The organism is Streptomyces sp. Y1 (genome assembly GCF_041053115.1).
GTDB classification, from domain to species: domain Bacteria; phylum Actinomycetota; class Actinomycetes; order Streptomycetales; family Streptomycetaceae; genus Kitasatospora; species Kitasatospora rubellomurina.
Window position 1 is genome coordinate 2050243 of the sequence record NZ_CP163445.1, and the last position, 55159, is coordinate 2105401.

57 protein-coding genes (2 of these 57 running past the window's edge) are annotated in these 55159 nt (G+C 74.4%); 30 read left to right on the top strand and 27 right to left on the bottom strand.

Annotated elements, in window-relative coordinates; genetic code table 11:
* From AB2U05_RS08495 to AB2U05_RS08510, 4 genes are all read left to right on the top strand, one after another.
* A protein-coding gene (locus AB2U05_RS08495; RefSeq protein ID WP_045704007.1) for a cobyrinate a,c-diamide synthase crosses the window boundary here: on the top strand, window positions 1–74 show its 3' portion. 1294 nt of this gene lie to the left of the window's left edge; 74 of the gene's 1368 nt are visible here — the last part of the coding sequence; its start codon lies beyond the left edge, outside the window; the stop codon is at window positions 72–74.
* 59 nt (window positions 75–133) lie between these two features.
* Window positions 134–676 (top strand): chloramphenicol phosphotransferase CPT, encoded by a 543-nt coding sequence (gene cpt, locus AB2U05_RS08500; RefSeq protein ID WP_208615568.1) that lies wholly within the window; start codon window positions 134–136, stop codon window positions 674–676.
* A gap of 48 nt (window positions 677–724) precedes the next feature.
* Window positions 725–1201: an OsmC family protein gene (locus AB2U05_RS08505; protein ID WP_369182915.1), complete on the top strand. Its 477-nt coding sequence runs from the start codon at window positions 725–727 to the stop codon at window positions 1199–1201.
* A gap of 73 nt (window positions 1202–1274) precedes the next feature.
* Window positions 1275–1769: a hypothetical protein gene (locus tag AB2U05_RS08510; protein ID WP_369182916.1), complete on the top strand. Its 495-nt coding sequence runs from the start codon at window positions 1275–1277 to the stop codon at window positions 1767–1769.
* 14 nt (window positions 1770–1783) lie between these two features.
* Here the strand turns inward: AB2U05_RS08510 and AB2U05_RS08515 are convergent, their stop codons facing one another.
* Both AB2U05_RS08515 and AB2U05_RS08520 read right to left on the bottom strand, forming a co-directional pair.
* Window positions 1784–2239 (bottom strand): hypothetical protein, encoded by a 456-nt coding sequence (locus tag AB2U05_RS08515; RefSeq protein ID WP_369182917.1) that lies wholly within the window; start codon window positions 2237–2239, stop codon window positions 1784–1786.
* A gap of 74 nt (window positions 2240–2313) precedes the next feature.
* The gene (locus AB2U05_RS08520; protein WP_045704001.1) at window positions 2314–2832 is read right to left on the bottom strand and encodes a MarR family winged helix-turn-helix transcriptional regulator; all 519 of its coding nucleotides are present in this window, start codon (window positions 2830–2832) and stop codon (window positions 2314–2316) included.
* A 143-nt stretch (window positions 2833–2975) separates the two neighbouring features.
* On the opposite strand from AB2U05_RS08520, the gene AB2U05_RS08525 reads away from it, so the two are divergent.
* Window positions 2976–3902: an EamA family transporter gene (locus AB2U05_RS08525; protein ID WP_369182918.1), complete on the top strand. Its 927-nt coding sequence runs from the start codon at window positions 2976–2978 to the stop codon at window positions 3900–3902.
* 79 nt (window positions 3903–3981) lie between these two features.
* Here the strand turns inward: AB2U05_RS08525 and AB2U05_RS08530 are convergent, their stop codons facing one another.
* From AB2U05_RS08530 to AB2U05_RS08545, 4 genes are all read right to left on the bottom strand, one after another.
* On the bottom strand, window positions 3982–4620 hold the full coding sequence (locus tag AB2U05_RS08530; RefSeq protein WP_369182919.1) for a hypothetical protein: 639 nt from the start codon (window positions 4618–4620) through the stop codon (window positions 3982–3984).
* 70 nt (window positions 4621–4690) lie between these two features.
* Window positions 4691–5722 (bottom strand): TolB family protein, encoded by a 1032-nt coding sequence (locus AB2U05_RS08535; RefSeq protein WP_369182920.1) that lies wholly within the window; start codon window positions 5720–5722, stop codon window positions 4691–4693.
* Window positions 5719–7065, bottom strand: a complete 1347-nt coding sequence (locus tag AB2U05_RS08540; protein WP_369182921.1) for an MFS transporter — start codon at window positions 7063–7065, stop codon at window positions 5719–5721. The genes AB2U05_RS08535 and AB2U05_RS08540 overlap by 4 nt, the downstream gene beginning before the upstream one ends.
* A gap of 5 nt (window positions 7066–7070) precedes the next feature.
* A complete protein-coding gene (locus AB2U05_RS08545) occupies window positions 7071–7976 on the bottom strand; it encodes an alkaline phosphatase family protein (RefSeq protein ID WP_045703161.1) in 906 nt (301 codons plus the stop codon).
* Between the two features lie 233 nt (window positions 7977–8209).
* Here AB2U05_RS08545 and AB2U05_RS08550 point away from each other — a divergent pair, with 233 nt between their 5' ends.
* Complete coding sequence (locus AB2U05_RS08550; protein ID WP_369182922.1) at window positions 8210–9529, top strand: cobalamin biosynthesis protein; 1320 nt, start codon at window positions 8210–8212, stop codon at window positions 9527–9529.
* An 11-nt stretch (window positions 9530–9540) separates the two neighbouring features.
* Window positions 9541–10581, top strand: a complete 1041-nt coding sequence (cobC, locus tag AB2U05_RS08555; protein WP_369182923.1) for an Rv2231c family pyridoxal phosphate-dependent protein CobC — start codon at window positions 9541–9543, stop codon at window positions 10579–10581.
* Between the two features lie 38 nt (window positions 10582–10619).
* Here cobC and AB2U05_RS08560 read toward each other — a convergent pair whose 3' ends face one another.
* From AB2U05_RS08560 to AB2U05_RS08590, 7 genes are all read right to left on the bottom strand, one after another.
* On the bottom strand, window positions 10620–11414 hold the full coding sequence (locus AB2U05_RS08560; RefSeq protein ID WP_045703166.1) for an MOSC domain-containing protein: 795 nt from the start codon (window positions 11412–11414) through the stop codon (window positions 10620–10622).
* The gene (locus tag AB2U05_RS08565; protein ID WP_369182924.1) at window positions 11414–11947 is read right to left on the bottom strand and encodes a hypothetical protein; all 534 of its coding nucleotides are present in this window, start codon (window positions 11945–11947) and stop codon (window positions 11414–11416) included. The genes AB2U05_RS08560 and AB2U05_RS08565 overlap by 1 nt, the downstream gene beginning before the upstream one ends.
* Window positions 11944–12489, bottom strand: a complete 546-nt coding sequence (locus AB2U05_RS08570) for a hypothetical protein (protein ID WP_052706638.1) — start codon at window positions 12487–12489, stop codon at window positions 11944–11946. Before AB2U05_RS08570 ends, AB2U05_RS08565 begins: the two co-directional genes overlap by 4 nt.
* A 138-nt stretch (window positions 12490–12627) precedes the next feature.
* Window positions 12628–13650, bottom strand: a complete 1023-nt coding sequence (gene glnII, locus AB2U05_RS08575; RefSeq protein WP_045703171.1) for a glutamine synthetase GlnII — start codon at window positions 13648–13650, stop codon at window positions 12628–12630.
* 185 nt (window positions 13651–13835) lie between these two features.
* Complete coding sequence (locus tag AB2U05_RS08580) at window positions 13836–14933, bottom strand: SCO1860 family LAETG-anchored protein (protein ID WP_341846039.1); 1098 nt, start codon at window positions 14931–14933, stop codon at window positions 13836–13838.
* Window positions 14934–14979: 46 nt separating this feature from the next.
* Window positions 14980–15657, bottom strand: coding sequence for a uracil-DNA glycosylase (locus AB2U05_RS08585; protein WP_369182925.1), 678 nt, complete (start codon window positions 15655–15657; stop codon window positions 14980–14982).
* Window positions 15658–15738: 81 nt separating this feature from the next.
* Window positions 15739–16830 (bottom strand): amidohydrolase family protein, encoded by a 1092-nt coding sequence (locus AB2U05_RS08590; protein WP_045710493.1) that lies wholly within the window; start codon window positions 16828–16830, stop codon window positions 15739–15741.
* Window positions 16831–16925: 95 nt separating this feature from the next.
* Between AB2U05_RS08590 and AB2U05_RS08595 the strand changes: the two genes are divergently transcribed.
* The gene (locus AB2U05_RS08595; protein ID WP_369182926.1) at window positions 16926–18005 is read left to right on the top strand and encodes an alanine--glyoxylate aminotransferase family protein; all 1080 of its coding nucleotides are present in this window, start codon (window positions 16926–16928) and stop codon (window positions 18003–18005) included.
* A gap of 87 nt (window positions 18006–18092) precedes the next feature.
* The gene (locus tag AB2U05_RS08600) at window positions 18093–18374 is read left to right on the top strand and encodes a hypothetical protein (RefSeq protein ID WP_369182927.1); all 282 of its coding nucleotides are present in this window, start codon (window positions 18093–18095) and stop codon (window positions 18372–18374) included.
* Between the two features lie 279 nt (window positions 18375–18653).
* Here the strand turns inward: AB2U05_RS08600 and AB2U05_RS08605 are convergent, their stop codons facing one another.
* Both AB2U05_RS08605 and AB2U05_RS08610 read right to left on the bottom strand, forming a co-directional pair.
* Window positions 18654–20294, bottom strand: a complete 1641-nt coding sequence (locus AB2U05_RS08605) for an APC family permease (protein ID WP_369182928.1) — start codon at window positions 20292–20294, stop codon at window positions 18654–18656.
* 136 nt (window positions 20295–20430) lie between these two features.
* Window positions 20431–21024, bottom strand: coding sequence for a hypothetical protein (locus tag AB2U05_RS08610; protein ID WP_369182929.1), 594 nt, complete (start codon window positions 21022–21024; stop codon window positions 20431–20433).
* Between the two features lie 185 nt (window positions 21025–21209).
* On the opposite strand from AB2U05_RS08610, the gene AB2U05_RS08615 reads away from it, so the two are divergent.
* Window positions 21210–22799, top strand: coding sequence for a TauD/TfdA family dioxygenase (locus AB2U05_RS08615; RefSeq protein WP_369182930.1), 1590 nt, complete (start codon window positions 21210–21212; stop codon window positions 22797–22799).
* 21 nt (window positions 22800–22820) lie between these two features.
* Here AB2U05_RS08615 and AB2U05_RS08620 read toward each other — a convergent pair whose 3' ends face one another.
* The gene (locus tag AB2U05_RS08620; RefSeq protein WP_045703188.1) at window positions 22821–23606 is read right to left on the bottom strand and encodes a GntR family transcriptional regulator; all 786 of its coding nucleotides are present in this window, start codon (window positions 23604–23606) and stop codon (window positions 22821–22823) included.
* A 342-nt stretch (window positions 23607–23948) separates the two neighbouring features.
* Here AB2U05_RS08620 and AB2U05_RS08625 point away from each other — a divergent pair, with 342 nt between their 5' ends.
* The 8 genes from AB2U05_RS08625 (at window position 23949) to AB2U05_RS08660 (ending at window position 30448) form a co-directional block, all read left to right on the top strand.
* Window positions 23949–25124 carry an ABC transporter substrate-binding protein gene (locus tag AB2U05_RS08625; RefSeq protein WP_045703190.1) on the top strand — a complete coding sequence of 392 codons (1176 nt, stop codon included), beginning with the start codon at window positions 23949–23951 and terminating at the stop codon, window positions 25122–25124.
* A gap of 6 nt (window positions 25125–25130) precedes the next feature.
* Window positions 25131–26108 (top strand): ABC transporter permease, encoded by a 978-nt coding sequence (locus tag AB2U05_RS08630; protein WP_369182931.1) that lies wholly within the window; start codon window positions 25131–25133, stop codon window positions 26106–26108.
* A 65-nt stretch (window positions 26109–26173) separates the two neighbouring features.
* Window positions 26174–26917, top strand: coding sequence for an ABC transporter permease (locus AB2U05_RS08635; protein ID WP_107073153.1), 744 nt, complete (start codon window positions 26174–26176; stop codon window positions 26915–26917).
* Between the two features lie 46 nt (window positions 26918–26963).
* Window positions 26964–28049 carry an ABC transporter ATP-binding protein gene (locus tag AB2U05_RS08640; RefSeq protein WP_045703192.1) on the top strand — a complete coding sequence of 362 codons (1086 nt, stop codon included), beginning with the start codon at window positions 26964–26966 and terminating at the stop codon, window positions 28047–28049.
* A gap of 72 nt (window positions 28050–28121) precedes the next feature.
* The gene (locus AB2U05_RS08645; protein ID WP_045710489.1) at window positions 28122–28814 is read left to right on the top strand and encodes an HAD family phosphatase; all 693 of its coding nucleotides are present in this window, start codon (window positions 28122–28124) and stop codon (window positions 28812–28814) included.
* A gap of 7 nt (window positions 28815–28821) precedes the next feature.
* Window positions 28822–29142, top strand: coding sequence for a multidrug efflux SMR transporter (locus tag AB2U05_RS08650; RefSeq protein ID WP_045703195.1), 321 nt, complete (start codon window positions 28822–28824; stop codon window positions 29140–29142).
* A gap of 83 nt (window positions 29143–29225) precedes the next feature.
* The gene (locus AB2U05_RS08655) at window positions 29226–29717 is read left to right on the top strand and encodes a hypothetical protein (RefSeq protein ID WP_045703197.1); all 492 of its coding nucleotides are present in this window, start codon (window positions 29226–29228) and stop codon (window positions 29715–29717) included.
* A gap of 92 nt (window positions 29718–29809) precedes the next feature.
* Window positions 29810–30448 (top strand): DUF3592 domain-containing protein, encoded by a 639-nt coding sequence (locus AB2U05_RS08660; protein WP_369182932.1) that lies wholly within the window; start codon window positions 29810–29812, stop codon window positions 30446–30448.
* A gap of 4 nt (window positions 30449–30452) precedes the next feature.
* On the opposite strand, the gene AB2U05_RS08665 is transcribed toward AB2U05_RS08660, so the two are convergent.
* The 3 genes from AB2U05_RS08665 to AB2U05_RS08675 all read right to left on the bottom strand — a co-directional run bounded on the left by AB2U05_RS08665 (window position 30453) and on the right by AB2U05_RS08675 (window position 32442).
* Entirely contained in the window at window positions 30453–30968 is a 516-nt protein-coding gene (locus AB2U05_RS08665) for a pyridoxamine 5'-phosphate oxidase family protein (RefSeq protein WP_369182933.1), read from the bottom strand.
* Window positions 30969–31108: 140 nt separating this feature from the next.
* Window positions 31109–31756: a phosphatase PAP2 family protein gene (locus AB2U05_RS08670; RefSeq protein WP_244179014.1), complete on the bottom strand. Its 648-nt coding sequence runs from the start codon at window positions 31754–31756 to the stop codon at window positions 31109–31111.
* A 20-nt stretch (window positions 31757–31776) separates the two neighbouring features.
* Window positions 31777–32442 (bottom strand): DedA family protein, encoded by a 666-nt coding sequence (locus tag AB2U05_RS08675; protein WP_045703205.1) that lies wholly within the window; start codon window positions 32440–32442, stop codon window positions 31777–31779.
* Window positions 32443–32567: 125 nt separating this feature from the next.
* Here AB2U05_RS08675 and AB2U05_RS08680 point away from each other — a divergent pair, with 125 nt between their 5' ends.
* The 3 genes from AB2U05_RS08680 (at window position 32568) to AB2U05_RS08690 (ending at window position 35800) form a co-directional block, all read left to right on the top strand.
* Window positions 32568–32972 (top strand): BlaI/MecI/CopY family transcriptional regulator, encoded by a 405-nt coding sequence (locus tag AB2U05_RS08680; protein ID WP_045710485.1) that lies wholly within the window; start codon window positions 32568–32570, stop codon window positions 32970–32972.
* Window positions 32969–34069 (top strand): M48 family metalloprotease, encoded by a 1101-nt coding sequence (locus AB2U05_RS08685; protein WP_369182934.1) that lies wholly within the window; start codon window positions 32969–32971, stop codon window positions 34067–34069. Before AB2U05_RS08680 ends, AB2U05_RS08685 begins: the two co-directional genes overlap by 4 nt.
* Before the next feature lie 165 nt (window positions 34070–34234).
* On the top strand, window positions 34235–35800 hold the full coding sequence (locus tag AB2U05_RS08690) for a GAF domain-containing protein (RefSeq protein WP_369182935.1): 1566 nt from the start codon (window positions 34235–34237) through the stop codon (window positions 35798–35800).
* Here the strand turns inward: AB2U05_RS08690 and AB2U05_RS08695 are convergent.
* Window positions 35716–36219: an SsgA family sporulation/cell division regulator gene (locus AB2U05_RS08695; protein WP_052706634.1), complete on the bottom strand. Its 504-nt coding sequence runs from the start codon at window positions 36217–36219 to the stop codon at window positions 35716–35718. The two genes, AB2U05_RS08690 and AB2U05_RS08695, sit on opposite strands and share 85 nt — an antisense overlap.
* Window positions 36220–36548: 329 nt before the next feature.
* Here AB2U05_RS08695 and AB2U05_RS08700 point away from each other — a divergent pair, with 329 nt between their 5' ends.
* The 5 genes from AB2U05_RS08700 (at window position 36549) to AB2U05_RS08720 (ending at window position 41537) form a co-directional block, all read left to right on the top strand.
* On the top strand, window positions 36549–37736 hold the full coding sequence (locus tag AB2U05_RS08700; RefSeq protein ID WP_369182936.1) for a hypothetical protein: 1188 nt from the start codon (window positions 36549–36551) through the stop codon (window positions 37734–37736).
* Window positions 37737–37887: 151 nt separating this feature from the next.
* Window positions 37888–39195: a TerD family protein gene (locus tag AB2U05_RS08705; RefSeq protein ID WP_369182937.1), complete on the top strand. Its 1308-nt coding sequence runs from the start codon at window positions 37888–37890 to the stop codon at window positions 39193–39195.
* Between the two features lie 148 nt (window positions 39196–39343).
* Window positions 39344–40309, top strand: a complete 966-nt coding sequence (locus tag AB2U05_RS08710) for an SGNH/GDSL hydrolase family protein (RefSeq protein WP_369182938.1) — start codon at window positions 39344–39346, stop codon at window positions 40307–40309.
* Between the two features lie 52 nt (window positions 40310–40361).
* On the top strand, window positions 40362–40850 hold the full coding sequence (locus AB2U05_RS08715) for an N-acetyltransferase family protein (RefSeq protein ID WP_369182939.1): 489 nt from the start codon (window positions 40362–40364) through the stop codon (window positions 40848–40850).
* Between the two features lie 93 nt (window positions 40851–40943).
* Window positions 40944–41537 (top strand): Uma2 family endonuclease, encoded by a 594-nt coding sequence (locus AB2U05_RS08720; protein ID WP_369182940.1) that lies wholly within the window; start codon window positions 40944–40946, stop codon window positions 41535–41537.
* Between the two features lie 68 nt (window positions 41538–41605).
* On the opposite strand, the gene AB2U05_RS08725 is transcribed toward AB2U05_RS08720, so the two are convergent.
* The 4 genes from AB2U05_RS08725 to AB2U05_RS08740 form a co-directional block, all read right to left on the bottom strand.
* Complete coding sequence (locus tag AB2U05_RS08725) at window positions 41606–42535, bottom strand: proline dehydrogenase family protein (RefSeq protein ID WP_045702871.1); 930 nt, start codon at window positions 42533–42535, stop codon at window positions 41606–41608.
* Window positions 42536–42696: 161 nt separating this feature from the next.
* Entirely contained in the window at window positions 42697–44325 is a 1629-nt protein-coding gene (gene pruA / locus AB2U05_RS08730; protein WP_369182941.1) for an L-glutamate gamma-semialdehyde dehydrogenase, read from the bottom strand.
* Window positions 44326–44517: 192 nt separating this feature from the next.
* A complete protein-coding gene (locus tag AB2U05_RS08735; protein WP_369182942.1) occupies window positions 44518–45609 on the bottom strand; it encodes an FAD-dependent oxidoreductase in 1092 nt (363 codons plus the stop codon).
* Window positions 45606–46202, bottom strand: coding sequence for a PadR family transcriptional regulator (locus AB2U05_RS08740; protein ID WP_045702875.1), 597 nt, complete (start codon window positions 46200–46202; stop codon window positions 45606–45608). Before AB2U05_RS08740 ends, AB2U05_RS08735 begins: the two co-directional genes overlap by 4 nt.
* A 151-nt stretch (window positions 46203–46353) precedes the next feature.
* Between AB2U05_RS08740 and AB2U05_RS08745 the strand changes: the two genes are divergently transcribed.
* Window positions 46354–47955 carry a CdaR family transcriptional regulator gene (locus AB2U05_RS08745; RefSeq protein WP_244179007.1) on the top strand — a complete coding sequence of 534 codons (1602 nt, stop codon included), beginning with the start codon at window positions 46354–46356 and terminating at the stop codon, window positions 47953–47955.
* Between the two features lie 30 nt (window positions 47956–47985).
* On the opposite strand, the gene AB2U05_RS08750 is transcribed toward AB2U05_RS08745, so the two are convergent.
* On the bottom strand, window positions 47986–49476 hold the full coding sequence (locus AB2U05_RS08750; protein WP_369182943.1) for an alkaline phosphatase PhoX: 1491 nt from the start codon (window positions 49474–49476) through the stop codon (window positions 47986–47988).
* Window positions 49477–49642: 166 nt separating this feature from the next.
* The gene (locus tag AB2U05_RS08755; protein ID WP_157882243.1) at window positions 49643–50860 is read right to left on the bottom strand and encodes a hypothetical protein; all 1218 of its coding nucleotides are present in this window, start codon (window positions 50858–50860) and stop codon (window positions 49643–49645) included.
* A 157-nt stretch (window positions 50861–51017) separates the two neighbouring features.
* Between AB2U05_RS08755 and AB2U05_RS08760 the strand changes: the two genes are divergently transcribed.
* Window positions 51018–51485 carry a VOC family protein gene (locus AB2U05_RS08760; RefSeq protein ID WP_045702882.1) on the top strand — a complete coding sequence of 156 codons (468 nt, stop codon included), beginning with the start codon at window positions 51018–51020 and terminating at the stop codon, window positions 51483–51485.
* 31 nt (window positions 51486–51516) lie between these two features.
* Here AB2U05_RS08760 and AB2U05_RS08765 read toward each other — a convergent pair whose 3' ends face one another.
* Entirely contained in the window at window positions 51517–53145 is a 1629-nt protein-coding gene (locus tag AB2U05_RS08765) for a hypothetical protein (protein WP_369182944.1), read from the bottom strand.
* Window positions 53146–53468: 323 nt separating this feature from the next.
* Here AB2U05_RS08765 and AB2U05_RS08770 point away from each other — a divergent pair, with 323 nt between their 5' ends.
* Both AB2U05_RS08770 and AB2U05_RS08775 read left to right on the top strand, forming a co-directional pair.
* Window positions 53469–54800, top strand: a complete 1332-nt coding sequence (locus AB2U05_RS08770; protein WP_369182945.1) for an MFS transporter — start codon at window positions 53469–53471, stop codon at window positions 54798–54800.
* A 198-nt stretch (window positions 54801–54998) separates the two neighbouring features.
* Window positions 54999–55159: the start of a quinone oxidoreductase gene (locus AB2U05_RS08775; RefSeq protein ID WP_369182946.1), read on the top strand. 850 nt of this gene lie beyond the right edge of the window; 161 of the gene's 1011 nt are visible here — the first part of the coding sequence; the start codon lies at window positions 54999–55001; its stop codon lies beyond the right edge, outside the window.

Here is a 55159-nt window from a genome sequence, read left to right on the forward strand (position 1 = left end):
ACCTGCACTGGGCCGGGACGCCCGGGCTCGCCGCGTCCTTCGCGGCGGCCGCGGCGGCGTACGACGCCGGGTGACGGGCCCGGTCGGCGGTTATTGCGGTGCCGCCGGAGCGGCCCGTCCGTAGGATGCGCGCATGCGCGTGATCGTCCTCAACGGCGGCTCCAGCTCCGGCAAGTCGAGCCTCGCCCGGCAGCTGCAGGAACTGCTGCCGGAACCCTGGCTGCACCTCGGCGCCGACACCCTGGTCGAGGCGCTGCCGCCGCGACTGCTCGGCGGGGCCGACGGCCTCGGCGGCGTGACGGACGGCGACGGCACCGTCGAGGTCGGCCCCGCCTTCGCCGCCCTGGACGCCGCCTGGACACTCGGCGTCGCGGCGATGGCCCGGGCCGGCGCACACGTCATCGTCGACGAGGTGTTCCTCGGCGGCGCCGCCTCGCAGGCCCGGTGGCGTACGGCACTGGACGGCCTCGACGTGCTCTGGGTCGGCGTTCGCTGCGACCCGGCCGTCGCCGCCGCCCGGGAGGCCGCCCGCGGCGACCGCGTCGCCGGGATGGCCGCCGCGCAGGCGACGGCGGTGCACACGGGCGTCGGCTACGACCTGGTGATCGACACCACGCGGGCGACGGCGCAGGAGTGCGCCCGAACCGTTCTCGCCCGGGTCGCCACCTGCGGTTGACTGTCCGGTGACCGACCAGCAGGTTCCCGGCCCCCGGAGGCAATCGGCATGACCAGGCAGCACACGTACACCGTCGAGATCACCTGGACCGGCAACCAGGGCACCGGCACCGGCGACTACCGCTCCTACGCCCGCGACCACGAGGTCTCCGCCCCGGGCCTGCCCACCATCCCGGGCTCCTCCGACCCCGCCTTCCGCGGCGACCCGGCCCGCTGGAACCCCGAGCAGCTGCTGCTCGCCTCCATCTCCCAGTGCCACCTGCTGTGGTACCTGCACCTGTGCGCGGTCAACGGCGTCGTCGTCACCTCGTACAGCGACCAGCCGGTCGGACGGATGGCCGAGACGGCGGACGGCGGGCACTTCACCTCGGCGGTGCTCCACCCGCGCATCGAGGTCGCGGAGGAGGCCATGGTGGACAAGGCCGTCGCCCTGCACGCGGACGCCCACCGGTCCTGCTTCATCGCCAACTCGGTCAACTTCCCGGTCCGCCACGAGCCGGTCGTGACGGTGGCCGCGGGCAACTGACCCCCGCCGTCGCCGGCGGGCCGAGCAGCGGGTACGGTCGCGGCTCGTCGCACCAACGGACCGAAGGAAACCCATGCGCCGCGCCGCCGCCACCTGCCTGCTCGTGACCGCCGCCGCCCTGGCGGGGTGCGCGCGCAGCACCCCCGCGGCCACCCCGGCGGCGGCCCCCTCGGCCGCCGCCTCCACCCCCGCCCCCTCCGCCGCCGCCCCCTTCGCTGCGAGTACCGGCCCGAGCGCGAGCGCCAACCCCGTGCAGGCCTGGGCCCTGCAGTCCTCGCAGTTCGGCACCGTGAGCGCCGCCGTGCTGCCGATGACCACGGCCATCATGAGCACCCACGGCGACCCGGCGGCCGTGGGCAAGGCGTGCGCGACCCTGGCCACGAAGGTCGACGGCGTCCGGCCGGAGGCGGGCGCCCCCACGGAGTGGGGCCAGGTCCTCGCCGACCTCCAGAAGACCACCAAGAACTGCGACGCGGTGGCCGCCGGGGACTCCGGCGCCTACGACCGGATGCAGGGCGACTTCGACACCGCCATCACCCACCTCAAGACCCTCACCGACCAGATCTGACCACCCCGGCGGCGTCAGCCGCCCTGGCCGAAGGTGCCCCGGCGGGGGTTGCCGCGGGCGTGGCAGGGGGCGCAGCGCAGGCGGGTGTAGATCGCCACCGGGCCCATGAAGACGTCCTCGCGGCCGTCTGCCGGGGACTTCGAGCCGGCCGGCTTCCCGCAGTCCAGGCAGGCGCGGTTCGGTCGGGCGGTGATCGAGCAGGCGCGGCAGACCAGGTGGGTCGGGTGTTCGGCGTGCACGACGACGGGCTGCGGCCCGCCGTGGATCAGGTGGTCGCACCAGGTGCAGGACTCGTCCTCCTGCGAGGCCAGCATCCGGGAACGGGTCTCCTGGAGCCAGCCGGCGGCCTGCTGCACCGGCACCTTCACCGGCGGCCCCCACCCGGAGTCGGCGAGCCACTGCGCGCCCTCCGCGCCGGCCGCGCGCAGCTGGTCGTCGACGGCGATGTCCCTGGGCGTCCTGTCCTTCATCGGCCTTCTCCTCCGGTGCGGTCTCCCACCCGGGTTAACGCACCCGGGCGGCTCGCGGACACGCGGGCCGGTCGTCAGCGCCGCCCGAGCACCGGCTCGGTGTCCCCGTGGGCGACCAGGAGCTTGCGCAACAGGCCGTCGAGCTGGGCGCGTTCACCGGCGTCGAGGGCGGCGAGGATGCGCTGCTCGTTGCGGACGTGGCCGTCCAGGACGGAGTCGATGAGGTCCTTGCCGGCCGGGGTGAGGCGGACCAGGACGGCGCGGCGGTCGTCCGGGCAGGGGCGGCGCTCCACCAGGCCCTTCGCGGAGAGGCGGTCGACGCGGTTGGTGATGGCGCCCGAAGTGACCATCGCGGCCTTGAGCAGCGCGCGGGCGTTGAGTTCGTACGGTTCGCCGGAGCGGCGCAGGGTGGCGAGGACGTCGAACTCGGAGGAGTCCAGGCCGCAGCTGGTGAAGTACTCGCGCAGGGCGTTCTCGACCCGGACGCCGAGGCGGCGCATCCGGCCGACCAGGGCGATGACGTCGAGGTCGAGGTCGAGCCCGGTCCCGGTCCACTGCTCGACGATCCCGTCGATGGTGTCGCGCTCCTGCATGGTCGTCCGCCTTTCGTGACTGCCGTCGTTCACCGGCCCCCTCCCGGTCCACATATCTTAACGCTCACATACTTGACGTTCAGCTACCGCCAGGCGTAGAAATATCTCAACGTTCAGATAATCAACGTTCAGGGGGATCTCTGATGGACCGCAAGCGCATCGGCATCGCCGCCACCGCAGCCCTCGCCCCGGCCGCCTGGGGCACCACCTACCTGGTCACCACCCAGCTGCTGCCTGAGGGCCGCCCGCTCCTGCTCGCCGCGCTGCGCGCCCTCCCCGCCGGGCTCCTCCTGCTCCTCCTCGGCCGCAAGCTCCCCAAGGGGCGCTGGTGGGGCCGCGCGGCGGTCCTCGGCATGCTCAACATCGGGCTGTTCTTCCCGCTCACCTTCGTCGCCGCCTACCGCCTGCCCGGCGGCGTCGCCGCCACCATCGGCGCGATCCAGCCGCTGCTCGTCGCCGGGTTCTCCATCGGCGTGCTGGGGGTACGGCCCGGCCGGCGGGCCCTGGTCGCCGGGCTGGTCGGCGTCGGCGGCGTGGCCCTGCTCGTCCTCAACGGCGGCGCCCGGCTCGACGCCCTCGGCATCGCCGCGATGGCCGCCGCGATCGCGCTGATGGCGATGGGCACCGTCCTCATCCGCCGCTGGGGCCGCCCCGAAGGCGCCACCATGCTCGACGTGACCGCCTGGCAGCTCCTCGCCGGCTCCGTCGTCCTCGTCCCGCTAGCCGCCTTCGTCGAGGGCGCCCCGCCCGCGCTCAGCGGCGCCAACCTGGCCGGCTTCGCCTACCTCAGCCTCTTCAGCACCGCGGTCGGCTACGTCCTCTGGTTCCGCGGCATCGACCGCCTCGGCGCCGGCCCGGTCTCCTTCCTCGGCCTGGTCAACCCCGTCGTCGCCACCCTCGGCGGCCTCGTCGTCCTCCACCAGACCCTCACCCCCTGGCAGCTCCTCGGCCTCACCCTCGCCCTCGGCGCCCTCCTCCTCGGCCAGTCCCCCACCCGCAAGCCCGCCCCGACCCCCACCCCCACCCTCACCCCCGACCCGGTCACCCCCCTCCCCACCCCCGCCCGCTGACCACCCCACCCCCACCGCCGCCCCGCCACCCCGGCCGGGCGGCGGCCGCGTTCCGCGACCCGGGCCCGCGCCGGGTGGGTCAGCCGGTGGCGCGGACGTAGATGTCGGCGGCGTCGGGGTCGGCCGGGGTGGTGGCGACGTAGATGTGGCGGGCGGCGGTGGGGGCCGGGGTGGGCGCCGGGGCCGGGGTGTCGTCGGGGGCCGGGGCCGGGGCCGGGGAGCCGGGGGTGTCAGGCGTGCCGGAGCTGGCAGGGGTGTCGGGCGTGTCGGGGAGTTCGGGGGCCTCTGCCGGGGAGTCGCCGCCGAGGGCGGCGGTGAGGTCGGGTGGGAGGGGGGCGGCGGGGCCGGGGGCGGGGAGGTCGTAGGTGTGCAGGAAGTCGCCGAGGCCCGGGTCCTTGCCGCCGGCGAGGCGGTAGTGGAGGTAGGCGACGGGGGCGCCGTCCGAGGTGTGGGTGTAGACGGCGCCGACCGGGGTGTAGCTGCGGTCGGCGCCGGGGTGTTGGGCGGGGTGGAGGCCGGCGAGGCGTTCGGCGCGGTCGCGGTCGGTGAGGCGGCCGGGGGTGCCGAGGGTGAGGGCGTTGACGCCGCGGACGGCGAGGGCGGCGAGAACGGCGACGAAGAGGACGAGCCCGACCGCGACGGTGCGGCGCAGCACCGGGCGGCCGTGCAGGACGGGCCAGGAGTCGGTCACCGTGCGCTCGGGCGGGATGCCGTCCATGGTCGTTCGCTCCCCCGTTCGATCGTCCGGACGTCACTGTGCCCGACGAGGGACGGCGGCCGGAAGTTCCTCACCCCAGGTAGGCGGGTGCGACGGCCGCCGTGGTGACGCGCACGGCGCTGCCGGTGCCGTCCGCGGGGACGGTCCACAGGTCGGCGCCGTAGTCGCCGGGCAGGGCGTAGAGGAGGGTGTGGTCGTCGGACCACAGGGCCTGGTCGTCGATGTTGCGGTGTTCGGCGGTGGCGGTCTCGGTCATGGTGGCGAGGTCGAGGACGTAGAGCCGCCAGGGCGCGTCGGCGGAGAGGCCGGGGACGCGCTTCTTGTAGGCGACGCGGGTGCCGTCCGGGGAGAGGGAGGGGCATTCGACGTTGTCGTGCAGGGTGGTGAGGGTGCGGGCGCCGAGGTCGCCGCGGACGAGGTGGGTCTGCCCGCCGGTGGCGACGGTGGCGTAGAAGGTCGTGTCATCGGCGAAGGTGACGCCCCAGATGTTGATGTCGTGCGCCTGCAGCGGGTGGCCGTCCTGGAGGACGGTGAAGTCCTCCAGGTTCTCGCGCAGGTTCCAGTCGCGGACGTCGACGACGGAGGTGCGGGTGGAGAAGTTGGTGCCCGCGTAGGAGTCGCCGCTGACGAAGACCGTCCAGGCGGCGAGGTGTCCGGACGGGGAGACCCGGGAGCGGGTGGGGATCCCGGCGGCGGGGAAGGAGCGCCGTTCGCGCAGGTGGTCGTCGAGGACGACGGCCCGGTAGGTGTCCTCCAGGGCGCCGTGGACGGCCTGCAGGCAGATGCCGGTGCCGGCGGCGGCGTGGAAGCGCAGGCACTGGACGCCGGAGGCGGTGCGCGGGCCGTCCGGCCGGTCGGCGGGGACGGTGGTGATCTCGTCCCGCTGCGGGCCCCAGGCCATGTTGCGGAAGAGCAGTTGCCGCCCGCCTCCGCCGTCGGTGAGCGTGACCCGGCCGGAGTGGACGGCGGGCCCGCCGGGCTGGGCCCGGTCGCGTTCGGCGGTGCGGTCGGCGGCGTACAGGACGGCTCCGGTGCCGACCGCCCCGAGCAGCAGGACGGCGACCAGCAGCACGATCACCCTGGTCCGGTTCTGGAGGTTCATTCGGCTTCCTCGACAGCGGGGGCGGGGGCGGGGGCGGCGACGGGTTCGGTGGGGCGCAGCACGGCGGCCGCGGCGGCGACGCACAGCGCGAGCGCCCCCGCCGACCAGGCGAGCGCGCCGGTGCCGCCGACCGCGCTCCACAGCGCGCCGAACAGCAGCGAGCAGGCGAACCGGGCGAGCGCCTGCCCGGTGCCGACCAGGGCGAGCCCGGCGCCGCGCTGTTCGGCCGGGACGGTGTCGGCCGCGGCGGCGGCGAGCACGCCGTCGGTGGCGGCGTAGAAGGCGCCGTGCAGGACGAGCACGCACAGCACGACGGGCAGCCCCCGCAGCGGCGAGAGCAGCAGCCCGTACGCGAGCAGCAGGACGCCGTGCCCGGCGAGGAACAGGGTGCGCCGGCCGATCCGGTCGGCGAGCAGGCCGAGCGGGACGGCCAGTAGGAGGAAGGCGGCGGCGGTGCCGAGCGGCAGCAGCGGGAACAGGGTGACGGACAGGCCGAGGCGCTTCTGGATCAGCAGGTAGAGGAAGGAGTCGCTGACGGTGGTGAGGCCGAGCAGCACGGCGCACAGGGTGAGCCGGCGCAGTCCGGGCAGGCGCAGCAGGGTGAGGCCGTCGCGCAGCGAGGGGGCGGGAGTCGACGGATCGTCACCGCTCGGGCGGTTCGGCACGAACAGCAGCAGGATCAGCACGCCGAGCACCGCGACGCAGGCGCTGACCGTGAACACCGCGTCGTAGCCGTGCCGTTCGCCGCCGTCCGCGAGCAGCGGCCCGCCGGCCAGGCGCAGCACGAGGAAGGCGGTGAGCGGCCCGAGCAGGGCGCCGGCGGTGTCCATGGCCCGGTGGACGCCGAACGCCCGGCCGCGGTGGGCGGGTTCGCAGGCGAGCGAGATCATCGCGTCGCGCGGGGCGGTGCGCAGGCCCTTGCCGGTGCGGTCGACGGCGATGACGGCGCCGATCAGCGGCACGGTGTGGACGAGCAGCAGCAGCGGCTTGCAGAGCGCGGAGAGCCCGTAGCCGACCGCGGCGACGGCCTTGTGGCGGGCGGAGCCGTCGCGGCCGCGCCGGTCGGCGAGGTGGCCGCCGACGAGCCGGACGAGGGCGCTGAAGCCGTTCTGCAGGCCGTCGAGGAGGCCGAAGCCGAGCGGGGAGAGGCCGAGGCCGGTGAGCAGGTAGAGCGGCAGGACGGCGGTGACCATCTCGGAGGAGACGTCGGTGACCAGGCTGACGGTGCCCAGGGCGAGCACCGCGCCCGGTACGGCGCGCAGGGCGGCGCCCCGCCGCGCCGGCCCCGTGGTGGGGGTCGGCGCGGCGGGGGCCTTGGTGCTGCGGGAGTCCGCGACGTACACGGGCGTCAGTTCCAGATGCCGGTGATGTCAGTGGCCCCGGCGGACTTACCCGCGTGGGCGTTGACGCCGGCCAGGTCCTCCAGGGTGTGCAGCACGTCGTAGTGGTTGTAGCGGGTGGCGGTGCTGCTGCCGGGGGCGACGTGGGCGCCGTAGACCAGGGTCGGGATGCGGTTGCCGGACAGCTTGTTGTCCTCGTCGAAGGTCATGACGAGCAGGCTGTTGTTGGCCTTGGCCCACTGCGCGTAGGCGTCGAGGTTGTTCTGGATCCAGCTGTCGCCGGTGCCGACCGAACAGTCGTGCATGTCGCTGCACAGGTTCGGGATGACGAAGGAGACCTTCGGCAGGGTGCTGAAGTCGGTCGGGAAGGCGTCCATGCCGACCGCGCTGTCGGTGGGGACGTTGCCGAAGCCGAACCACGGGTTGTGCTTCTGCGCGTAGTCGCCGACGCGGCAGTCGGTGGCGCCCACGCCGGGGATGTCCTCGTTGTAGCTGCCCCAGGTCTGGCCGGAGGCGATCAGCTCGGAGGCCAGGTTCGGGCCCTGGAAGGCGCCCGGGTCCACGCAGCTGTCGTCGGTGACGCCCTGGGCGCTGCCGGAGAACAGCATGTAGTAGTTGGGCTGGCTGGGGTGGGTGAGCGCGTAGGACTGGCTGAGCGTGGCGCCGCCGGCCACCAGGGTGCCGTTGATGTACGGGGCGTTGGAGCTGCCGATCACCTGGTTGTAGGCGTGGTTCTCCATCACCACGACGACCACGTGGTCGGGGCTGGGGAGGCCGGCGGCGGCCGTGGTGTCGGCGGCGGCGGTGCCACCGGCGGCCCAGAGGCCGAGCGAGCCGGCCACCAGGCCGAGGCCGGCGGCGAGCGCGGTGACCGGGCGGAGCTTGCGCGAGGTGCGGGGGCGTGCGAAGGCCATGGGGTCCTCCGGTGTCGGGGGCTACGAGCGGAGCCGGACGGGCTCCGGGCTGGAGCGCCGAACACAGTAGGAGGGACGGGGTGTCGTGTACCCCACAAGAAAGGTAAAGAACAGACGAACAGCTCCAGTGTCCGCGGCGGCGGACGTCACACGCATCCCGATTGACCCGCCCGTCCGTGCGTGGTGGGATCGCGTGGGCCCGAGCGGGGCCGAGCGCGAAGGGGTGGGCACGGATGATCGGGATCGTCTCCCTCGGCGGGAGCTGCCGCCCGCTCGCCGAGGCACTGCACGCCGCCTGGCCGGAGAGCAGCGAAGTCCGGCACGCCTCGAACGGCAACTGCTTCCAGGCCCCGGACGTGGTCGACTACGCGGTCGGCCGGTACGAGCGGGCGGTCGTCGTTGGGCCGGTCGGGTACATCGTCCGGTCGCTGACCCTCCGGGGCCGGCGGCCGGACGGCGTCGAGCTGCTCTGCGTGGACCCGCACGGCCGCTGGGTGGTCCAGCTGGCCGGCGGGGAGCGGGGCCGGGAGCTGGCCCGGGAGGTGCAGGCCGTCCTCGGCACCACACCCGTGCTCGACGAGGCGCCGCCGCGCCCGGAGGGCCCCCTCGACGCCCTCACCCCGCACGCCGTCCGCTACCACCGCGCGGGCTCCGCCGCGACCGTCCGGGCGGCCGAGGACGGCGACCCGGTGCGCCTGGTCGCCGACGTGCCGTACCCGCTGCCCGCGCTGCCGCCGCACATCCGCCCGGACGCTCCCGAGGACGCCCCGGCGCTGCGGATCACCGACCGGGAGGACCCGGGCGGCAGCGACCTGCTGGTCGTCCCCCGCACCCTGGTCGTCGGCATCGGCGCGAGCGGCGGCGCCGAGCCGGAGGAGGCGATGCGGCTGCTGATGACGGTGCTGAAGGAGACCGGCTACCTGCGCACCGCGATCGGCCGGCTGGCCACCGTCGAGGGCAAGGCCGACCACCCGGCGGTGGCCTGGGTCTCGCGCTGCCTGAACCTGCCGGTGGACGAGCACCCGGCGCCGGAGCTGGCGCGGCTCGCCGTACCGAACCCGTCCGCGGCGGTCGGGACGGCCGTCGGCACCGCGAGCGTCGCCGAGGCGGCCGCGCTGGCGAGCGCGGACGGCGGCGAACTCGTCGTCCCCAAGCGGAAGTCGGCGGCGGCGACGGTCGCGATCGCCCGGGCGGCGGTGCGCGGACGGCTGGCGCTGGTCGGCCTCGGGCCCGGCGAGCCGGACCTGCTGGTGCCGCGCGCGCTGGCCGAACTGCGCCGCGCCTCCGCCGTGGTGGGCCGCCCGGCGGCCGTCGAGGCGGTGGCCGGGCTGCTGCGGCCGGGCACCCGGCTGATCCCGGTGGCCGCCGAAGCGGCACCGGACGCCGACCTGCCCCGGGACGCCGCCGGGCGCCCGCTCGACCACCTGGCCGCCGCCGCCCACCTGGCCGCGCACGGGCACGCCGTCGCGCTGGTCGCCCTCGGCGACGGCGCCGACCTCACCGTGCCGCCCGGCCGGTACGACCTGCACCGCGTCCCCGGACTTCCCTCGTGAGGAGCCACCGCATGACCGCCCCCGAACCCGACCTGCGCCACCACGGCGACGCCGAGGTCCGCGCCGACGGGCTCGGCCTGGTCGACCTCGCCGTCAACGTCCGCACCGGCACGCCCCCCGGCTGGCTGCGCGACCGCCTCGCCGCCACCCTCGGCGACCTCGCCGCCTACCCCGACCAGAGCGCCGCCCGCGCCGCCGTGGCCGCCCGGCACGGCCGGCCGGTCGACGAGGTGCTGCTCACCTCGGGCGCGGCGGAGGCCTTCGTGCTGCTCGCCCGTGTTCTGACGCCACGTCACATCGTGGTCGTGCAACCGCAGTTCACCGAACCGGAGGCCGCGCTGCGGGACGCCGGACACCGGGTGCACCGGGTGCTGCTCACCCCCGAGGACGGCTTCCGGCTCGGCGCCGTCCCCGAGGAGGCGGACCTGGTGGTGCTCGGCAACCCGACCAACCCGACCTCCGTGCTGCACCCCGCCACCGCCGTCGCCGCCCTCGCCCGGCCCGGGCGCACCCTGGTGGTGGACGAGGCGTTCATGGACACCGTGCCGGGCGAACGCGAGTCGCTGGCCGCCGTCCGCGACCTGCCCGGCCGGGTCGTGGTGCTGCGCAGCCTCACCAAGACCTGGGGCCTGGCCGGCCTGCGGATCGGCTACGTGCTCGGCCCGGCCCCACTGCTCGCCGAGCTCGGCGCCGCCCAGCCGCTGTGGCCGGTGTCCACCCCGGCGCTGGCCGCCGCCGAGGCGTGCAGCGCCCCGGCGGCACTGGCCGAGGCCGAACGGGCGGCGGCCGAACTGGCGCTGTGGCGCTCCTACTTGCTGAAGGGGCTGGCGGCCTTCCCCACCGTGCGGGTGTACGGCGAGCCGGCCGCCTCCTTCGTCCTGGTCCGGCTGCCGGACGCGGCGGCCGTCCGGGAACGGCTGCGCGGGCACGGCTTCGCCGTCCGGCGCGGGGACACCTTCCCGGGGCTGGGCGAGGAGTGGCTGCGGATCGCCGTCCGGGACGAGGCCACCACCGACCGCTTCCTGGACGCCCTGGCCGCCGTGCTCGGTTGAACCGGACTGCGCCCGGTTGAACCCGACTGCCGCCGCGCTCAGTTGAGCCTGAGCTCGTCCCCCACCTCGATCCGCCCGGGCACCAGCACCTGCGCGTACACGCCCGCGCAGGGCAGCGCCGGCATCCCCTCCAGCGGCACCAGCCGGTTCCGTTCGGCGGGGGTGCGCAGCGCCTCCGGGCGGCGCGGCAGCGGGCCGTGCCGCAGGGTGGGGACGGCGCAGCGCGGGGTGGGCACCAGGACGCGCAGCCGCAGCGTCGGGCCGATCGCCAACTCCCGTCCCACCCAGGCGTTCTCGACGAAGCCCTCGCCCTCGGTGCGGATCACCAGGTTCGGCCGGTAGCGCTCGGCCTCGACGCCGACCGCGTCCAGCGTCGAGCTGGTGATCAGGTGCAGCGGGGCGAAGTCGAAGAATCCGCCGTCCGGCGCGGCACGCCCCAACTCGTTGACGGTGAAGTCGACTTCGGCCTCGATGCCGTGCGCCAGCACCTGCTCGGGCACGGCCCGTTCGACGGCGGCGCCGGGCGGCCGCTCGGCGATCAGCGTCACCTTCCGGCCGAGCGCCTCGGACAGCTCCGCCTCGTCGACGGCCCGCCCGTCCGGCCCGGCGATAGCCACGTCGCCGCCATCGGCCGTGCTCGCGGCGTACCCGAGCAGACCCGCCCACAGCCGCGGGTGCTTGGCACTGGCGACCTTGCCGGTGGCGACGTCGAGCAGCGCCCGCGCCCGGTCGCCGGCCAGGCCGCGCCCGTCCGCCTCGGCCCGCGAAAGCTCCTCCCCCAGCAGCGACTTCACCGGGTAGCGGCGCAGCCGCTCCACCGTACCGACGCGCATCAGTCCTCCTCCTCCGCCCACTCGCGCAGCGCCGCGAAGTGCAGCTCCTCCAGGCCCGTCCGCGGGTCGACCCACAGCGGCAGCGCCGGGCCGGGGTGGTGGGCCGCGATCCACTCGATGTCCTGCGGCCCGAGCTCGTCGTCGAGCCAGACGAAGGGGCGCCCGGCGGCCCAGGCGACCACGTCCCGGGTCTTCCAGTGCAGCCCGTCCGCGTCCTCGCCGAACAGGTTCGTCCACGCGATGTACGGGAGCTCGGGCAGGCCGATGCGCGGGCCGATGAAGGTGTTCGCCTCGTCCATCCAGGTGGTCGCCCACGCCAACTCGTACGGCAGCGACAGCAGTTCGGGGCCGTGCGCGGGGTTCAGCCAGACCCGCAGCGGCTTCACCTTCGAGCGCGGCGTGGGCGCGTTGCGGGCGACCCAGGACTCGGGCAGCAGGTGGTGCGTCCCGTAACCCTCGGGTCGGCGGGTCGCGGGCGCGGCGTAGGGGTTGAGCGGGCCGTCCACGTCGATCAGCAGCAGCGGCGGCGTCACGCGGCGGCTCCCGCGGCGGCCGCCCAGTCGCGCAGGACCGCGAAGTCCTCGGCGCGCAGGCCGAACCGGGGGTTGACGTGCAGGGTGAGCGCCGGGGCGGGGTGGTGGGCCGCGATCCACTCGGCGTCCTGCGGGCCGAGTTCGTCGTCCACCCAGACGAAGGGGCGCCCGGCGGCCCAGGCGACCACGTCCCGGGTCTTCCAGTGCAGCCCGTCCGGGTCCTCGCCGAACAGGTCCGACCACGCGATGTACGGGAGCTCGGGCAGCCCGAGGCGGGGGCCGACGAGGGTGTTGGCCTCGGCCATCCACGTGGTCGCCCAGGCCAGTTCGTACGGCAGCGCCAGCAACTCCCGCCCGTGCGCGGGGTTCAGCCACACCTTGAGCGGCTTCACCTCGCCCGGCGCGAGCCGGGCCTGCCGCTCCGCCCACCAGTGGGGGGTCAGGCGGTGGGCCTGGTAGCCCTTGGGACCGCGCAGCCCGGGTGCGGCGAAGGGGTTGAGAGGTCCGTCCACGTCGAGGAGGAGCAGCGGTTGCGGCGTCATCCCTGAATTCTCGGGCGGCGGTACCGGATTGACCAGTGATTTGCGGCCGTTCCCGCAGGGGCGCAGCGCCACGGAACGCCGAAGGCCCTTCCCGGTGGGGCGAGAAGGGCCTGGGCACGTGCACCCGGGGGGGTTGGATCAGACCTGGCCGGCCTTCTCCAGCGCCTCGCAGCAGGTGTTGATCAGGAGGCGGGTGACGACGTAGGGGTCGACGTTGGCGTTCGGGCGACGGTCCTCGATGTAGCCCTTCTTCTCCACCTCGACCTGCCACGGGATGCGGACCGAGGCGCCGCGGTCGGAGACGCCGTAGCTGTAGACGTTCCACGGGGCGGTCTCGTGCTTGCCGGTCAGGCGGGACTGGATGTCGTCACCGTACTGGTTGACGTGCTCCAGCACCTTCTCCTGGGAGGCGCCGAGCGACTCGCAGGCGGTGATGATGGCGTCGTAGCCCTCGCGCATCGCCTTGGTGGAGAAGTTGGTGTGGGCGCCCGCGCCGTTCCAGTCGCCCCGGGCCGGCTTGGCGTCCAGGGTGGCGTCGATGCCGAACTCCTCGGCGGTGCGGTACAGCAGGTAGCGGGCGATCCACAGGTCGTCGGAGACGGTCAGCGCGTCGACCGGGCCGATCTGGAACTCCCACTGGCCGGGCATGACCTCGGCGTTGATGCCGCAGATCGCCAGGCCGGCGTCCAGGCAGCGGTCCAGGTGCAGCTCGACGATCTCGCGGCCGAAGACCTCCTCGGCGCCGACGCCGCAGTAGTAGCCGCCCTGCGGGGCCGGGTAGCCGCCCTCCGGGAAGCCGAGCGGGCGGGAGCCCTTGAAGAAGGTGTACTCCTGCTCGATGCCGAAGATCGACTCCTGGGCGGTGTACTTGCTCTCGACCTCGCGCAGCAGGGCGCGGGTGTTGGACTCGTGCGGGGTGCCGTTCGTCTCCAGGACCTCGCAGAGGACCAGGATGTTGTCACCGCCGCGGATCGGGTCCTTGACGACCTTCACCGGCTCCAGCACGCGGTCCGAGGCGTGGCCCTCGGCCTGGTTGGTCGACGAGCCGTCGAAGCCCCAGGTGGGGATCTTGTCGGCGTTGGGCAGGACGCGAGTCTTGGAACGGAGCTTCGCGGTCGGCTTGGTGCCGTCGATCCAGATGTACTCGGCCTTGATTGCCACGGCTTGTCCCTCGCATTGCTGGGTGGTGGGTGCCCGCGTAGCGTCGCAAGCCGCCGTTTCCCGGTTGTTCCTCTCGTGTAACGCGCATGTGAACCAACCGTCCGCGTCGGCACGGTCACGGTGCGGGAGTGCCGGGCGCGGCACTCCCGCCGCGACGGGTGCCGCCAGGGCGCCGACGGGTGCCGTCAGTGGCGCCGGGCGTGCGCCGCGTGACGCCGCCGGGTGGCCCACAGCGCGGCCGCCCCGCCCGCGACGAGGGCGGCGGCCCCGGCGGCCAGCGGGCCGGTGGCGTCGCTGCCGCCGGTGCTGGCCAGCCGCTCCTTCTCGGCCGCGGCCCGCGGCACGGCGGCCCGCGAGGTGGTGGTGTCGGCGACCGGCTGGGCGGCGGGCGCGCTGGTCGGCACGGCCGTGGCGGGCGCGGAGCCCGATGCGGCCGCGGTGGGCTTCTCGCAGCTCACCGAGGCGACGGTGACCGTCCCGGTGACCTTGGCGACGTTCAGGTTGAGCGGGTTCACCTCCACGTGCACCTCCAGCGCGGAGGCGGCGGCGGTGGTCGTGGTGGTGGCCTTCTTGGAGAACTCCACCGAGACGCTGCCGACCGCCGGCACGTCCACCTTGGTCGGCCCGTACAGGCCGAGGGTGACGGGCTTGCCGAGCACGGTCAGCTTGGCGGGCGCGACGACGTTCGCGGTCGGCGCCCCGTCGACCGGGCAGGTGACCTCGGCGCTCATCGCCTCCAGGCCGAGCAGCGCGGTGGCGGTGAGGCCGGGGGCGTTCACGTCGGCGTTGACCAGCTTGACCGAGGCGGCGGCGCCCTTGTCGTCGGCGCGGGTGACGGACTTGCCGATGTCGGCCTTGACCAGGGTGACCGGGCGCTGCCCGTCGACGCCGTCCACCGCCGCGGTGAGCACGGAGCCGTCGCGCTCGGCCGGGGACTCGACCTTGTTCAGCGCGATGTTCACCGGGACGTCCACCGCGCTGTTCAGCAGCTTGACGTCCAGGGCGAGCTCGGCGGTGACGGCGCGGGCCTTGCCCGGCGAGGCGGGCGCCGCGGCCGGAGCGGCCGGAGCGGCCTGGACGGGCGGGGCGCTGAGCAGTGCGCACACCACCGTGGCTGCAGCGGCGGAAACGATTCGGCGCGAAGACCGAGACGAAGACGAGGACGAAAACGACAGGGACGACAGGGACGGCGAAGACATGGCGGTACCCCCACACACACGGCTGAAACGATGAGCCGCCAGTCTTCTCAAACGATCCGTCACATGAGTCACACAGAAAGTCATTTCACCCGTTGGAGTGAGATTGACGTTCCGCCCTGACCCACGTCTGCTACGGCAGCCGCCAGTCCACCGGCTGCGCCCCCTGCCGCACCAGCAGCTCGTTCGCCCGGCTGAACGGCCGCGAGCCGAAGAAGCCGCGGTCCGCCGACATCGGGCTCGGGTGCACCGACTCGACGGTCGGGACGTTGCCCAGCAGCGGGCGCAGGTTGCGGGCGTCGCTCCCCCACAGGATCGCCACCAGCGGGCCGCCGCGCGCCACCAGCGCCCGGATCGCCTGCTCGGTGACCGCCTCCCAGCCCTTGCCCTTGTGCCCGCCGGGCTTGCGCGGCTGGGTGGTCAGCGCCCGGTTGAGCAGCAGCACGCCCTGCTGCGACCAGGGCGTGAGGTCGCCGTTGGCGGGCTGCGGCAGCCCGAGGTCGGTGCCGTACTCGCGGAAGATGTTGACCAGGCTCGGCGGGATCGGCCGCACCTCGGGCGCCACCGAGAAGCTGAGCCCCACCGCGTGGCCGGGCGTCGGGTACGGGTCCTGCCCGACGATCAGGACGCGGACGTCGGCGATCGGCTGCTGGAAGGCCCGCAGGATGTTCGGACCGGACGGCAGGTAGGTGCGGCCGGCGGCCACCTCGGCGCGCAGGAAGTCACCCATCGCGGTGATCCGCCCGGCGACGGGCTCCAGGGCGGTGGCCCAACCGGGCTCGACGATCTCGTTCAGTGGACGCGGTGCCATGGTCGTCACCCTATCGGCCCAGACCGACAGCCCGTCACCTCGGATGATCATGCTTCCGGGGCGCGCTCGCCGCGCCCCGCCTCACCCCACCACGCGCCCCCGCAGCACCACCAGCGCCGGGTCGGCCAGCACCCGGACGTCCGCCCGCGGGTCCTCGGCGTACACCACGAAGTCCGCCGGCGCACCCTCCTCCAGGCCCGGCCGCCCGAGCCACGCCCGGGCGCCCCAACTCGCCGCCGACAGCGCCTCGGCCGGGCTCAGCCCGGCCTTCACCAGCTCCGCCACCTCGTCCGCGACCAGCCCGTGCGCGAGCGAGCCGCCCGCGTCGGTGCCGACGAAGATCGGGATGCCCGCGTCGTGCGCGGCGCCCACCGTGTCGTAGCGGCGCTCGTGCAGCCGCCGCATGTGCGCCGACCAGGCCGGGAACTTGGCCTCGCCGCCGGCCGCGAGCGAGGGGAAGGTGGCGATGTTGACCAGCGTCGGGACGATGGCGACGCCGCGCTCGGCGAAGGCCGGGATCAGCTCCTCGGTCAGCCCGGTGGCGTGCTCCACGCAGTCGATGCCGGCCGCCAGCAGGTCCGGCAGCGACTCGGCGGCGAAGCAGTGCGCGGTGACCCGCGCGCCCTCCTCGTGCGCTGCCGCGATCGCCTCGGCCAGCGCGTCGCCGGGCCAGCAGGCGGCGAGGTCGCCGCGCTCGCGGTCGATCCAGTCGCCGACCAGCTTCACCCAGCCGTCCCCGCGCCGGGCCTCGGCCCGGACGTACGCGGCCAGGTCGCCGGGCTCGATCTCGTGGGCGTAGTTGCGGATGTAGCGGCGGGTGCGGGCGATGTGCCGCCCGGCCCGGATGATCCGGGGCAGGTCCTCGCGCTCGTCGATCCAGCGGGTGTCGGCCGCCGAGCCGGCGTCGCGGATCAGCAGGGTGCCGGCGTCGCGGTCGGTGAGCGCCTGCTTCTCGCTGGTGGCGGCGTCGACGGCGCCGTGCGCGTCCAGGCCGACGTGGCAGTGCGCGTCCACCAGGCCGGGCAGCACCCAGCCGGTGACCGTCCGGACGTCACCGGCGGTCGGCGGGCGGGTGAAGCTCACCCGGCCGTCCACCACCCAGAGTTCGTCCCGGACGTCCTGCGGACCGACCAGCACCCGACCCCGCACGTGCAGCACCGCGCCATCGCTCATGCCCGCACTCTAGCGGCGGACGGGTTCCCTGTAAGCAGCGTCCATGCGGCAGACTCGTTGCGGTACCCACCACCCCCTGCGGCGAAAGGCCAGACGTGAGCCCGTACCTCGACCTCCCCCCGCTCAGCGCCGCCGAGTTCGCGGCGATCGAGGACCAGGTGGCCGCGCTGCTGCACACCGAGGCCGACGTGATCGTCACCCAGGGCGAGGCGCTGCTGCCGCTGGAGGCCGCGATCCGCGGCGCCGCGCACCCGGGCTCCACCGCGCTGAACATCGTCACCGGCCCGTACGGGCAGACCTTCGGCAACTGGCTGCGCTCCTGCGGCGCGCACGTCGTCGACCTCGCCGCCCCCTTCGACGGCGCGGTGAGCGCCGCGCAGGTCGCCGAGGCGCTGGAGGCGAACCCGGGCATCGACTTCGTCTCGCTGGTGCACGCCGAGGCCGCCACCGGCAACACCAACCCGGTCGCCGGGATCGGCGCCGTGGTGCGCGAGCACGGCGCCCTGCTGATGCTCGACGCGGTCGCCTCCGTCGCCGCCGAGCCGCTGCTCACCGACGCGTGGGGCGTCGACCTGTGCGTGATCGGCGGCCAGAAGGCGATGGGCGGCCCGGCCGGGGTCTCGGCCGTGTCGGTGTCCGAGCGCGCCTGGGAGCGGATCGCCGCCAACCCGGCCGCCCCGCGCCGCTCCTACCTGTCGCTGCTCGACTGGAAGGAGCGCTGGACGGACGCCGGCCGCACCGTCCTCCCGCACGCCCCGGCCCAGTTGGAGATGCTCGCGCTCGGCGCCTGCCTGGACCGGATCGCCGCGGACGGCCTGTCGGCCGTGATCGCCCGCCACCGCGCCGCCTCCGCCGCCACCCGGGCCGGCGTCCGCGCCCTCGGCACGCTCAGCCCGTTCGTCCACGAGGACGCGCACGCCGCGCCGGTCGCCACCACCCTGCGCACCCCGGACGGCGTGGACGCCACCGCGCTCGCGGCCCGGCTCGACCCGGCCCTGCCCGTCCAGCCCGGCGGCGGCGCGCTGGCCGGCTCGATGCTGCGGGTCAACCACTACGGCCCGGCGGCCTCCCTGGAGACCGTCCGCGCCTGCCTGGCCGCCCTCGCGGCCGCCACCGGCGCCGACCCCGCGCCGGCCCTCACCGCCGCCGACGCCGCCTGGGGCGCGGCCGTCTAGACAGCGGAGCGGCCCCGGGATCGCTCCCGGGGCCGCCGAGGGAGGACACTGGAACCGGTCCCGCCCGCACGAGACTTCGGAGGAATGGTGAGCGCAGCCCCACTGAACGGCCACCACGACGACCGCCGCCCCATCGCCCGTACCCAGGACGCCGTCGCGGCCGCGCTGCCCCCGGCGCAGCGGATGGAGTTCTACCGCGAGATGGGCGAGGCCGACGACGAGACGATTGGTGGCGTCCTGCGGCGCTGGTGGCTGCGGGCCGAGCTCTATCAGGACCCTGAGGGCGACCGCATCCACGCCGCCGTCCGGAACGGGACCGCCCCCGGTACCTCCGCCTCCGCCGTACTCCGGCGCCTCGACGCCGAATGAGCGAGCACACCGAGGATCCGCACGAGGACGACCCGATCACCCTGTCCCCGGCCGTCGAAAACCTCCTGGGGGATGCACTCGGCACCGCTGCGCCGGGATCTCGGGCTGGTGGAGTACGCCGTGGACGAAGAGCAGGATCCGCCGCGGGTCTACGTGTCCCGGATCCTGCGCGCAGACTGATCAGGCCGGCCCTCACCGCCGCCGACGCCGCCTGGGGCGCGGCCGTCTAGACAGCGGAGCGGCCCCCGAGTCACCTCGGGGGCCGCTCTCGCGGGGTGTTCAGTGCCCGCCCGCGTCCAGCACCTCGACGCCGCGGATGTTCCGCTCGATCTCCTCCGCCGGCAGCGCGACCGCCAGCGCCCAGTAGTAGATCACCAGCGAGAACACCACCACGACGCCGATGTCCCACCACAGCGGCAGGTTCCCCTGCGCGCCCACGCCGAAGGTGCCCTGCCAGGAGACGATCCCCATCCCGACCAGGTAGACCGGCAGCCACTGCCCGGCCTTGAAGTCCATCCGCGGCGCGTTCGGCACGCCCTTCGAGGCCGCGTACACCGAGTACCCGCCGAGCAGCACGTACCCGATCAGGATCGCCAGGCCGAGCCGCCACAGGGTGTCCCAGCCGGACCAGTAGATGACCAGGCTGGCCACCGCGAAGGCCAGCGGCGAGATGATCGTGCCGCCGGGCAGGTGGTACGAGCGCTCCATCCCCGGCAGCCGCTTGCGCAGCACCCCGAAGGCCAGCGGCGCGCCCGCGTACATCAGCACCACCGCCGAGGTGATGAAGCCGACCAGCCGCTGCCAGCTCGGGAACGGCAGGAAGCAGAGCACCCCGGCGATCCAGGCGATCAGCAGGCCCAGCCACGGCACCGAGCGCTTGTCGGTGTACTGCAGGGCCTGCGGCGCGTAGCCGTTGCGGCTCAGCCCGTACGTGACCCGGGAGCTGGAGGTGATGTAGACCAGGCCGGTGCCGGCCGGCGAGATCACCGCGTCGATGAACAGGATGGTGGCGAGCCAGCCGAGCCCGATCAAGGTGGCGAGGCCGGCGAACGGCCCGCTGATGCCCGGGTAGTCGAGCTTGCCCCAGCCCGCCGCGAAGGTGTCCGGCGGCAGGGCCCCGATGAACACCACCTGGAGCATGACGTAGACGATCGTGCCGATGACGACCGACCCGAGCACGGCCCGGGGGATGTCCCGGCGGGGGTTGCGGCTCTCCCCCGCCCACTGGATCGCCTGCTCGAAGCCGAGCAGCGCGAAGATCACGCCGCTGGTGCTGATCGCCGCCAGCACGCCCTTGGCGCCGTCCGGCGCGAAGCCCCGCAGGTGGAAGTTGGAGCCGTGGAACTCGGTGAGCCCGAGGGCGAAGATGGCCAGGATCGGGACGAGGACCTTCCACACGGTGGCCACGCTGTTGGTGTGCGCGAGCAGCCGCACGCCCAGGAAGTTCACCGCGACGAAGAGGCCGAGCAGCACGGCCGCGATCACGAAACCGGTGCCCGTCAGCGTCAGGTCCTTGTTCAGGAAGCCGTCCGCCCAGGTCCAGTGCCGGGCGTAGTTGATCATCGCCTGGACCTCGATCGGGGCGATGGTCGCCGCCTGCAGCCAGGTGAACCAGCCGAACGACATGCCGGCGAACCCGCCGAAGGCGTAGTGCGGGTACCGGGCCGTCCCGCCGGCCACCGGGAACAGGCCGCCCAGTTCGGCGTGGATCAGCGCCAGCAGGATGATCGCCACCGCGCCGATGCCCCAGGACAGCAGCGCGGCCGGCCCCGCGGCCACGGCCGCCTTCTGCGCCCCGAACAGCCAGCCGGAGCCGATGATCGCCCCGACCGAGGCCCAGAGCAGCCCGGCGAGCCCCACCTCCCGCTTCAGCCCGGTGTGCCCCGAACCCGGCGGGCTCGTGGTCGTGGAATGCGCCATGGCGGGACCGCCTCTCACCTCGGGGAATCCCCCCGACAGTGCCGCAGCCCGCGCGCCGCCCCCGCGCCGAAACGCGCTGCGCCCGCCTCCGCTCACCCGAACGGCGGGCACGCGGCAGAGGAGGGCGCGGCTCGGCTCAGGACGGGACTTCGGCCTGCCGGCGGAAGTCCCGGGCGTGGGCGGCGACGGCGTCGACGTCCTCGGCGGTCTCGCTGTACATGCCCCACATGCTGCCGTCCGCCCAGTCGCAGACGGCGATGGCGTGCCCCTCGGCGTCGGCGCGGCCGCACTTCATGACGCCGCCCCGGTCGCCGGGGTCGACCTCGTGCAGGTCCGCGATCTCCTCGCCGTTGGAGCGCTGGCGGGAGAGCAGGTCGTCGAGTTCGGAGGAGGGCAGGAAGATGTGCCGCTCGCTGACGGTGAGGAAGACCATCCGCTGCTGGTCCCCGGCGAGGTAGGTGGTGGCCGAGACGCCGGACTCGGAGCCGACGCGGCTCTGCTTGGCCTTCGAGGCCTCGGGGACGAACGGCAGCCCGTCGAAGGTCTTCGGCGGGTCGTACCGGTACGCGCCGAGGTCGGCGAAGTTGTCGGCGAAGGCCACGCCGAAGGCCGCCGCGCCGAGGACGGCGACGGCGGTGACGGTGCGCCACAGCCTGCGGCGGGATCGCGGCGGCGGGGCGACGGGCGTGACGTCCACCAGGACGTCCTCGGGCTGATCGAGTTCTGGCACGCGCAGATCAGAGCAGGTCTGGACCAGTCTGCGCAATGCTTTTCGGCCACCGGCGCCGGCACAGTTCCCCCAGCGTTCACCTCGCCGGCACGCAGAACTCACCGCCGCCCGGCAGGCTCCCGCCCAAGGGGGTCGAGTTGGCTATACAACTCCCCCAGGGACCCCCGCCCAGGAGGAGAACCGCCATGACCGAGCCGTCCCCGTACTGGCTGCGCGACAACTGCCCGTGCGGCGAATGCCGCGATCCGCGCAACGGCCAGAAGCTGTTCCAGATCGCCGACCTGCCGGACGACCTCACCCTCGCGGCGCAGTGCGAGCTGGACGGCAACCTGGAGGTGCTCTGGTCGGACGGGCACCGCTCCCGCTACCCGCTGGCCTGGCTGCACGAGGAGCCCGAGGGCGACGGGCGGACGGAGGAGGGCAAGCGGCTCTGGGCGGCGGCGGACTTCGCGCGCGGCCTGCCCGAGGCCGACTGGGCGGCGTACCTGGCCGACCCGGCCGAGCGGGCCGCGGTGCTGGCCGCCGTGCGCCGCAGCGGCTTCGCCGTGCTGCGCGGGGTGCCGGCGGTGGAGCGGCAGGTCCTGGCGGTGGCCGAGAGCTTCGGGTACGTCCGGGTCACCAACTACGGCGAGCTGTTCGACGTCCGGGTCGAGCCGGACCCCAACAACCTGGCCTTCACCAGCGCCGCCATCGCCCCGCACACCGACAACCCCTACCGCGACCCGGTGCCCACCCTGCAGCTGCTGCACTGCCTGGAGAACTCCGCCACCGGCGGCGACTCCGGCCTGGTGGACGGCTTCCGGGCGGCCGCGATCCTGCGCGAGGAGGCCCCCGAGGCCTTCGCGCTGCTCACCCGCACGCCCGTCCCCTTCGTCTTCCGCGACCGCCGCACCGAACTGCGCGCCGAGCGGCCGCTGATCGACGTCGACGGGCTCGGCCGGATCCGCGAAGTCCGGTTCAACAACCGCTCGTTCGGCACGCTCCGGGGCGAGGGCCGGGACGCCTTCTACGCCGCGTACCGCCGCTTCGCCGCGATCACCCTGCGCCCCGAACTGCAGCTGACCTTCCGGCTCGACCCGGGCGACTGCCTGGTCTTCGACAACACCCGCCTGCTGCACGCCCGCACGGCCTTCGAGCAGGACGGCCGCCGGCACCTCCAGGGCTGCTACGCCGACCTCGACGCGCTCGGCTCCACCCTCGCCGTGCTGCACCGCGGCACCGCCGCGCTGGACGAGCTCGCCGAACTGTTCGCGGGCGAGGGCGCCGGGGAGTACCTGGGCGAGGAGGTGACCATGGCCGAGCACATGCTGCAGGCCGCCGCGGCCGCCGAACGGGCCGGCGCCGCACCGCACCTGGTCGCCGCCGCGCTGCTGCACGACCTCGGCCACCTCGTCGACGCGCACGGCCGGGAGGCCGTCAGCGGCCGCGACCTGATGCGGGGGCAGGACAACCGGCACAGCGACACCGGCGCCGCCCGGCTGGCGCAGTGGTTCGGCCCGGAGGTCACCGAGCCGGTCCGGCTGCACGTCGCCGCCAAGCGCTACCTGTGCGCCGTCGAACCGGGCTACCGCGAGAAGCTCTCCGAGGCGTCCGAGTACACCCTCACCGTCCAGGGCGGCCCGATGAGCGAGCGGCAGGCCGCCGAGTTCGCCGAACTCCCGGGCGCCGCCGACGCGGTGGCCGTGCGCCGCTGGGACGAGCAGGCCAAGACGGCCGGCGCCGAGGTGCCCGGCTTCGAGCACTACCGGCCGCTGCTCGCCGCCCTGATGCGCTGACGGGCCCGGGGGCGGGGGCGGTCAGTCCCCGTCCCGGGCGTGCCGCGAGAGCGCCGACGTGGCCAGCGAGTTGTGCACGCTGAACGCCACCGTCCCGGGCAGGTAGCGGTCCTGGGACCACTCCACCGGGGTGCCGGTCGGGTCCGTGGTGCGCCGCCGCTCGCGCAGCAGCGGGCCGCCCCGGCGGCAGCCGAGCAGCCGGGCGTCGACGGCGTTGGCCGTCACCACGTCGATGGTGTGGTCGGCGTCGGTGAACAGGATGCCGTGCTCGCGCAGCACCTCGGTGTGCGAGACCACGTCGGTCGGCAGCTCGGCGACGATCTCGCCGACCCGCGGCGGGTAGATGGTGCGCTCGACCATCACCGGCGTCCCGGACAGCGTGCGCAGCCGCACCGTCACGTACACCTCGGCGCCCGGCTCCAGCCGCAGCTGCTCGCACTCGGCCGCGTCGGCCGGGCGGCGGACCAGCGAGTCGAGGATGCCGCCGGGCTCCTCGCCCATCGAGTACGCCCAGTGCGTGAAGCTCAGCAGCTCGGAGAAGCTCTGCACCCGGGCCCCGCCGAGCACCACCCGCCGGGTGCCGCGCCGCGACGTGACCAGCCCGTCCGAGCGCAGCACCGCGAGGGCCTGACGGACCGTGCCGCGCGAGACGCCGTACTTCTCGGCCAGCGCGCCCTCGGCGGGCAGCCGGCCGGCCTCCCCGTACGCCCCGGTGGTGATGGCCTCGCGCAGGTCGGCGGCGACCTTCCGGTACAGGGCGGCGCCGCGCTCCGCGGCCGGGGCCGGGCGCCCGGGCTCAAGTGCCACGTCAGTCAATGTCCCTCCTGGGGCGGTGTCCTGCGCAGCCGTACCGGCGCGGACAGCCCGACCTTATCCCGCTGCGCGATTCGAGCATCGCACCGAACGGATCGCGCTCGGATGGCTGGATTCCACCGTTCCCGCAGCCGACCCCGGCGCTGAGCCGTCCGTTCACCTTCCCGTCACCGGACTCCGGGTTACTTACCCCCGTCAGCGAAGTTGGCTAGTCAACTCGGACGACTCCGAACTCACCTCGGACCGCACCCGGACCGCCGCTCGCCGGATCCCCCGATCCCGACGCCCTCCCTTGCTGCAGAACCCAGCAAAGCCCCCTTCTCAGGAGACTGACCCGTGACCGTGCACCGCGCCCGCACCGCCGCCATCGCGGCTGTACTGACCGCCGCCGCACTCTCGCTCACCGCCTGCGGTTCCGCCGGCTCCTCGTCCACCAAGGCCGGCTCCAACGACGTGTCGGGCGGCGGCAAGAGCGCCAAGACCGCCACCTCCGCCGCCGACCTCGGCGGCATGGACGCCCTGGTCGCCGCCGCCAAGAAGGAGGGCAAGCTCCACGTCATCACGCTGCCCCGCGACTGGGCGAACTACGGCAAGCTGATGGACGACTTCAAGGCCAAGTACGGCATCGAGATCGAGGACGAGAACCCGGACGGCTCCAGCCAGGACGAGATCAACGCCGTCACCTCCCGCAAGGGCCAGGACCGCGCCCCCGACGTGGTCGACCTGGGTGCCGCGTTCGCCACCTCCGGCGCCAAGCAGGGCCTGTTCGCCCCGTACAAGGTCGCCGACTTCGACAAGATCCCGGCCACCATGAAGGACGCCGACGGTCTGCGCTACAACGACTACGGCGGCTACATCTCGATCGCCTGCGACGCCAAGAAGGTCGGCACCTGCCCGAAGACCTTCGCCGACCTGCTGAAGCCCGAGTACAAGGGCATGGTCGCGCTCAACGGCAACCCGACCAAGGCGAACGCCGCGTACAGCGCCGTCATGGCCGCCGCCCTCGCCAACGGCGGCTCGCTGGACAACATCCAGCCCGGCATCGACTTCTTCGGCAAGCTGAAGCAGGCCGGCAACTTCAACCCGGTCGAGGTCACCCCGGCGACCATCGAGAAGGGCGAGACCCCGATCACCATCGACTGGTCCTACCTGAACGCCGGCTACGCCGTGAAGTTCAAGGACAAGGGCATCGACTGGCAGGTCAGCATCCCGTCCGACGGCAGCTACGCCAACTTCTACAACCAGGCCATCAACAAGGACGCGCCGCACCCGGCCGCCGCCCGCCTGTGGGAGGAGTACCTCTACAGCGCGGAGGGCCAGAACGGCTTCCTGGGCGGCTACGCCACCCCGGCCCTGTTCGACGCCATGAAGGCCGCCGGCACCCTGGACGCGGCCGCCGCCGCCAAGCTCCCGCCGGTCGAGAAGCCCTTCACCACCTTCCCGACCGACGACCAGACCACGGCGGCCAAGAAGGTCGTCACCGAGAACTGGGCCAAGGCGATCGCGGGCTGACCTGAGATGACCACGGCTCCCACCCCGGTGCCGGCCAACGCCTCCGCCGCCCAGCGCGGCGGGGGCGTCCCCGGCCCCGTCTCCCCCGCCCCGGCCTCGGCCCGCACCGCCAAGGCCCCCCGCCCCGGCCGCCGCCGGGCCGGCGGCAGCCGCGCCTGGCTCGCCGCCCTCCCCCTGCTGCTGTTCTTCGTGATCGGCTTCGGCCTGCCCGCCGTCGCGATCGCCATCGGCGCGTTCACCACCTCCACCGACGCCCCGGACGGCGGCGGCACCTTCACCACCGACAACCTCACCAACTCCCTCCAGGGCGCCTACTGGACGGCCCTGTGGGGCAGCGTGAAGCTGTCGCTGCTGACCGCGCTGATCGCGACCGTGGTCGGCCTGCCGCTGGCCCAGGCGGTGGCGACCTCCCGCTTCCGGATGTTCCGCGAGGCCGTGATGTCCGCCTCCGGCGTGCTCGCCAACTTCGGCGGCGTGCCGCTGGCGTTCATGTTCGTCGCCACCCTCGGCAACGCCGGCGAGGTCACCACCTCGCTCGGCCTGACCAAGCACGGCTGGAGCCTCTACACCTTCTCCGGCCTTTCGGTGGTCTACCTCTACTTCCTGGTCCCGCTGATGGTCATCACCATCACCCCGGCCCTGGAGGGCCTGAAGACCCAGTGGCGCGAGGCCGCCGCCAACAACGGCGCCACCTCGGTGCAGTACTGGCGGCACGTGGCGCTGCCCGTCCTGCTGCCCTCGCTGCTCGGCGGCTTCGTGCTGCTGTTCGGCGCCTCCTTCGCCGCCTACGCCACCGCCGAGGCCATGGTGGGCAGTTCGGTGCCGCTGATCTCGATGCAGATCGGCGACGCGCTGTCCGGCAACGTCCTGGTCGGCCAGGGCAACCTCGCCCTCGCCCTCGGCCTCGACATGATCGTGGTCGCCTGCCTGGTGATGGCCCTGTACCTGCCCCTTCAGCGCCGGAGTGCCAAGTGGCTCGCCTGATCAATCGCATCCGCTTCGGCCGCGGCCTGGTCCTGCTGGTCTGCGGGATCTACTTCGCGGTGCCGATGGCCGCCTCGCTGTGGTTCAGCATCGACGACAACAAGGGCGGGACCACCTTCCGCGCCTACACCGAGCTGCTGAACGCGCCCGGCTTCAGCGACAGCCTGGTGCTCAGCCTCGAACTCGCCGCCGTCACCGTGGCCGTGCTGCTGCTCCTGCTCGTGCCGGCGGTGCTCGCCGCCCGGCTCGGCGCGCCGAAGCTGCGCCCGGTGATCGAGGTGATGTGCTCGATGCCGCTGGTCGTCCCCGTCGTCGCGCTCACCACCGGCATCATCGGCGTGCTGCGCTGGGGCCCCGACTACCTGCAGGACACGCCGTTCTTCCAGACCATCGTGGCGATCCAGGACCCGGACTTCCCGATCGTGCTGGTCATCGCGTACGTGCTGATGGCGCTGCCGTTCGCCTACCGGGCGATCGACTCCGGCCTGCGCGGCGTGGACGTGGTCACCCTGGTCGAGGCCGCCCGCAACTGCGGCGCCGGCTGGCTGCGCGCCGTCTTCACCGTCGTCCTGCCGAACCTGCGCAGCGCGCTGCTGAACGCGGCCGTGCTCACCGTCGCCCTGGTGCTCGGCGAGTTCACCACCGCCTCCATCCTCGGCTTCGCCCCCTTCTCGGTGTGGATCAACACCAACGGCAAGAGCGACGGCCAGATGTCCGTCGCGGTCTCGATGCTCAGCCTGCTGATCGTCTGGCTCGTCCTGCTGCTGATGTCCGCCGCCGGCCGCGGCCGCAGGACCGCCCGGTCCTGAACCGCCCGGTCCTGAACCACCCCACGCTTTCCAGGAGTTCCCAGTCATGACCACGGCCACCGCCACCGCCGGCGGCGTCGCGCTCGCCCCCGGCAGCGCCACCGTCGAGTTCCGCTCGCTGCGCCGCTCCTTCGGCGCCACCACCGCCCTCGACGGCCTCGACCTGACCGTCCACCCCGGCGAGCTGCTCGCCCTGCTCGGCCCGTCCGGCTGCGGCAAGACCACCGCGCTGCGCATCCTGGCCGGCTTCGAGCAGCACGACTCCGGCGAGGTGCTGGTCGACGGCAAGGACATCACCTCGATCCCGGCGCACAAGCGCGACGCGGGCATGGTGTTCCAGTCCTACAGCCTCTTCCCGCACCTGACCGCGCTCGACAACGTCGCCTTCGGGCTGCGGATGCGCGGCACCGGCAAGGCCGAGCGCCGCAAGCGCGCCCAGGAGCTGCTGGAGCTGGTCGGCCTGCCGCACCGCGCCGAGCACTACCCGCACCAGATGTCCGGCGGCCAGCAGCAGCGCATCGCGCTCGCCCGCGCCCTCGCCCTGCAGCCGCGCGTGCTGCTGCTCGACGAGCCGCTGTCCGCGCTGGACGCCAAGGTCCGCCTGCAGCTGCGCGAGGAGATCCGCCGCCTGCAGCAGGAGCTGGGCATCACCACCCTGTTCGTCACGCACGACCAGGAGGAGGCGCTGTCGATGGCCGACCGCGTCGCGGTGCTGCGCGCCGGCAGGCTGGAGCAGTGCGCCACCCCGTCCGAGCTGTACGGCCGGCCGGCCACCGCGTTCGTCGCCGAGTTCGTCGGCACCATGAGCCGCATCCCGTGCACCCGCACCTCGGAGGGCGTCGAGGTGCTCGGCCGCCGGCACGCCGTGGACGGCGCCGTCCCGGCCGACGGCGAGCTGCAGGTGCTGGTCCGCCCGGAGAACGTCCTCCTGGCCCCGAGCGAGGACGGCCCCGCCCTGGTGGTCAACGCCTCCTTCCTGGGCGCCGTCACCCGGCTCACCGTCCGCCTCGACGACGGCACCGAGGTCAAGGCCGACCTGCCCACCGAGGCCACCGCCGCGCTGCCGGTCGGCTCGCGGGCCGAGCTCACCCTGCCGGAGCGCCCGGTGCTGGTGGACCGCCGTCCCGCCTAGAGACCCGCCCGCAGACCCGCGCAACGCGCTCTGCGAGAATCACCCGAGCTGAACCACCCCGAAGGTACCGCCATGCCTGAATCCGCCCTGTCCCCCTCCGAGGGGCTGCCCGCCGCCGTCCTGTTCGACATGGACGGCACCCTGGTCGACACCGAACAGCTCTGGTGGCAGGCCGCCGCCGAGCTCGCCGAGGAGCTGCGCCACCCGCTCACCGAGCAGGACGCCCCCGAGGTGCTCGGCCAGGCCGTCGAGCACACCGCCGCCCACCTGCACCGGGTCAGCGGCACCGAGCTGAGCGAGGCCGAACTCGCCGCCCGGCTCGGCGAGTCCTTCGCCGGGAAGGTCGCCGCCGAAACGGTTCCGCGCCCCGGCGCGCTCGCCCTGCTGGCCGCGCTGCGCGACGCCGGCGTGCCGGCCGCGCTGGTCTCCGCCTCCCCGCGCCGGGTGGTCGACCTCGTCCTCTCCGCCATCGGCCGCGACTGGTTCGCCACCACCCTGGCCGCCGAGGACACCCCGCGCACCAAGCCCGCCCCGGACCCGTACCTCGCCGCCGCCGAACGGCTCGGCCTGGACCCGGCCGTCTGCCTCGCCGTCGAGGACACCCCGACCGGCGTCACCTCCGCCAGCGCGGCCGGCTGCGCCGTGCTCGCCGTGCCCTCCACCGACGTCGCGATGCCGGCCGGCGGCCGGATCACGCTGCTCGCCAGCCTGGAGCAGGCCGACCTCACGCTGCTCGGGAAACTCTCCACCGCCCCCGTCGATTGATCCGGCCATGCCCTACGTCCTGCTCGCCCTCGCCATCCTGAGCGAGGTCTGCGCCACCAGCTGCCTCAAGCTCACCGAGGGGTTCACCCGCCTCTGGCCCAGCCTCGGGGTGGGGATCGGCTACGCGCTGTCCTTCTTCCTGCTCGGCCGGGCGCTGAAGCACATCCCGGTCTCGATCGCCTACGCGGTCTGGTCGGGGGCCGGGACGGCCGCGGTCGCCGGGATCGGCGTGGTCGCCTTCGGCGAGCAGCTGGGCCGGCTGCAGTACCTGGGGCTCGCGCTGGTGATCGTCGGCGTGGTCGTGCTCAACCTCAAGGGCAGCCACTGACGGCAGCAGGTCGATTCCCCTGCCGGGGCGGGAAGTCGAGCAATTCGACGGCCCGCCCCGGCGCTTTCGCCTACCGTGGCCGCATGACCGACCCGCGCCCGCACCACTACCGCTTCGCGCACCGCGAACTCGCCCGCCAGGTCCTGGAATTCGGCCCCCGGCTGGCCTCGCCCGCCCCGGACGGCGGGAGCCTGCTGCCCGTCCTCGTCGGCATCTGGGACGACTACGGCCGGACCCTCCCGCCCGAGCACCGCCTGCCCAGCCACGGCCTGGACTGCCGCCACCTTCAGGTCGACGGCCACCGCGTGCTGCTGGTCACGCTGCCCACCCCGACCGGCGCCGCCGAGGCGCACTTCGTCGCCGCGGTGCACCCCAAGGGGTCCAAGAAGGTCCGCTACCTCACCCTCGAACACGCCCTCAGCCCGTTCGACGGCAGCCCCGGCACCGTCCTCGGCGAGTGGGACACCAACGGTCACATCAACTACGGCCAGGGGCCCTCGCCCGTCGCCGAGCTGTTCGTCGCGGCCGTGCTGGAGAAGGTCGCCCCGAAGAAGCGCGGCTTCTGGCGCCGCTGACGCCGCCCCGGCGGTGAGCCGCCCCCCCGCTCGGAGGCCGTCACGATCCCGGCGTACGCTTCCGCCCCGTCGCACGAAGGAGCGGGGGAAGCATGGCGAGGACGGGAGGCCGGCGCGGGACGGTCGCGCTGGCGGTCGCGCTGGTGGCGGCGGTACCGGCCGGGACGTTCGGGCTGGTGGCGGTGAGCACGTACGTCAGCGGGGGTCTGGCCGTGCTCCTCGGACTGGCCCTCGGGATCGGCTGGATCGTGGGCCTGGTCCGGCTGGTCGGGGCGGGGGCGGGCTGCTGGCTGGCGGCCGTCGGCGCGCTCCTGTGGCTCGCCGCGCTGGCGTCGGTGTACTCCGCCCGGGACTCGATGATCCTCGGCGCCTCCGGGCTCACGACCACCGGCCGGGTCACGGCGACGCACGACCGCCCGCAGGGCAAGCACCCCGACTCGACGTACGACGTCGCGGACGAGCACGGCGTGCCGATCCCGAACGGCACGGTGGCCGCGCGCCTGCGCTCGCACGCGGTCGGCGACCTGCTGACCGTCCGCTACGACCCCCGGGGCGTCGCCGGGGCGCGCCTCCCGGAGAACGTCGACCTCCCCCGGGACCTGGCCGGCGCGCTCGGCGTCAACGCCTTCCTGATGGCCGCCACCGCCGGCCTCGGCGTGGCGGTCGTCCGCAACGGCCGCCCGCGCCGCGTCCCGTTCCCCCGGCCGGGCGGCGGACCCCGGCCCCGGTGAGGAGCTACCCCCGCAGCACCCGCGCCCGCAGGAAGTTGCGGCGGCCGAAGTTCGGCTCGTCGACGGCCGTCAGCTCGTCGACCTGGAAGCGGTAGAGCGCCGCCGCGCCGCCGCCGGTGAGGAACTGCCGCCGGACGTCCTCGTCCTGGGCGAAGCTCGGGAACCGCCCCTGGTACGCCGCGAGCGCGGCCTCCGCCTGCCGTCCCCAGGCCTCGCCGGCGCTGCCGGTGAGCTGGAGCCCGCGCAGCTGCTCGCCGAAGACGGGAGGCGGGAGGAACACGGTGGCGGCGGCCCGGGCCTCCTCGGCGAGGTGGCGGCTGTGCCGGGTGGAGCGCTCGCTGACGAAGTACAGGACGAGGTCGTCGTCGTGGGCGAAGAAGGCCAGGTTGGCGTGCGGCCCGCGCTCGTGGCCGGCGGTGGCGAGGGTGAGCACGATGGCCTCGCCGAGCAGCGCCTCGACGCCCTTCTCCGGGGAGCCGCCCGGCCAGTCCCCCTGCGTGATGTCGAGTCGGTACGGCATACGGCGCTCCCTCCGCTGGCAGGCCCGGCACCCGCGCCCCGGGCACGACTGAGCCGGGCGGGCACCCCCGTCGAGGGGGCGCCGCACCCGGCTCACATGCTCCACCCGCCGTCCGAAACCGGACAAGGCGAGCGGCGGAATCAGTACGACCGCGTCCCGGGGGCCGCGTACCCGCGCGCCATCACCGGCAGCTCGCCGGGGCCCAGCAGCGGGCGCAGCGCGCCGGCCCGCATCCGGTCCACCAGCGGCCCGCAGCGCCCGGCCAGCGGGGCCAGCACCAGGGCGGCCAGCGTGCCGACCAGTGCGCCGACCACGACGTCGTGCGGGTAGTGCACGCCGACCCAGACCCGGGAGGCGGCCATCAGCGCGGCGAAGACCGTGGCGACGACGCCGAGCCGCCAGGAGACGAACCAGAGCGCGATCGCGGCGGCGAAGGCGATCACCGAGTGGTTGCTCGGGAAGGACCAGTCGCCGGCGGCCGGGCAGGTCTCCAGGGAGACGCTGCCGCGGATCTGGGCGCAGGGCCGGAGCTCCTCGATCTGTCCCTTGAGGACGGAGTTGGCGGCGTAGGCGACGACCACGATCACCGGCGAGGCCAGCACCTTGGCCATCGTCGCCGAATCGGCGCCGCGCGCCCGCCACCAGGCGTAGAGCATGAAGACGGCGAACAGGCCGAGTCCGAACGCCGACCAGACCTTGATGACGTCGTTGAGCCAGTGCGGGGCGGACTGCACCCACTTGTTGACCTGCGTGTAGACGCTGCCGTCGATGCCGCTGCCGTCGTACACAGCGAGAGCCCGGGCGGGAATCACACGTCACCTCCGTGACGGCGCGCCGAACGGGCGCGGAACAGTTCGATAACGAGGGGGAGCACGGAGACAACTACTACCAGACCGATGATCGGTAGCAGATATCGGTCGATGCTGGGCACCGACGACCCGAGCCCGTACCCGGCGAGCACGACCCCGACCGTCCAGAGCGCCCCGCCGGACACCTGCCAGAGGGTGAACGAGCGAGCGGGCACTCCGAGCACGCCGCAGAGCGGGTTCAGCACCGTCCGGACCACCGGGATGAACCGGGCGAGCACGATCGCCTTGCCGTGCCCGTACGTCGCCAGCAGTTCCTCGGCCCGTCCGACGCCCTCCAGCAGGCTCCGGCGTTTCGTCCGGGCCAGCAGCGCCCGCCCGCCGCGGCGGCCGATCACGTAGCCGACCTGGGCCCCTGCCAGCGCCCCGACCAGGGCGGCGGGAAGCACCTGCCACAGGTGCAGCTGCGGGCCGCTGGTGGCGCCGGGCACGCAGAGCAGGCCGGCGGTGAACAGCAGCGAGTCGCCGGGCAGGAAGAAGCCCACCAGCAGGCCGGTCTCGGCGAACAGCACGGCGGCGATGCCGAGCGCGCCGAAGGCGGTGAGCAGCGAGGACGCGTCCAGGGGGTTGACCGCGAGGTGAACCGCGTCGACGGGGAACTGGAGCAAGGCTGGCGGACCTCCCGTACGTTGGAGGGCGGTCCGCCGCAGTTCCCGGCCGGACCGACCCTGACCGTCTACAGTGACGTAGACGGTCTACATGACTGTAGACGAAACCTGGAGGAAGCGCCGCCATGTCCGACGTACCGTCCGCCCGCCGGCCCGCCGGGGAGCTGGAGGCCGAGGTGCTGGCCGCGCTCTGGTCGGCGAGACAGCCGATGACCCCGCAGGACGTCCAGGCCGCCCTCGGCCGCGACCTCGCCCGCACCACCATCGCGACGATCCTGGCCCGGCTGCACGACAAGGGGACGCTCGAGCGCACCCGGGCCGGCCGCGCCTACGCCTACACCCCGACCGTCCAGGACACCGCCGGCCTCGCCGCCCGCCGGATGCACACCGAGCTCGGCCGCGAGGCCGACCGCTCCACCGTGCTCGCCCGCTTCGTCTCCGACCTCTCCGCCGAGGACGAGCAGCTGCTGCGCGACCTCCTCGGCGGCGACGGCCCCGGCCCCGGCCCCGGAACGGCGGCCGCGCCGTGATCTTCGCCGTCTGGGCCCCGCTGCTGCTGCCCTTCCTGGCCGCGCCCCTGGCCCGCCGCCTCGCCGAGGCACTGTCGCCCCGGGCCGCCGCCTGGACGCTGGCCGGCACCACCGCCGTCCTGGCCGGCGGCACCCTCTGCTCGCTCGGCCTGCTCGCCGCCGCCGGACTGCTCCACCTGCCGCCGGTCGCCGCCCTCGGCCACCTGTCGCTGCCCTGGCTCACCGCGGCCGCCCCCGACGCGCCACTCGCCGCCGCCGCGGCCGGGCCCGTCCTGGCCGCCCTCGCGGCGCTCGCCGTCCGCACCGCCCGGCGCCGGCAGCGGGACCTGCGCACCGCCCGGGCCGCGCTCCCCGACCACCCGGGCCCCGCCGAGGCGCCCGGCCTCCCCGCCGCCGACGCCCCGGCCGTGCGCTCCCGCCGCGCCTCCGTGCGCCGGGCGCGCACCGCGCGCGAGAGCGTCACCCGACAGCTCCGCGCGCTGCTCCGGCCGGCGGAGTCCCCGCTCGTCGTCCTGGACGACGAACGGGCCGACGCCTTCGCCCTGCCCGGCCGCCCGCAGCTGCCCGGCCGCCCCGGTGAGCCCGGCCGGATCGTGGTCACCGCCGGCATGCTGCGCGCCCTGGACGGACCGGAGCGGGCCGCCCTGCTCGCCCACGAGCGCGCCCACCTGGGCGCCCGCCACCACCTCTTCCTCGCGCTCGCCGAGCACGCCGCAAACCTCCACCCGGCGCTCCGCCCGCTGCGCGCGCCCCTCGAGTACCACCTGGAGCGCTGGGCCGACGAGGTGGCCGCCGCCCGGGTCGGCGACCGCGCCGTCACCGCCCGCGCGGTCGGCCGGGCCGCCCTCGCCGCCAGCCGCTCGCCCTGGCCGGCCCGCCCCCGGCTGGTCGCCGCCGCCCACTCCGGCCCCGTCCCGCGCCGCGTCGCCGCCCTCCTCCAGCCCCGCCCGGCCGCCGCCCCCGACACCCGCCGCCGCGCCGCCGCCCTGGCCCTCGCCGCCTGCCTCGCGCTGAGCGCCGGCGCCAGCCTGGAGGCCACCGCCGACCTGCACCACGCCGTCGAGGCCGCCCAGCACGAACCCGGCGCACAGCGGTAGACCACCGGTGCGCGCCGCTGCCGGGGCCGGTCCGCCGACAGGAGCGCGCGGACCGGCCCCCGGCCGAGTTGACGGACCCCATCCCCAGAAACGCACCGCACCCGTACGCTTTCGTCAGCGCGTCGGCCCCGGCGCGACCTCGGACGGCGCTGAGGAGCGAGGCGAGTGCGGCAGACCGGACGGCAGTCCCGACGGCCGGAGCGCCGCACCCCGCCCACCGCGGCGGAACTGGCCAAGGTGCACGAGCGCACCCTCGCCGACGCCGCCGCCCGGGAGCTCGCCCAGCCCGCCTTCGCCGACCGCGGCGGCCCCGACCCCGACAGCCCCGGCGCCCTGCTGGAGCCCCGCCCCGAGATCGGCGACTCCTGGGCCCGGCTGCGCCGCCTCGGCCTCGACCCGGACACCGGCATCACCGGCGTCCACCACCTCGGCCCGGCCGAGCTCGAACACCGCCGCCGCGCCAGCGGCCTGGACACCGTCATGCCGGTGCTGCGCGACACCGTGCTCCAGCCGGTCGCCCAGGCGCCGCTGATCCTGGCGATCGCCGACGCCGAGGGCCACGTGCTCTGGCAGGAGGGCGAGCGCGGCCTGCGCCGCAGCGCCGAGCGGATCGGCTTCCTCACCGGCGCCCGGTGGACCGAGGAGAGCGTCGGCACCAACGGCATCGCCGCCACGCTGCGCGCCCAGCGGCCGATGCACGTCCACTCCTCCGAGCACTACCTGCGCAGCCACCACTCCTGGACCTGCGTGGCCGCGCCCGTCCACGACCCGGGCACCGGGCGGCTGGTCGGCGCGATCAACCTGAGCGGCCCCGCGCACAGCGTCCGCCCGTACCTGATGCAGCTCACCGCCACCGCCGCCCGGCTCGCCGAGACCGAGCTGCGCGCCCAGCGGCTGGAGGCGCTGCACCAGCTGCGCACCCTGGCCGCGCCACTGCTCGCCCGGGTCGGCGGGCCCGCCCTGGTCGTCGACTCGGCCGGCTGGACGGCCGCCGCGGCCGGGCTGCCCGCGCCGGACCGGCTGCGGGTGCCCAGCCAGGGCTGGGCCCCGGCGGCCCTGCACTGGGTGCCGGGCCTCGGCGAGTGCGTCCTGGAACCGCTCGCGGACGGCTGGCTGGTGCGCCCCGTCCGGCGGCCCGGCGCGGACGGCTCCGGCAACGACGGCCCCGGGGCGGACGGCCCCGGCACGCCGAGCACCGAACGGGCCGAGGGCGCCCGGCTGCGGCTCGACCTGCGCCGCCCGGACCGCCCCGAACTGTCCGTCCGGGGCGCCGCCGACAGCTGGTCGCACCCGCTCAGCCCGCGGCACGCCGAACTGCTGCTCCTGCTCGCCACCGCCCGCGACGGCAGCACCGCCGCACAGCTCGCGGAGGCGCTGTTCGGCGACCCGGCACGGACGGTCACGGTGCGCGCCGAACTCTCCCGGCTGCGCCGCTACCTGGGCGGACTGCTGGCCCACCGGCCGTACCGCTTCGCCGAGTCGGTGCTGGTCACGGTGGACGGCCCGGAGGACCCGTACGACCTGCTGCCGGCCTCCTCGGCCCCGGCCGTGCGGCGGCTGCGGGCCGCGCTGGCGGCGGGCACGGTCCGGCTGCCGGGGGCCGCGCCGTCAGCCGTCCCGCAGCCGCGGGGGCCGGGGCGCGGGGCTCAGCAGGGGCCGGCGAGCAGCGCGGCCAGCTGGGCGTCGGTCGGGCCGCAGTCGCGCTCCTGCTCGACGGAGACCAGCGCGTAGGTGCGGTCCAGCCAGGCCCGGACCCGGGGCATCGAGGCCTCCAGCAGGGCGCTGCCGTGCGGGGATTCGAGCGCCAGGTGGAGCGTCGAACCGTGGCAGGGGCAGTAGGCCGGCCACAGCTTCACGTCACCCTGGCCGCTCAGCATGCGCAGGCCGTCGCGCAGCAGGTCGCGGGAGAACACCCAGTCCGCCTCGTCCGGGCGCCCCAGGTGGAAGGTCAGCAGCACCTCGTACGGGCGGGCGGCGTCGAACCGGAACCGGGTGCGCACCTCGCCGACCACCTCCTCGCCCAGTGAGATCCGCAGCATCAGCACCTCCTCCACCGCCGCCGGAGCGGCGGTGGAGCCCTCCCCATCGCCGCCCGTGGGGGTGGCGGCGAGGGGTGCACTGGAGGCTGCGGACAGCGGGTCGGGCGGCATGACGGTCTCTCCGGGACGGCGTGGATTGACCTCAGCCTGCGTCACCGCGACCCGGCGGGCAAGGGTTGCAAGAGGGTTGCAATCACCATCGGCCGACCGGTCCGGCCCGGCGCCGGAGTTATCAGACGGACCGTCAATTCTCGTCCGGTGAACGAGTGTCCACGAAGTGGATGGAAGGCGTCCACCGTTCGGCCACCCGCTGGTACGCTCTCCCCCTCCCGCGCGGGAGGGCGACCCCTCCCCTGCCCCCAACGGCCGGGCACGGGACGCCCCGTGGTGCATGGGAGAATGCTGCGACGCGACGGCGACTTCGGGGAGGGAGAGGTCCGGTGGCGGTACCCGAGGACACCGTGCGGGACGTGCGGGACGTGCGGTACGAGCCCGCGCAGCACGGCCGGCACGGACGGCCGCGCCCGTTCGGCGGCCGGTTCCGGCTGCCCACCCTGCGCTTCTCCGGCGCCGCGATGGCGATGTCCACCGTGGTCGGCATCAGCATCGCCACCACCCTCCTGCTGAACGAGCAGCAGGGCGTCGGCCGCCGGGCGCCGGGTGTGGCCCGGGTCGGCACCACCCCGCCGCCCACCCCCGGCGCCACCGACCTGGCCGGGGCCACCGAGGCCGCCGACGCGCGGGACCAGGCCCCGCCGCCGTCCGGCCGGCCCCCGGCCCACCCCACCCGCCACCCCGGGAAGGGCCCGGCCGCGGCCGGCGACCGGCCCACCCCGATCGTGCCGCCGGCCGGCGGGCAGACCGCCGTGCACGACGCCCCCGGCCAGGACACCCCGCTCGCCGGGGCGGAGGGCACGCTCCCGGGCCCGCAGCAGCCGAGCACCCCGCCGGGCGCCGGACCGGCGACGCCCTCGGCCACCGCGTCGCCCTCGGCCACCGCGTCGCCCTCCGCCTCCGTCTCGCCCCCGCCGCCCGCGCCCGCCCAGCACCCGCACGCCGCCCGGCCGCTCGCCCCCGGGCCGCTGCCCGGCGCCACCGCCCCGGCTCCGGCCCCGGCGCCCGCGCCTGTGCCGGTGCCCGCGCCCGTCGTGGACGCCGGCGACCACCCGGCCGACGCCGCCGCTACCGCCGACGCCACCGACGCCGACTCCGCCCCCGGGCTGACCGGCGTCGCCCGGCGCACCCCGATCGGCCCGGACGGCCTGCGGCACCGGCTCGACCTGACCGTCACCGAGCCGGTCACCGCGCTGCAGGCCGAGTTCCGGCTCGCCCCGGGCGAGTCGGCCCCCGGCAGCGGCTCGGCCTGGACCGACCTGCCGGGCGCGGTGGTCACCGCCCAGCAGGAGCGCGGCACGCTGGTGTACCGCTTCACCACCCCGCCCGGCACCGACGTCCGCCCCGGCCGCTACGGCTTCACCGTGCACGGCGGCCGCCCGGCCGCACCGGCCTCCGCCCCGACCGCTCCGGCGGAGAGCTGGAACGCCGCCGCCTTCGGCATCCACCACCCCCGGGCGGTCGCCGCCCTCGGCGGCTTCGCGACACCCGTGCCGCAGCCCGCCACCCGCTGACGCCGGAACTGCCCGCCCGACCGACGATCCGACAGGTCACCGCCCCGGCCGGGCTCGTCCCGGTACGGCCGTTCGTTACTGTGGGCAGCACCCGGCCCGGCGGCCTCGCCCGCCCCGGCCGGGCCGTCGCCCCGCATCCGAGGAGGAGTCCGTGTCCACCGTCCTGCCCCCGGGCGGCAACGCCCCGCTGACCGCCCCGCGGGTGACCGTCGAGGTCACCGCGCCCAAGGCGCTGGACGTCTCCGCCCTGCTGCTGGCCGACAACGGCAAGGTCCGCTCGGACGCCGACTTCGTCTTCTTCAACGCCCCGCACGGGCCCGGCGTCAGCCTGCGCCCGGCCGCCGCGGGCGCGCCGGACGCGATCACCGTCGACACCGCGGCCGTCCCGGCCGGCATCGAGAAGATCGTGGTCACCGCCAGCCCCGCCGACCAGAGTTCGACCTTCGCCGGGATGGAGCCGACCGCCACCGTCCGCGACGCGGACACCGGCGCCGTCCTGGTCACCTTCACCCCGGCCCGGCTCGGCCTGGAGACCGCGCTGATCGTGGTCGAGGTCTACCGGCGCGGCGGCGCCTGGAAGGTCCGCGCGGTCGGCCAGGGCTACGCGGACGGCCTGGCGGGCATCGCCACCGACTTCGGCGTCACCGTCGACGACTCCCCCGCGGCCGCCCCGGCCGCCGAACCCGCCGCCGAACCCGCCGCCGCGCAGCCGATACCGCCCGCGCCGGCCGCACCGACCGCACCGCCCGTCGCACCGCCCGTCGCGCCGCCGCCGCCCGCGCCCCCGGTCGACCCGCGGGTGGGCTTCACCACCGCGACGCCGCTGCCCCCGGCCCCGCCCGTCGCGCCCACCCCGCCGCCCGCCGCCCCGCCGAGCACCCCCAAGGTCACCCTCGACAAGGGCCGGGTCAGCCTGGTCAAGGGCAGCTCGGTCTCGCTGGTCAAGAACGGCCGCCCGTACCTCTCCTCGGTCCGGATGGCCCTGGGCTGGGAGTCCGCCGGCCGGGGCCGCGACATCGACCTGGACGCCTCCTGCCTCGCCTTCGACGCGCAGCACAAGCGGTTGGAGACGGCCTGGTTCATGAAGCTGAACATCTTCAACGGCTCGATCGCCCACTCCGGCGACAACCTGGTCGGCGGCGAGGGCGGCGACGACGAGTCGATCACCGTGCACCTGGAGGGCCTGCCGGCCGAGGTCCAGGCCCTGGTCTTCGTGGTCAACTCCTTCTCCGGCCAGAAGTTCACCGAGGTCCGCAAGGCCTACTGCCGCCTGGTGGACGTGAAGTCCGAGGAGGAGCTGGTCCGCTTCGACCTCACCCACTCGGAGCCGTACACCGGCGTGGTGATGTGCAAGCTGGTCCGCCGCCCGTCCGGCGAGTGGGAGATGACCGCCCTCGGCGAGTTCGTCGACGCCAAGACGGCCCGGGGCATGATTGAGCCGTCCGCCGCCCTGCTCTGATCCCACCGCCCCAACGTCACGGTCACGCCCGTGAATTCACCCTCCTGAGGCATCAAGTCGTCCACGGACCGGCTCGATCAACCTTCAGGGGGGTGAAGCACGTTCTCCCCCGCACCCGTTGCACCCGCTGCACCGTTGAGGAGAGACCGTGCCACGCCTCCTGTCCCGCCTCGCCGTCGCCGGCTCCGCCGTCGCCCTCGCCGCCGGCCTGATCTCCCCCACCGGCGCCCGGGCCGCCGCCCGCCCGACCCCGCGCCCCGCCACCCTCCACTGGGCCGCCCTCGGCGACTCCTACACCGCCGGTGTCATCGAGGCCACCGGCGACCTGACCGAGCCCCGCGACGGCTGCGCCCGCACCGAGCTCTCCTACCCCGAGGTGATCCGCCGCGACCTCGGCTCCCTGGCCGACCTGCACGACGTGAGCTGCGGCGGCGCCACCACCGAGAACGTGTACGCGACCAAGCAGAGCCCGATCGGCCGCCCGCTCCCGCCGGACGGTACGGACCCGAACGCGCCCTACCCGCCCGTCCCGCCGCAGATCGACGCCGTCTCCCCGGACGCCGACGTCATCACGGTCGGCGTCGGCGGCAACGACCTCGGCTTCGCCCAGATCCTCAAGGACTGCATCGAACTCGGCGCCGCCGGCCACGGCCAGGGCACGCCCTGCAAGGACAAGTACGACGCGAGCCTGCCCGACCGCCTGCAGCGGCTCGGCAGCGGCTACGACGCCATGCTCGACTCCCTGCACGCCAAGGCGCCGGCCGCCCGGGTCGTCACGGTCGGCTACCCGCACCTCATCCCCGAGGACGCCGCCCGCTGCCGCTACGGCGACCTGCAGCAGTTCGCCACCTTCACCACCGGCGACCTCGCCTGGGCCCGCACCGCGATCCTCGAACCGCTCAACGGCGTCATCGCGGCCCGAACCGCCCGCCACAGGGACACCTTCGTCGACCTCTACCCCGGCTCCACCGGCCACAGCGTCTGCGACCCCGACCACTGGCTCGACGGCATCCTGACCAGCTACCTCCCCCTCAGGTACGCCCTGGTCCACCCCAACGCCACCGGCCAGGCCCACATCGCCGCCCAGGTCGAGGACGCCCTCCTCGCCACCTGACCGACCGACAAAACCAGTTGCCACCGGCCGCCGCTCCCCCCATCCTGACCGGATGCTCATCCGCGAAGCCACCCCCGAGGACTGGCCGGCCATCTGGCCCTTCTTCCAGCAGATCGTCGCCGCCGGCGAGACCTTCCCCTACCCGCTCGACATGCCCTCCGAGCTCGGCGCCGAGTGGTGGATGCTCGCCGCCCCCAGCCGCACGGTGGTCGCGGTGGACGAGGCCGGCCGGATCGTCGGCACCGCCAACATGAACCGCAACCGCCCGGGCAACGGCTCCCACGTGGCCAGCGCCAGCTACATGGTCGACCCGGCCCACCACGGCAAGGGCATCGGCCGGGCCCTGGTCGAGTACAGCCTCGACTGGGCCCGCGCGGCCGGCTTCCGCGCCATGCAGTACAACGCCGTCGCCGCGAGCAACCACCACGCCGTGAAGCTCTACCAGTCCCTCGGCTTCACCATCGTCGGCACCGTCCCCGACGCCTTCCACCACCCCACCGAGGGCTACGTCGGCCTCCACGTCATGCACCGCCCGCTGTAGCGCAGCGCTCACACCATCGGGTGAAAGTCCGCCGTGCACGGCATAACCGGCCCGAAGGCGAATAGCGTGACGCTCCCCTGAAGGAGGGGCATCATGAGTGCTGTGGCGCATGAGCAACCGATCACGGGCTCCCCATCGCAGGCCGACATCCTGCTGGAGAGCTTCCTGAGCCTGCACTCCCCCGAAGGCTTCCGAGCCGAGCTCATCGAGGGAGAGATCATCGTGGCACCACCGCCGGACGGCGATCACGAGGACCACATCAGCCACCTGATCACGCAGGTGATCCGGCGGTCCAAGACCGACATGAGCGTGTCCGGCGGCAAGGGGCTCCGTCTCGTCAGCGGCGGCCTTTGCCCGAAGAACCACGTCGTTCCCGATCTCACGTTCGCCCCCGAGGAGCTCCGCCTGTTCCGGGGTGCCCCATCCTGGATGGAGCCGGACGGCGTCGCCATGGTGGTGGAGGTGACCTCCGGGAAGCCCGACCAGGACCGGATCGCCAAGCGCCACTGCTACGCCCGGGCCGCTATCCCGCTCTACCTCCTCGTCGACCGCGAGAAGGCGCAGCTCAGCCTCTTCGGCAAGCCGCACCGCGAGGAGTACACCGAAGTCCACCTCGCCGCCTTCGGCGAACCCCTCGCCCTTCCGGAGCCCTTCGACTTCGACCTCGACACCAAGCCGTTCCTCTGACCACGCACGACGGCCCGCACCCTCCGTCAAGGGTGCGGGCCGTCGTGGCGTTCCGGGCGTGCCGCAGGCTAGCTGCGGGTGGCCATGGCGCGCAGGAAGAAGGTCAGGTTGGCCGGGCGCTCGGCGAGGCGGCGCATGAAGTAGCCGTACCACTCCTGGCCGTAGGCCAGGTAGATGCGCATGGTGTTGCCCTCGGCGGCCAGGCGCAGCTGCTCCTCGGGGCGGATGCCGTACAGCATCTGGTACTCGAAGGAGTCCTTGGTGCGGTTGTTCCACTCGACCAGCTGGCCGGCGATCTTGATCATGTTGGGGTCGTGGGTGGCGACCTGCGGGTAGCCGTCGCCGGCCATCAGGACCTTGAGCGCGCGGACGTACGCGAGGTCGACGTCGTGCTTGCCCTGGAAGGCGACCGACTCGGGCTCCTTGTAGGCGCCCTTGCACAGGCGCACGCGGGAGCCGGCGTGGGCGAGGTCGCGGCAGTCGCCCTCGGCGCGGCGCAGGTAGGCCTGCACGACGACGGCGACGGACGGGAAGTCCACGCGCAGGTCGCGCGCGATGGAGAGCTGGCCGTCCGCCATGGTGTGGTCCTCGGCGTCGAGGCTCGCGGTGATGCCGATCTTCGCGGCGGCCTCGCAGATGCGGTGGGCGTTCTCCAGCGCGATCTTCTCGCCGTCGACGGGCAGCGACTGGCCCACGGCGGTCAGCTTGATGGAGACGTCGGCGCCGGCCGCGATGCCGTTCTCCTCCAGGGCCTTGAGCAGCAGGAGGTAGGCGTCGGTGGTGGCGGTGGCCTGCGAGACGTCGAGGGTGTCCTCGCCGAGGTGGTCGAAGGTGACCGTGCGGCCGGTGGCGATCAGCTCCTTGTACGCGGCGATGGCCGGGTCGAGGGCGTCACCGGCGACGAAGCGGTCGACGATCGCGTGGGTGAGCGGGAACTTCTCGACCATGGTGCGGATCTGCGGGGACCGCGAGGCCGCGAGAAGGGCGGTACGGAGCATCGTGACTCCTGGGCTGTGTTTCCAAGGATGGCAGAAGGGCCCGGGCGGCGGCCACGGGGGTGGGGCCGCCGCCCGGGGGTGCGACGCCGGGCTGCGGGACGGGGCGTCGCGGGGAGGCCGCGGGGTCGGAAGGAGCGCCCCCGCGGCCTTGGTGGGCCTGGTCAGCCCATGTGCGGGTAGCGGTAGTCGGTCGGCGGGACGAAGGTCTCCTTGACCGAGCGGGTCGAGGTCCACCGCGCGAGGTTCTGCTTGGCGCCGGCCTTGTCGTTGGTGCCGGAGGCGCGGCCGCCGCCGAAGGGCTGCTGGCCGACGACGGCGCCGGTCGGCTTGTCGTTGATGTAGAAGTTGCCGGCGGCGAAGCGCAGCTTGTGCATCGCGTCCTGGGCGGCGGCGCGGTCCTGGGAGATGATCGAGCCGGTCAGGCCGTAGGCCGACACGGACTCCATCTGGGCCAGCATCTCCTCGTACTTCTCGTCCTCGTAGACGTACACGGCGAGGATCGGGCCGAAGTACTCGTCGCGGAAGTACTCGCTGGCCGGGTCCTGGCAGACGAGGACGGTCGGGCGGACGAAGTAGCCGACCGAGTCGTCGTAGGTGCCGCCCGCGATGACCTCGACCGAGGCGTCGGCCCGGGCGCGGTCGATGGCGGCCTTGTTCTTGGCGAAGGCGCGCTCGTCGATGACGGCGGACATGAAGTTGGACAGGTCGGTGACGTCGCCCATGGTGAGGCCGTCGACCTCGGCGGCGAACTCGTCCTTGAGGCCGGCCCACAGCGAGGCGGGGACGTAGGCGCGGGACAGCGCCGAGCACTTCTGGCCCTGGAACTCGAAGGCGCCGCGGGTCATGGCGGTCTTCAGCACGGCCGGGTCGGCGGACGGGTGGGCGACCAGGAAGTCCTTGCCGCCGGTCTCGCCGACGATCCGCGGGTAGGTGCGGTAGCCGGCGATGTTGTTGCCGACCTCGCGCCACAGGTGCTGGAAGGTGGCGGTGGAGCCGGTGAAGTGGATGCCGGCCAGGGCGGGGTGCTTGAGCGCGACGGCGGAGACGTCCAGGCCGTCGCCGGTCACCATGTTGATGACGCCCTTGGGCAGGCCGGCCTCCTCCAGCAGCTGCATGAGCAGGTGCGCGGAGTACTGCTGGGTCGGGGACGGCTTCCACAGCACCACGTTGCCCATCAGCGCGGGCGCGGTCGGCAGGTTGCCGGCGATCGCGGTGAAGTTGAACGGGGTGATGGCGTAGACGAAGCCCTCGAGCGGGCGGTGGTCGCTGCGGTTCCACACGCCGTCCGAGGAGATCGGCTGCTCGGCCATGATCTGGCGGGCGAAGTGCACGTTGAAGCGCAGGAAGTCGACCAGCTCGCAGGGGGTGTCGATCTCGGCCTGCTGGGCGGTCTTGGACTGGCCGAGCATGGTGGCGGCGGCCAGGGTCTCGCGCCAGGGGCCGGCCAGCAGGTCGGCGGCCTTGAGGAAGATCGCGGCGCGCGAGTCGAAGGAGAGCGCCTGCCAGGCCGGGGCCGCGGCCAGGGCAGTGTCGATGGCGTCCTGCGCGTCGGCCTGGGTGGCGTTGCGCAGGGTACCGAGGCGAGCCGCGTGGTTGTGCGGCTGGACGACGTGGATCTCGGTGCCGCCGCCCATCCGGCGCTCACCGTTGATCGTCATGGTCAGCTGGACCGGCTCCTGGCCGCCCAGCTCCTTCAGCTTGGCCTCCAGGCGAGCCCGTTCCGGGCTGCCGGGGGCGTAGCTGTGGACCGGCTCGTTCACCGGCGCGGGGACCTGGGTCACAGCGTCCATAGAGCGCACGCTCTCCTTCGATCGTGGGGGGGGTTGCCGACGCGGATTGCACGCCGGTCACAGTCACGAACGCTATTCCTGACCGCCCGGCCACATGATTGGCCGGGCGGCTAAATTCCCCCGTACGGCGTTGTCCGGCCCGACGAACACGATCACGTCCGGGTCACGGCCGGCCCTCCCGTCACCACGGCCTCAGCTCCCCGCCCCGGCGCTCGCCTTCTGGCCGTTGACCTCCGCCGCCCGCGCCGCGACCTCCTCCACCACCGGTCGCCGCGCCGCCTCGTAGGCCGCGAGGGCGCCCGGCAGGTCGGGGTGCGAGGCCAGACAGCGGGCCAGTTCGACGGCGCTCTCGACGGCCAGCGAGACCCCCTGGCCGGAGCTGTTGGACGGGGCGTGCACCGAGTCGCCGACCAGCACCAGGCGGCCGCGGTACCAGTGCGGCACGGACGGCATGATCTCCAGGCGCGGGAAGACCTCGATGGTCGCGGCGTCCGCCTCCGCCAGGACGTCCCGGGCGGGCAGGTCGTCCGCGTGCAGCTCGCGCGCCAGCGCCAGCCACTCCTGGCGCGAGGTGCCGCGGGCCTGCTCGGGGCTCAACTGCTCGGGCTGCGGGATGTTGCTGAACCAGGTCGTCCCGGCGCCGTCCGGCAGCGCCCAGTAGCCGAAGAACGCCCGGCCGCCCTGCGCGAAGTGGACGGACTCGGCGCGCCCGGGCACCCCGTCCAGCCGGTGCGCGCTGTGGCCGCCGACGCCGATCAGGCCGGTGTACTGCGGGCCGGGCGCGGCCGGGTCGATCAGCTCGCGGACGACGGAGCGGGTGCCGTCGGTGCCGATCAGCAGGTCGCCGTCCGCCGTGCCGCCGTCCGCGAAGCGGGCGGTGACGCCGGTCGGGCCCTCGTCGACGCCGACCAGCCGCTTGCCGTACCGGACGGGGACGCCCTCCTCGCGCAGCCGCCGCTGGAGCACCGTGTACAGCTCGGCGCGGCGCATCACCCGGCCGCCGACCGGGATCTCGGCGTGGACGCCGCCCTTCCCGTCCTCCAGGACCATCCGATGGATCAGCTGCCCCACTGCGCCGACCTCGGCCCCCAGCCCGACCGCGGCCAGCGCGGCGAGCCCGTTGGGAGCGATCATGAAGGTGCCGCCGATGCCGTCCGCGGAGGTCGGGTAGGCCTCGAAGACCTCCGCCTCGATGCCGGCCTTGCGCAGCGCCAGCGCCGTCACCGGCCCGGCGATGCCGCCGCCGATGACCAGGGCCTTGCGCGCCGTAGGTGTTCCGCTCATTGCAGGCTCCTCATGAACTCCCGCAGGGTCCGGTTGAACTCCGGTTCCCCGATCTGCGCGATGAGCCTCTCGGTGTAGCGGCGCTCGGCCTGCAGCATCGCGAGGGCGAACTCCTCCTCGACGACGAACATCGGGTGGACGCCCATCTCCTCGCCCTTGTGCAGCAGGGCGCGCGAGGCGTCGATCCGTTCGTCCAGCGCCTCCAGGCGCCGGCCGAGCAGTTCGGCCGACTCCTCGGTCGGAAGCACCACGAGCAGGCACAGGGCGACCCCGAACGCCGGGTACTCGTCCTGCGGTTCGGAGAGCCACTCGCGCATCCAGTCGAGCATCTCCGCCTGACCCTCGGGCGTGAGGGCGTAGACGGTGCGCTCCGGCCGCTGGGTGTCGCGGACGGTCTCCTGCTCGGCGACGAACCCGGCCTTCCGCAGCTGCTCCACGACCATGTAGAGCGAGCTGCGGTTGTACTTCACGTTGCGGTCCTTGCCGTGCTCCTTGAGCCGGCGCCCCATCTCGTAGGGGTGCATCGGTTCGGCTCCGAGCTCGGCCAGGACCACCAGGGCCAGCGGGTTCGAGACCTTGCGTCGCTTCGCCATGAGAGCGTTCCTCATCACTTGGTCGGTACTGACTATCCATTCTCAGATAGTCGATGTCAACTATTCAGGGCTGACCAAGCGCGCCTCTGTCCGGCTGGCTAAAATCGACCCCAGGGCACTGTCCGCCCGGACGAAACGATGGAGGCACCGCGTGACCACCCCCGGCCTCCCGCTCCGCCAGCTGCTGATGTCCCTCGGCGAGCCGCTGGTCGAACTCCAGGCCGCCCCCCAGGGGTTGGACGTCCCCGTCCGCGACGTCGCGATCCTCGACCCGGAGGACCCGCCGGTCGCCGCCCCCGGCGAACTCGTCCTCGCCATCGGCGCCCGCGGCCGCGCCGCCCTGCCCGCCCTGCGCGCCGCCGGCCGGGCCGGCGCCGCCGCCGTCGCCGTCAAGCTGGACGCCCCCGGCCAGGCCGACCCACTGCGGGAGGCCGCCACCGAGGCCGGCGTCGCCCTGCTCTCGGTGCGCCGCGAGACCCGCTGGGAGCACCTCGACTCGCTCGCCCGCGCGATCATCGCCGGCACCGACCCGCCGGACGCCGCCGGCGCCCCCGAGCCCAACGCGGGCGACCTCTTCTCCCTCGCCCAGACCGTCGCCGTGCTCACCAACGGCATCGTCTCCATCGAGGACACCTCCAGCCGGGTGCTCGCCTACTCGCGCTCCTCCGACTCCGACGAGGTCGACGACCTGCGCCGGCTCTCCATCCTCGGCTGGCAGGGCCCCGAGCCGTACCTGTCCAAGCTCCGCGAGTGGGGCATCTTCCAGCACCTGCGCAGCTCGGACGCCCCGATCGCGGTCGAGCCGCACCCCGAACTCGGCCTGCGCCGCCGGCTCGCGGTCGGCATCCGGGCCGGGGCGCAGCCGCTGGGCACCATCTGGGTGCAGGAGGGCGCCCAGCCGCTGGCCCCGCTCGCCGAGCAGGCGCTGGTCGGCGCCGCCCGCGTCGCGGCCGCCCAACTGGTGCGCCGCCGCCGCGAGTTGTCCGCCGACGTCCGGCTCACCCAGACCCTGCTGACCGGCCTGCTGGAGGGCTCCACCGGCCCCCAGTCGCTCGCCACCCACCTCGGCCTGGACGTGCGCCGCCCGGCCACCGTGCTCGCGTACGGCGCGCACACCACCGAGGCGCTGCACCGCTCCGACGTCACCGGCCTGATCTCGGTGCACACCGCCGCCCGGCACCGCACCGCGCTGCTCGCCCCGATCGAGTCCCGGGTGTACGTGCTGCTGCCCGAGCTGCCGCCCGGCCTGCCGATGAGCACCGTCCGGGACTGGGCGCACGAGGTGGTGCAGGCCGCCCGCGACCACCTCGGCGTCCCGCTGCGCGCCGCGATCGGCTCCACCGTGGACGGCCTCGCCCAGGTGCCCGACTCCCGCGCCCAGGCCGACCGCATCCTCGACGCGATGGGCCGCGGCGGCGTGGACCTCGACGTCGCGGCGCTGATCGACGTGCAGGCCGAGGTGCTGGTCAGCGAGATGGTGGCGCTGCTCCAGGAGCGCACCGGCCTGCGCGACCCGCGGCTGACCGCGCTCACCGCCTACGACCGCCGGCACGGCACCCGGCTCGCCGAGTCCGTGCTGGCCTGGCTGGACGCACTCGGCGAGGTCCGGGTCGCCGCCGACGCCCTGCACATCCACCCCAACACCCTGCGCTACCGGGTGCGCCGCGCCGAGCAGTTGACCGGCATCGACCTCGCTCAGCCGCAGCAGCGGCTGCTGGCGATGCTGCAACTGCGGCTGCCCGCGGACGAGTAGTCCACGGGCAGCCACCGGCATGACGAACCGTCAGGCGCCGTACCCCTGGCCCCGCTTGTGCTCGTTCAGCCGCCGCCACGGCCCGCTGATGGCCAGCTGGATGCCCGGCGTCTGGATGTTGGCGAACAGCGTCCGCCCGTCGTCCGAGAACGTCACCCCGGTGAACTCGCTGAACTCCGGGCTGTCCGCGCTGCCGATGTTCAGCTCGTTGCGGGCGATCGGGTAGACCAGCCCGTCCTCGGTGGCGCCGAACAGGTGCGAAACGCCCTCGCCGTCCTCGGCGATCACGATGCCGCCGTACGGCGAGACGGTGATGTTGTCCGGGCCGTCGAAGTTGTCGTGGTCGCCCCAGGTGTCGGTGTTGACGCCCAGCAGCACCTTCAGGGTGATGGTGCGGCGGTTCGGGTCGAAGAACCAGACCTGCCCGTCGTGCTGCAGCGGGCTCTCCGAACGGGCGTAGCTGGAGACGAAGTAGAAGCCGCCGTCACCCCACCACATGCCCTCCAGCTTGCGGGCCCGGGTGACCTCGCCGTCCTTGAACTGCTTGCGCACCGAGACGGTCTTCGCATCGCGGTCCTGGACCTTCACCCAGTCCACGCCGTACACGGTGCCGACCTGGACCGCCCGGGAGAGGTCGTCGACGAACTTGCCGTGCGAGTCGAAGACCTTGAAGGCCTCCAGCACCCCGGCGTCCTCGGCCAGGGCGCGCAGCCGGTACCGGCCGTGCGTGAAGCCCGCCGGCGGGGTCCAGCGGTAGAGCAGCCCGTTGGGGTTGCCCGCGTCCTCGGTCAGGTAGACGTGGCCGCGCTTCGGGTCCACCACGACGGCCTCGTGCGCGTAGCGGCCGAAGGCCTTCACCGGCCGCGGGTCGCGGTTGTAGTCGTCGTCGAAGGGGTCGACCTCGAAGACGTACCCGTGGTCCTTGGTGAAGCCGTTCTTGCCGGCCCGGTCCTCGGTCTCCTCGCCGGACAGCCAGGTGCCCCACGGGGTCACGCCGCCGGCGCAGTTGGTGGCGGTGCCGGCGATGCCGACCCACTGCTCGACCGAGCCGTCCCGCTTGGCGTGCACGATCGTGCAGCCGCCGGCCGCGCCCGGGTCGTACACGTGGCCCTCGGTCAGCGGCACCGGGTACGGCCACTTGGCGCGGGCGCCGGCCAGCTCGTGGTTGACGACCATCAGGTTGCCGCCGTGCTCGTCCTCGAAGGCGGAGGTGCCGTCGTGGTTGCTCGGGGTGAACTCGCCGGTGCGCAGCCGGGTGACGCCGGCCCGGTTCAGCACCTTGTACGAGAAGCCCTTCGGCAGCGACAGCAGCCCGGCCGGGTCCGGCACCAGCGGGCCGTAGCCGATCGCGGCGCCGCCCGCCGCGTTGGTCCCGGCGCCCGCGGCCGCCGGCGCCTCCCCGCCGACCGGGGCGGCGATCGCGCCCGGTGCACTGGCCAGTGCCTCGGCGCTGCCGGCGATCAGCACGCCGGCCCCGACGACGGTGGAACGGTTGACGAAGTCCCGGCGGGACAGCGGCATGGCAGCAACTCCTGAGGTGAGCGGGGTGTCGGGGCGGGTTCGCCGACGCCCAGCAGGCTCCGCCGCAGGGGTGAACCGGGCATGGCGCGCAGGTCGCGCCCGGACGTCCATTTGCCAACCCGTGGTCGACGCATGACCTCCGCTTTACCTCGCGCACCGGCGGGCCTCAGCCCGCCCGCGCCGCCAGCCACTGCTCCCAGGCCGCCAGCCACAACTGCTCGGCCAGCCGCTGCTCCTCCCACTCCCGCGCCCCGCCACCGGCCGGCCGCTCCCGCCACAGCTGCTCCCAGGCCCGCTGCGCCGGCAGGCTGGCCACCTCACTGGCGAACACCGTGTACCGCACGACCTCCTCGACCGCGGCCGCGCCCGCCGCCGTGCCGATCAGCCAGTGCGTCTGCTGGGACAGCCGGTTGAGGTGGTCGACCATCGCGGTCACCGCCGCCACCGCCTCCTCCCGGCTCTCCGTGGCGAGCCGCATCTGCTGGCGCACCGCCGCCTCCCAGCGCACCGCCCCGACCTCCCCGCGCAGGTGACGCGGCAGCCGCGGCGTGCGCCCGGCCCGGACCTGCGCCTCGATCGCGGCGGTCTCGGCGACGGACTGCGCGACCAGCGCCCGGTGCGCCTCCAGGCCGATGACGGGCGGCAGTTCGCGCTCCTCGACCGGCACGTGCCGGGCCCGCCGGGAGGCGAGGTCGCGCAGCAGCTCGGTGCGCCCGCGCAGGTGCCGCTCGAAGTCCCGGATGCCGCCCAGCTCCACGCCGCCGGGCGCCACCCCGCGCCCGCACACCGTCACGGTCTGCCCGCCGACCCGCAGCCGCCCGGCCCACACCGGCCCGGCCCCGTCCTCCCCCGGGTCGCCGGGCCAGAGCACCGGACGGTCCTCGTGCAGCTCCACCGAGCGCGGCTCGCCGTCCACGGTGATCCACTCGCGCAGCGCCCGCACCCGGCCCGGCCCGTCCCCCTCGTCGATGCCGGACTGCTCGTAGAGCCGGTCCCGCTCGTCCTCGACCACGTCCTCCAGCTCGGGCAGCGACTCGCAGCCGTCCGCGCCCGGGCGGTAGCTGCGCACGGTCACGTACGGGCCGGCCGCGGACGCCCAGTCGCCGCACTGCACCTCGACCCAGCACACCCGGCCGCCGCAGCTGTCGAAGCCGGCCAGCGCCTCGCCGCCGCGCGCCGGGCCGGCGGCCACCCCGTACACCGGGAAGTCGACCCCGGCCAGGGCGCGGCGGGAGAACTCCTCCTGCTCGGCGAACCGGTCCGGGGCCGCCGGGCCCTCGACCGGGTCGCGGCCCATCGGAACGGCGGCGCGATCGGGCGCCGCCCGCTGGACGTTCCGGTCCTGGGGCCCGCCGCCGATCTCCCGCGCCATCCTGTGCCGCACCCCCGGTTCCCTCGCACCCACCACGCCGACACGCCAGCTTACGTGCCCGGCGCCCGTCGGGTCATCAGCTGCGGCACAGCACCCGGCCGGTACCCGCCGGCCGCGAGCGCCGTGTCAGCGCGCCCGGTTGTCAGCCGCGCTCCCTACCCTGGGCGGCATGACAGCACAGAACCACCCGACGGCACCGCACGACGGGGCCTTCCCCGCCCGGATCAGCATCGTCACCCTCGGCGTCTCCGACCTCGACCGCAGCGCCCGCTTCTACGAGGGCCTGGGCTGGCGCCGCTCCACCGCCTCCAGCCCGGAGATCGTCTGGTTCCGCACCGCCGACTCGGTGCTCGGCCTCTTCCCCGCCGACGAGCTGGCCGCCGACGCGGGCGTGCCCGGCGGCGGCGAGCCCTCCTTCCGCGGCGTCACCCTCGCGGTGAACCTGGAGTCCCCCGCGCTGGTGGACGCCGCGCTGCGGACGGCGGTGGAGGCCGGCGCCGTGGTGGTCAAGCCACCGACGACCACCAGCTGGGGCGGCTACTCCGGCTACTTCGAGGACCCGGACGGGCACCTGTGGGAGCTGGCCCACAACCCGTTCTTCCCCTTCGCCGAGGACGGCTCGCTGGACCTTCCCTAGCCCGGGAACCCTCCTCGGCTCGGAACCTTCCTCAGCTCTGCTTCGACCGCGCCTTGAAGGCCGCCTTGCGCGCCTCCTTGGCCGTCACCCGGTCCGGGTGCAGCTCCCCGATCGCCTCCAGGACGTCCGCCGTGTACGGGTGGTCGACCCGCCACACCTCGGCGAACCACGCCGCCGGGTCGTCCCGTACCGGCAGGTCCGCGATCAGCTCGCGCAGCTCGGTGTCACCGCCGGAACCCAGCAGCTGCGCGGCGAAGGTGTCGACCACCGTCCACAGCGCCATCTGCCGCTCCGGCACCGGCACGTCCGCCGCGCCGATCGCGGACAGCCAGGCCCGGGTCGCGCCGCCCAGCTCCGGGTCGTCCAGCACCTCCCGGGCGGCCGGCTCGGCGTCCGCCCCGAGCAGCCGCAGCCCCTCGACGGCCAGCACCCGCCGCATGGGCGCGTACGCGTCGGTGCCGCGCGCGGCCGCCAGCAGCTCCCGGGCGGCCGGCACCGGCTCCCGGCCGGCCAGCCAGACCACCAGCTCCTCCTCCGGCAGCACGTTGACCGACTCGCACACGGCCCGCAGCAGCTCGGCGGCGTCCCCCTGGGCGAGGTCGCCGACCAGCGGCGCGTCGTAGCCGTCCTCCAGCAGCCACTGCCGGACGCCGTACTGGCCGAGCGGGGTGAGCCGGACGAGCCCGAAGCGGGCCGACTCCTCCTCGTCCAGCGGCGCCTCGCCGACGACGGCGGGCTCCTCGCCCTCCTCCTCGTCGAACAGCTCCGGGTCGATCGGGCGGTACTCCAGCAGGCCCAGCTCGGCGAGGTCGGCCAGCATCGGGTCCAGCGCGACCATCACGTCGGTGATGTCGCCCAGCAGCTCCTCGCTCGGCTCCTCGCCCTCCGGCACCACCAGCAGCGCGGCCAGCACGCCCAGCGGCACGGTCTCGTTGCCGGGCTCGGCGAAGGCGGTGGTCTCGTAGAGCACCTGCAGCGCCTCGTCCAGCAGCTCGGCGGCGGCCTCCCGGGCCTCCTCCAGCTCGTTCAGGCCGTCCTCGTCGTCCTCGTCGCTGTCCGCGGCCTGCTCCGCTTCCTCCTCCTCGGATTCCTCGGGCAGCGAGTCGGCCTCCACGGCCAGCTCCCGGACGATCCCGGCGGCGGTCAGCCACAGCTCCAGGACGGTCTCCGGGTCCCCCTCCTCGGCGGGCTCCAGGTCGGGGCCGGGGACGGCCACGTGCTCGCCGGCCTCGGTCGTGCCGAGCTCCACCAGGTCCAGGTCGCAGGCCAGCGACCAGGCCCGCAGCGCCTCGATCTCGTCCTCCTCCGACACCTCGCCCTCGGCCGGGGCCAGGCCCAGCAGCCGCGCGGCGGGCGCCCGGTCCGCCTCGACCAGGTCGCCGAACTCGTCCACCACCCGGTGCGGGGCGGCCCAGCGCGCCAGCGCCAGCGCGTAGCCGAGCATCGGCACGGCCTTCGCCTGCGCGGCCAGCTCCGTCTCGTCGGGCAGCTTCACCGGCGGGACGAGCACGGCCGCGTCGTCGTCCAGGCCGTCGTCGTCCAGCCCGTGCGCGGCGAACGCCCCGTAGAGGTCCTGGAGCTCCATGTCGGCGGGCAGGACGGCCCCCGCGCCCCCCTCGCCCTCCGAAGCCCCTGCGTTCTTCCGACGTCGTCCGGCCATCGTCGCGCGTTCTCCCTCAGCCAGCGGCCCGTCATGAGCGCCGCGTACCCGTCTACCACCTCAGCGTATAGGCCGGGCACCCCCGGTGCCCGGCCTCAAGGGGCGTGCGCAGGGGCGCGCGCCGAAACCGTGCGCCCACCCCTTATCCTTCGCATTGGCACCGCGCACAACCCCGCGCGGGCCACCGGGCAACGAAGCCCCCCTCTCAGCTCATCCGCTCCACCAGGGAGCCCCGCACCGCGGCCACCACCACAGCGCCTCAGGACGGGTGCGCCGGCACACCCCGCCGACCCGGTGGGGCCCTGCCACAGGAGATCCCTTTCATGGCGGACCTCTCCCCCGCCGGCACCGGCCTGCGCACCGCGCAGCTCGACGGACGCCGACTGTCGGAGGCCCTGCTTCCCCTGGAACTCGCGCCCCGGCCCCAGCTCCAGCTCTCCGCGATCAGCCGCTGGAACGCCGTCCGAGGCGTCCGCGTCGGCCTGGTCGCCGCCGCGCTGCTGTTCATGCTGATCGGTGCCAACCTGGCGACGCCGATCTACCCGCTCCTCCAGCAGCGCCTCGGGCTCGGCCCGCTGGACACCACGATCCTGTTCACGATCTACGTGTTCGCGCTGGTCCCCGTCCTGGCCGTGGTCGGCCACTGGTCCGACCACCTCGGCCGCCGCGCCCTGATCCTGCCCGCCGTCGGCCTGGCCGCGGCCGGCGACGTGGTCTTCGCCACCTCCGGCAGCTTCTGGCAGCTGGCCGCGGGCCGGGCCGTCCAGGGCATCGCGGTCGGCCTGTCCACCGGCGCCGCCGGAGCCGCCCTCGGCGACCTGCTGCCCGACCACCCGACCCTCGCCGCCAAGCTCACCCTGGCCTGCTCGGCCGGCGGCGTCGCCCTCGGCCCGATCGTCGGCGCCCTGCTCTCCGGCGGCTCCGACCCGCTGCTGACGCCCTTCCTGCTGCACGCCATCGCCCTGCTCGCGCTCTGCATCCCGCTGGCCGTCGTCCACCCCCGGATGCCCGGCCGCAACCGCGAGCCGTCCGCGCCGCCGCGCATCACCACCCCGGCCCACCTGCGCCCGCAGCGCCTGCGGATGCCGCGCACCGGCCGCCGCGAGTTCCTGCTCGCCGCCGGCGCCGGGTTCATCTCGTACGGGGTCTTCGGCGTCTACCTGGCCCTCGCCCCGGCCTTCTCCGCCAAGCTGCTGCACACCCCCTCGCACCTGACCGGCGCGATCGTGGCCGCCCTGCTGCTCGGCTCCTCGGCCGCCGCCCAGCTGATCGTCCCGCCGACCTCCGACCGTACGGTCATCGCCCTCGGCATGACCGGGCTGGCCACCGGCCTCGGCCTGGTCGTCGCCGCCGGGTACACCGGCACCCCGGCCCTGCTCTTCATCGGCAGCGTCCTCGGCGGCATCTGCCAGGGCGTCGCCTTCCGCTCCCTGTTCACCACCGCCGTCGCGGCGATGGACCCGGAGCGCCGCGGCTCCGAACTGAGCTCCCTCTGGATCATCGTCTACCTCGGCAGCTCGGCCCCGATCATCGGAGTCGGCGCCCTGGTCCAGCACTACGGCCTCCTCCCCGCCGTCAGCGGCTTCGCCACCCTCGCCGCCGTCCTCTGCGCGGCCCTGGCCGTGGCCGTCGCCCGCAGGCCCCGGACGGCCTGACGCCTGCAACGCCAGAACGCCGATGCCCGGGCCTTCCCCTTCGGAAGCCCCGGGCATCGCCGTTTCAACGTGGCCCTACGCTCCCAGGGCTTCCACCTCTCGGTGCTGCTCTCGGCGGGGCGGCGGGCTGGTCCGCCTGCCGGGAATCGGATCGCCACCAACGGGGTTGGGGGCTGATGAACCGTTACTGGAGGGGTCATGCGAGCGATTCAGGTGCACGAAGTGGGCGGTCCCGAGGTGCTGCAGGAGACCGAGGTGGACCAGCCGCGGCCGGGCCCGGGCGAGGCGCTCGTGGAGGTCGCCGCATCCGGGGTCAACTACCTCGACGTCTACTACCGCGAGGGCCGGTACAGCCTCCC

Bases quoted from the DNA above. Each gene is read 5' to 3' on its own strand.
- cpt (WP_208615568.1), top strand. From the start codon at position 134: ATGCGCGTGATCGTCCTCAACGGCGGCTCCAGCTCCGGCAAGTCGAGC.
- AB2U05_RS08505 (WP_369182915.1), top strand. From the start codon at position 725: ATGACCAGGCAGCACACGTACACCGTCGAGATCACCTGGACCGGCAAC.
- AB2U05_RS08510 (WP_369182916.1), top strand. From the start codon at position 1,275: ATGCGCCGCGCCGCCGCCACCTGCCTGCTCGTGACCGCCGCCGCCCTG.
- AB2U05_RS08515 (WP_369182917.1), bottom strand. From the start codon at position 2,239: ATGAAGGACAGGACGCCCAGGGACATCGCCGTCGACGACCAGCTGCGC.
- AB2U05_RS08520 (WP_045704001.1), bottom strand. From the start codon at position 2,832: ATGCAGGAGCGCGACACCATCGACGGGATCGTCGAGCAGTGGACCGGG.
- AB2U05_RS08525 (WP_369182918.1), top strand. From the start codon at position 2,976: ATGGACCGCAAGCGCATCGGCATCGCCGCCACCGCAGCCCTCGCCCCG.
- AB2U05_RS08530 (WP_369182919.1), bottom strand. From the start codon at position 4,620: ATGGACGGCATCCCGCCCGAGCGCACGGTGACCGACTCCTGGCCCGTC.
- AB2U05_RS08535 (WP_369182920.1), bottom strand. From the start codon at position 5,722: ATGAACCTCCAGAACCGGACCAGGGTGATCGTGCTGCTGGTCGCCGTC.
- AB2U05_RS08545 (WP_045703161.1), bottom strand. From the start codon at position 7,976: ATGGCCTTCGCACGCCCCCGCACCTCGCGCAAGCTCCGCCCGGTCACC.
- AB2U05_RS08550 (WP_369182922.1), top strand. From the start codon at position 8,210: ATGATCGGGATCGTCTCCCTCGGCGGGAGCTGCCGCCCGCTCGCCGAG.
- cobC (WP_369182923.1), top strand. From the start codon at position 9,541: ATGACCGCCCCCGAACCCGACCTGCGCCACCACGGCGACGCCGAGGTC.
- AB2U05_RS08560 (WP_045703166.1), bottom strand. From the start codon at position 11,414: ATGCGCGTCGGTACGGTGGAGCGGCTGCGCCGCTACCCGGTGAAGTCG.
- AB2U05_RS08570 (WP_052706638.1), bottom strand. From the start codon at position 12,489: ATGACGCCGCAACCGCTGCTCCTCCTCGACGTGGACGGACCTCTCAAC.
- AB2U05_RS08580 (WP_341846039.1), bottom strand. From the start codon at position 14,933: ATGACTTTCTGTGTGACTCATGTGACGGATCGTTTGAGAAGACTGGCG.
- AB2U05_RS08585 (WP_369182925.1), bottom strand. From the start codon at position 15,657: ATGGCACCGCGTCCACTGAACGAGATCGTCGAGCCCGGTTGGGCCACC.
- AB2U05_RS08590 (WP_045710493.1), bottom strand. From the start codon at position 16,830: ATGAGCGATGGCGCGGTGCTGCACGTGCGGGGTCGGGTGCTGGTCGGT.
- AB2U05_RS08605 (WP_369182928.1), bottom strand. From the start codon at position 20,294: ATGGCGCATTCCACGACCACGAGCCCGCCGGGTTCGGGGCACACCGGG.
- AB2U05_RS08615 (WP_369182930.1), top strand. From the start codon at position 21,210: ATGACCGAGCCGTCCCCGTACTGGCTGCGCGACAACTGCCCGTGCGGC.
- AB2U05_RS08630 (WP_369182931.1), top strand. From the start codon at position 25,131: ATGACCACGGCTCCCACCCCGGTGCCGGCCAACGCCTCCGCCGCCCAG.
- AB2U05_RS08635 (WP_107073153.1), top strand. From the start codon at position 26,174: ATGGCCGCCTCGCTGTGGTTCAGCATCGACGACAACAAGGGCGGGACC.
- AB2U05_RS08640 (WP_045703192.1), top strand. From the start codon at position 26,964: ATGACCACGGCCACCGCCACCGCCGGCGGCGTCGCGCTCGCCCCCGGC.
- AB2U05_RS08645 (WP_045710489.1), top strand. From the start codon at position 28,122: ATGCCTGAATCCGCCCTGTCCCCCTCCGAGGGGCTGCCCGCCGCCGTC.
- AB2U05_RS08650 (WP_045703195.1), top strand. From the start codon at position 28,822: ATGCCCTACGTCCTGCTCGCCCTCGCCATCCTGAGCGAGGTCTGCGCC.
- AB2U05_RS08655 (WP_045703197.1), top strand. From the start codon at position 29,226: ATGACCGACCCGCGCCCGCACCACTACCGCTTCGCGCACCGCGAACTC.
- AB2U05_RS08660 (WP_369182932.1), top strand. From the start codon at position 29,810: ATGGCGAGGACGGGAGGCCGGCGCGGGACGGTCGCGCTGGCGGTCGCG.
- AB2U05_RS08665 (WP_369182933.1), bottom strand. From the start codon at position 30,968: ATGCCGTACCGACTCGACATCACGCAGGGGGACTGGCCGGGCGGCTCC.
- AB2U05_RS08680 (WP_045710485.1), top strand. From the start codon at position 32,568: ATGTCCGACGTACCGTCCGCCCGCCGGCCCGCCGGGGAGCTGGAGGCC.
- AB2U05_RS08695 (WP_052706634.1), bottom strand. From the start codon at position 36,219: ATGCCGCCCGACCCGCTGTCCGCAGCCTCCAGTGCACCCCTCGCCGCC.
- AB2U05_RS08715 (WP_369182939.1), top strand. From the start codon at position 40,362: ATGCTCATCCGCGAAGCCACCCCCGAGGACTGGCCGGCCATCTGGCCC.
- AB2U05_RS08720 (WP_369182940.1), top strand. From the start codon at position 40,944: ATGAGTGCTGTGGCGCATGAGCAACCGATCACGGGCTCCCCATCGCAG.
- AB2U05_RS08725 (WP_045702871.1), bottom strand. From the start codon at position 42,535: ATGCTCCGTACCGCCCTTCTCGCGGCCTCGCGGTCCCCGCAGATCCGC.
- pruA (WP_369182941.1), bottom strand. From the start codon at position 44,325: ATGGACGCTGTGACCCAGGTCCCCGCGCCGGTGAACGAGCCGGTCCAC.
- AB2U05_RS08735 (WP_369182942.1), bottom strand. From the start codon at position 45,609: ATGAGCGGAACACCTACGGCGCGCAAGGCCCTGGTCATCGGCGGCGGC.
- AB2U05_RS08740 (WP_045702875.1), bottom strand. From the start codon at position 46,202: ATGGCGAAGCGACGCAAGGTCTCGAACCCGCTGGCCCTGGTGGTCCTG.
- AB2U05_RS08750 (WP_369182943.1), bottom strand. From the start codon at position 49,476: ATGCCGCTGTCCCGCCGGGACTTCGTCAACCGTTCCACCGTCGTCGGG.
- AB2U05_RS08760 (WP_045702882.1), top strand. From the start codon at position 51,018: ATGACAGCACAGAACCACCCGACGGCACCGCACGACGGGGCCTTCCCC.
- AB2U05_RS08765 (WP_369182944.1), bottom strand. From the start codon at position 53,145: ATGGCCGGACGACGTCGGAAGAACGCAGGGGCTTCGGAGGGCGAGGGG.
- AB2U05_RS08770 (WP_369182945.1), top strand. From the start codon at position 53,469: ATGGCGGACCTCTCCCCCGCCGGCACCGGCCTGCGCACCGCGCAGCTC.